The organism is Streptomyces sp. NPDC086549, assembly GCF_044746205.1.
In the GTDB taxonomy this organism is placed as follows: Bacteria; Actinomycetota; Actinomycetes; order Streptomycetales; family Streptomycetaceae; genus Streptomyces.
Genome location: NZ_JBIVBS010000005.1, coordinates 1 through 55546 on the forward strand (window position 1 = coordinate 1; position 55546 = coordinate 55546).

Genomic DNA, 55546 nt, shown 5'->3' on the forward strand with positions numbered 1-55546 from the left:
AGGTCCGGACTCGCCGCGGCGAGATTGTCCTCGGCAAGGGCGTGCAGGTGCAGACTGTCGGGTGCGGTCATCGTGCTGATCTCCTTCAAAGACTTGGTCGTCTTGAAAGATCAGCCGGTGGCCGTTCGTCTATGCGGGCACCATCCCGATGCCGGAGCAAACCCCCGGATCAGGTCGAACCGTACACCACTTCTCTGGACGCAACCCCGTAGTCAATGAGATGCGAGTCGGCCGCAAAGGGTTCCTGACCTGAAGTTTTGCTGGCGCGCATTGTGTGTGGTGTGGGCGTTACGGGCGATACCTTGACGCTGAAGTGACGTTCATTTGAGGCTAGTTCTGATGGGGGGTCAGGCGAGTTCTTGAGCTGGTTATGGCATCCGCATGAGCGGCCGCAGCGGGACGGTGCTGTACTGAAGAGGCAGTATTTCCCCACCCAGGGGGGCTGCATGTGTCCCTCGCCTCCTCCTGATCGGGACGCGTGGCGCCGTCGATCGAGCCCGTCCCGCCCGCCGCGGCCCACCCACCCGGTGGGTCCCCTACATTCACCTCGGTCCGGAGTAGCCAAACCAACCAAGGCGGCGACGGCGGACGTCTCTGGGGGCAAGGACCTGAAGCGGTGCTGAATGCCTTCAGGGAAGGTTCCTCTTGAGCCGCCTGTTTGACCGAGGGGGACGCCTCTCTGAGCAGACAACGTCGTTCGTCGTCCCCACTCTCGTGGGGACCAGTTGGGGACCACGCGGTGTGCGTGATGGTGCACGACGGAGCCTGCTATGCACATTATCCGCCCCGATTAAGTCTGCTATATCCAGAAAATACCCTTGACCCCTACTCCTGGGGGTCAAGGGGTCGCAGGTTCAAATCCTGTCGTCCCGACCATGCGGAAACGCAGGTCGGAGGCCGTTCTCTCATCCATGGGAGAGCGGCCTTTCGGGCGTTCGGGGGTGTGGTGGTCGCGGTGTGGTCGCACGCCCGAGCTTGGGTTGGCTCGCCGTGGTGCCGGTGGCGGGTGGTGCGGGGGAGTGGAGCTTGTGTAGGGCTTCGCGGAGGCGGTGGATGTGGTCGCGTGGTGGTCGCAGCCACGCCTGTCGGGGCGGGCGGTCAGCGGCTCGTGCGGCCGTTGTGGTGAGGGTGTGGTCGATGGTGTCGACGGCTTGGCGTGCGGCTTGTTGGGTGAGGTGGCTGTAGAGGTTCGCGGTGGTCGACAGGGTGGAGTGCCGCAGCGCCTTGGAGACCACGGTGAGCCGGACGCCGGCGGTGATCGTGATTGTGGCGGCGAGGTGCCGCAGGTCGTGGTCCGTGCCCCGGGGGACGCCGGCTTCCTCGGACAGTCGGCGGCGCCGGGCAGGCCGTTGAGGAAGTCGGTCGCCTTGTGGCCTTCGGCGGTCAATGAGTCGCAGCGGAACCGTTCGGACGCTGCGGAGGCGGAAGAAGGAGCGGCAGTGAGGAGAACGGCGGCGCCAACCCCGGCGGATGACGCAGCACGTCGTAGGGGAGGAGCGGCCAGGGTCACTAGGCGTTGCTCCACCCGGTTGTGCTGGAATACGAGTCCAGCAGGTCCACCACGAAGACCAGGGTCGAGCCCGCCGGGATCAACGGCGAGGGCGCCTGATTGCCGTAACCGAGACGCGGGGGAACGATGATCTCGCGCCGACCGCCGACCTTCATCCCCCTCACCCCCCGGTCCCAGCCCTTGATGACCTTGCCACTACCCAGGGCGAACTTGAACGGCTGACCCCGGTCCCAGGAGGCATCGAACTCCTTCCCGGACTCGAAGGTCACCCCGACATAGTGGACCCTGACCACCATGCCCGGCTTCACCTCAGCCCCGTCCCCGACGACCAGGTCCCGGATGGTCAGCTCGGTAGGAGCGTCACCCTTCGGAACGTCGACCTCGGGCTTCGTCAGTTCACTCATTGCAGCCTCATCACTCTCCGTCGGAAGCCGTCGCACGGACCAGCCGGGACAGATGGACACTCCATGCAGCAGATGGTCACGCTACCGAGAATGCCGGTCCCCGGAGCACACCAGACCCAGCGGTCACACGTGATGATCTTTCGCACAGCCGATGAACGCGACTGGCACGCACAGGTCACGCAGTAATTGCCAGAACGAGACGAGGTGCAGACGGCTGTCGGCACATTGCGAGACATGTCGACGAAACCTGCCGTCGACGTCTCCCTGCCGCACATCGTGCGCATCGCACAGGGAAAGGACACGTGGCTGTACTTCCAGCCGACGTTGTCCACCCGGGTCAAGACCGAGCGCGGGCAGGAGCCGCTGCGGACGAGCTTCTGTGTGGCGGTTTCCGAGGCTGCGGCCGCGATCATGCGCAGTGCCCAGCAGTACACGTTCCACGACTTCCGCAACGATGTGCCGAGCAGCGACGCCCGGAAGACGGGCTGCTACCCCCTGTCCCCGGTGTGAACTACCGGTGTGGACAAGACGGCGCAGGTCGTCGGTGATAGAGAGATGACCATGACCAACTCGAACACCGCCGGCATCGACACCCCGGACGGCCGGGGCCGCACCGGACTTGACCGGACCGGGCTGGACCTGACCGGCAACCCGCGGGTCAAGGTCCGGGAGGTGAAGCTCCTGTCCAGCCACTGGTACGTCGAACGGGCCACCACCTTCGACATCCGGCGCACCGACGGGACCTGGAGCACCCAGACGCGCGAGACGCACGACCGCGGCAACGGCGCCACCCTGCTGCTCTACGACGCCGAGCGTGAAACCGTGCTGCTCACCCGGCAGTTCCGCTTCCCGGTGTACGTCAACGGGCACCCGGACGGCATGCTGGTTGAGACGCCGGGCGGGCTGCTCGACGACGAGGACGAGCACCCCGAGATCGCCGTCCGGCGCGAGGCGGTGGAGGAGACCGGGCACACCGTCGGCGACGTCCAGCACGTCTTCGACGTCTATATGAGCCCGGGCTCCGTCACCGAACGCATCAGCTTCTACGCGGCTGCCTACGGCCCCTCGACCCGCACCCACGAGGGCGGGGGACTGGACGAGGAGGGCGAGGACATCGAGATCCTCGAACTGCCCTTCCGCAGGGCCCTGGAGATGATCCGCACCGGCGAGATCGCCGACGCGAAGACGATCATGCTGCTCCAATGGGCGGCGCTGGAAGGGCCGTTCGCCGTCTCCTGACGTGAAGCGGACTCCACGTCAGGAGACCGGGCTCACCGGTCCCGCGGCTCCCGCACCACGGCGATGTCGCCGGGCGCGACGGTGACCGTGCCGGGGAGCTCCTTGCCGGAGAGGAGCTCCGCGGCGCCCTTTGCGACCGGGACCTCCGCGCCCTTTCCTGAGTGGTCGATCACGAACACGTAGTCCGCGTCCGTGCCGCGCCGCCGGACCACCTCGACACCGGACGGGGCGCTGCGGACCGGCTCCACGCCCGCCTCGCCGCGGATGCGGTCGAGGAGCCCGGCGAGGGTGTCCGGGTCGGGGAGCGTCGCGACGTACCAGGCGGTGCCCGTGCCGTGCGCGTGCCGTGTCACGGCCGGGACGCCGGCCAGCGGGCCGTCCGTGTACGACGCGACCGCCTCGGCGCCTTCGAGACCCACCCGCTCCGACCAGAGCGTGCCCGAGGCGCCGTCCGGCACCGCACCGCTCAGGCCGACCGGCTCGCCGGGCAGCAGCGGGAACAGTTCGTCGGTGCGCACGCCCAGGGCCTGACGGAACGCGCCCGGGTAGCCGCCGAGGCGCACATGGCAGTTCTCGTCGACCGCGCCGCTGTGGAAGCCGACGGCCAGCGTGCCGCCCCGCTCGGCGTACGACGTGAGGTTCGCCGCGCCCGCGTCGTCGACGAGGTAGAGGTTCGGGGCGAGGACCAGCCGGTACGCGGAGAGGTCCGCGTCCGGGCGGACGAAGTCCACGGCGACGCCCGAGCGCCACAGCGGCTCGTACCAGGACCGTACGAGGTCCTGGTAGCGCAGCTCGCCGCTCGGCTGGGAGGGCAGCTCCACGGCCCAGCGGGCGTTCCAGTCCCAGACGATGGCGACCTCGGCGGTGCCGGTGCTGCCGCGCACCTCGGCCAGGGCCTTCAGGTCCGCGCCGAGCCGGACCACGTCCCGCCAGATCTGGCTGTCGGTCCCGGCGTGCGGCAGCATCGCCGAGTGCCACTGCTCGGCGCCCGCCTTCGCCGCCCGCCACTGGAAGTAGGCGATGCCGTCCGCGCCGTGCGCCACGTGGGCGAGGGCGTTGCGGCGCAGCTCGCCGGGGCGCTTGGCGCGGTTGACCGGCTGCCAGTTCACCGCGCCCGTGGAGTGCTCCATCAGCAGCCAGGGGCCGCCGGCGAGGGAGCGCATCAGGTCGCCGCTGAGCGCCACGTCGATCTCCGACTCCGGGTCGGCGGACATGAGGTAGTGGTCGTTGGCGACCACGTCCAGCTCCGGGGCCCAGCGCCAGTAGTCCAGCGCGTCGAAGTTGTCCATCACCATGAAGTTGGTGGTGGCGGGGATCGCCGGGGCCGCCGCCCGCAGGACGTCGCGCTCGGCCGTGTACAGCGACAGCAGCTCGTCCGAGCAGAAGCGGCGCCAGTCCAGCTGGTGCGTGGGGTTGGGGACGGCACCGGTGGCCCGGGGCGGGAGGATCTCGTCCCAGTCGTAGTACCACTGGCTCCAGAACGTCGTGCCCCAGGCGTGGTTGAGGGCCGCCAGGTCGTCGCCGTACCGGGCCCGCAGCCAGCGGCGGAAGGACTCCGCGCTGGTGTCGCAGTAGCAGGCCGCGTTGTGGCAGCCGTACTCGTTGTGCACGTGCCACATGGCGACGGCCGGGTGGTCCGCGTACCGCTCGGCCAGCGCGCCCGCGATGCGCAGGGCGGCCTCACGGTAGGCGGGGCTGCTGGGGCAGAACGTCTGGCGGCTGCCGTACGAGAGGGTGCGGCCGTCCCGGTCGACGGGCAGTGCCCCGGGGTGGGCCCGGAAGAACCAGGCGGGCGGGGCCGCGGTGGGCGTGGCCAGGTCGGCGGCGATGCCGTTCTCGTGCAGCAGGTCCAGGATCCGGTCCATGCGCGAGAAGTCGTACACGCCCTCGGACGGCTCCATCAGCGCCCACGAGAAGATCCCGACGCTGACCATGTTCACGCCCGCCTCGCGCATCAGGCGTACGTCCTCGGCCCACACCTCCTCGGGCCACTGCTCGGGGTTGTAGTCGCCGCCGTAGGCGAGGCCGGGGACGGACAGGGTGCGCTTCATCGGGTGGCTCCCGCGGAGGTCAGGAGGCGGCGCGTGGTGTCCACGCCCCACCGGTCGAGGGACAGCAGGCGGTCGCTGGAGGCCATCAGACCACCGGTGGCCTCGACGTGCGCGGCCCAGCGCTCACGGGTCTCCACCGCCGGGCGGGCCATGAGGCAGTCGGGGTCGTTGACCCAGAGCCGCCCGTGCTGCCACTGGCGGCCGGCTCCGGTGAACTCGGCCGGGTCCTGGCCGGGCTGGCTGAAGTCGTCGGCCTCGGGGCGGCGGTGCGGGGCCGTGTCGGGGCTGACCCGCATCGCGTCGAACAGGCCGATGGACGGCAGGATCGGCGCGCCGCAGCCCAGCAGGTAGGCGTCGGCGCCGATGGCCTCGCGGATCAGGGCGATGCCGCTGCGGTACGCGGTCAGGGCGTCCGCCCCCGAGTGCCGTACTCCTTCCAGGGCGCCCGCGTAGAGGAAGTCGACCTTGAAGTAGTCGTAGCCCTCGGCGCGCAGCGTCGCGAAGACGTCGCTCAGGTACGCCGCGGCCGCCGGGTGGGTGGTGTCCAGGGCGTACAGGTCGTGGCCCCAGTTGCGGCCCGCGCGCAGCGGGTCGCCGTCGGCGTCGCGGACCAGCCACTCGCGGTGCTCCGCGGCGAGTGCGCTCTCCGGGGCGACGAGGAAGGGGGCCGTCCAGATGCCCGCGCGGCGGCCACGGGCCCGGACGGCGTCCGCGATGCCCTCGCGGGAGCGGAAGCGGCCCGAGAGGGTGAGCCAGTCGCCCAGCGCGCTCTGGTAGCCGTCGTCGATCTGCACGACGTCGATCGGCAGGTCGAGGGTCTCCATCGCGCGCAGGTTCTCGTGGATGTCGTCCTCGGTCACGGCGGTGAAGTACTCGTACCAGGAGCACCAGACCGTCGGCGCCGGACGCGGGGCGGACAGAGCGAGGCCGTCCGCCCACTGGGCCAGCACCTGCTGGATGCCGGTGCCGGTCCACTCCTTGACCGGTCCGTCCGCCTCGACCCCGGCGTGGCCGTCCCGGACGGTCAGCCTGATCGACGGCACCTCGTGCAGCGGGTCCGCCGCCGCCCACAGCCGGACCGGGGAGCCGTCGCCGGGGTCGAGTGCGAGCAGGCCCTCGCCCTGGAAGACCCCGGCCGGCACGGTGCGGCCGGGGCGGTAGCAGACGGTCGCCCAGTTGTCGTTCGTCGGGCGGTACGGGGTCGCGTCGAGGGCGTAGGTGCCGCTGGGGCTCCAGGACTGCCAGCCCTCCTCGTGGACCCGGGCGCGACGCGGGTCCACGAGGACCGAGGCGACCGGGGTGAACGGGTTGTGCACGGGGTTCTCTTTCACGTGGAGCCGGGTCAGCCCTTGTTGGCGCCCAGGGTCAGACCGCTGACGAACTGCCGCTGGAGCGCGAAGTACACGACGAGCGTGGGGATCGCGGTGAGCAGGGCGCCGGCGGCGACCAGGTTGGGGTCCGTGAAGTACTGGCCGGAGAGGTTGTTCAGGGCCGAGGTGATCGGCATGTTCTCGCCGGTCGAGATCAGGACGAGGGCCCAGAAGAAGTCGTTGTAGATCCAGATCGACAGCAGGGTCGCCAGGGCCGCCATCGCCGGCTTGCACAGCGGCAGCGTGATCTGCCAGTACAGCCGCCACACCGAGGCGCCGTCGACGAGCGCGGCCTCGGTCAGCTCGTGCGGCAGCGAGCGCATGTAGTTGCTCAGCACGAAGGCGCAGAAGCCGGACTGGAACGCCACGTGGATCAGCACCAGGCCGAGCGCGGAGTCGTACAGCTTGCCGCTCGCCGTGATGCCCGGCAGGTCGGTGAGCAGGTACAGCCGGTACAGCGGGGTGATGATGACCTGCTGCGGAAGCAGGTTGCCCGCCGTGAAGACCAGCAGCAGCGCGAGGTTGAGACGGAAGTCGAAACGGCTGACGTAGAAGGCGACCATCGACGACAGGAACAGCGTGATGAGCACGGCCGGCACCGCGATCAGCAACGTGTTGCCGAAGTAGTGCGTCATGTCCGACTGTTCGAACGCGTTCTTGAAGTTGTCGAAGCTCAGCGTGTCCGGCCAGGACACATAACCCTTGGTGCTGGTCTCGCTGTACGGGCGCAGGGCCGAGAAGACCGCCCACAGCAGCGGGGCGAGCCAGGCCAGCGCCGTGCCGGCGAGGAAGACGTGCAGCAGCACTCGGGCGGGGCGGACGGGCGTGCGCTGTTTGAGCGCGCCGGTCGCGAGGGTGGGGGCGCTCACGATCGCCGCTCCTTCCGGAAGGTCGCGATCAGGTACGGGATGATCACGATGAGCGAGATGACCAGCAGGACCACCGCGATCGCCGAGCCGTAGCCGATGCGGCTGGACTCACCGATGATGTTGTTGGTCACCAGGATCGACAGCAGCTCGGTTCCCTGGGCTCCCTTGTTGAACACGAACACCAGGTCGAAGGCGCGCAGGGCCTCGATGATGGTGACGACCAGGACGACCGTGTTGGTGGGGCGCAGCGTCGGGAAGATGACGCTCTTGAACGTCTGCCACTCATTGGCGCCGTCCAGGGCCGAGGCCTCGCGCAGGGACGGGTCCACGCCCTTCAGGCCGGCCAGGTAGAGGATCATCATGTAGCCGGTGTGCCGCCAGGATGCGGCGATCAGGACGGCCCACAGGTTGAGGTCCGGGTCGCCGATCCAGTCGATGTAGTGGCCGGGCTTGTTGGCGCCGATCAGGCTGTTGATCAGGCCCGTGTCCGGGTTGTAGACGAGCTGCCAGACGAAGCCGATGCACGCCATGGAGATGACGACCGGCAGGAAGAACGCCGTCTGGTAGACGCGGCTGAAGCGGATCTTCTTGTCCAGCTGGACGGCCAGGAACAGGCCGAGCGGCGTCGGGATGAGGATGAGGACGACGAACCAGATGATGTTGTGCTGGACGGCCGGCCAGAACTGGGGGTTGTTGTCGAACAGGTCCTTGAAGTTCTGCAGGCCCACCCATTTGATCGAGTCGAAGCCGATGCCGTCCCAGGTGGTGAAGGCGAGGGCGATCGAGGCGAGGGCGGTGACCCAGACGAGGATCACGTGCAGGATCGTCGGAACGCCCGCCATGAAGGCGAGTGTGATCCGGTCACGGCGGGTCAGCAGGCGCCGGTGGCCCTGCTTGACCCGCTTCTTCTCAGGCGCGGGGCCCGGAGGCGGCACGGCGGCCGCCTCCGGGTTCTTCGTGGTGGTGTCCATGCTCATGAGGAGGCGAAGATCGTCTTCTTCTGGCGCTCGATCTGGGACAGCAGAGTGTCCACGCCCTTGGGGTTCTGGATGAACTTCTGCAGCGCGGGTTGCATCACCGTGGAGGTGAAGTCCGGCCGGCTGTCGCGGTCCATGAACTGAGTGAGGCTCTTGGCGTTGCTGATCATGTCGTACGCCTTCTTCTGCAGCGCGGTGTACGAGGAGGTGTCCGCCTTGCTGGAGGCGGCCACCACGCTGGAGTCGGCCTTGAGGTAGATCTGCTCGGCCTCCGGGGTGCCCAGGTACTCCAGGAGCTTCACGACACCGTCGTGGTTCTTCGGGGCCTTGCTCACCATGAAGCCGTCGGTGGGCGCCTCGACGGTGTCCTGGCCGAACGCGGAGTTGATCTCCGGGAAGGCGAAGAAGTCGAGGTCGTCCAGGTCCGCCTTGTTGGTGAACTGCTGGGCCACGAAGGAGCCGAGGAGGTACATGCCGGCCTTCTTGGACACCAGGGTCTGCGCGGCGTCCTGCCAGGTGCGGCCCATGGCGCCGTCCTGGTGGTAGGGGAGGAGCTCGGCCCAGTGGTCGAAGGCCGCCTTCACCTTGGCGTCGGTCCAGGACGCCTTGCCGCCCATCAGCTCGACGTGGAAGTCGTAGCCGTTGAGGCGGAAGTTGATCTGGTCGAAGGTGCCCATCGCCGGCCAGGCGTCCTTGTCGCCGAAGGCGATCGGGACCAGGCCGTCCTTCTTCATCTGCTTGCACAGGGCGACCAGCTGGTCCCAGGTGGTGGGGACCTCGTAGCCGTGCTGCTTGAAGACGCTCTTGCGGTAGAACAGCGCCCACGGGTACGTGTACAGCGGCACGAAGTAGTACTTGCCGTCCTCGCCCTTGCTGAGCTTCTTCATCGCGTCGGGGAAGTTGTCCCCGATCTTCGCCCACACGTCGTCGATCGGCGTGGCGAGCTTCTTGGCCGCGAAGAACTGCATGCGGTACCCGGCGAACCAGTTGAACACGTCGTCCGGCGTGCCCTGCAGGTAGGAGTTGATCTGCTCCTGGAAGGTGTTGTGGTCCTTCGTGTTGACATCGACCGCGAGGCCGGACTGCTTCTTGAAGGCCGCGTAGATCTCGGCGAAGGCCTTCTTCGGCACGGCGTCGGACGCGTTGGAGCCGAGGGTGACGGTCTTCGGGTCGGAAGAGGCGCCGCTGCTGCCACAGGCGGACAGCAGGGGTATGCCGGCGCCGGCGAGGACGGCTGCTCCGCCGACTCCACGCAGCAGGGAGCGACGGCTGGGACCCGGGACCGAGAGACCGGAGGGCGAGAGGCGCATGGCGGCTCCTGTCAGGCAGGGGTTCGGTCTAGGGGAGAGCCGGCTTCCGAAAGGTCCTCGAAACCGATCAGAAACCAACTCGACCGAACATCGTGGGCGTAATAACAGCCCCATGTCCGTGCATGCGTCAATACCTCACGTCCCTCTCATGCGTCTCTTGCCCGAAACGTAATCGACACGATCACCAGCAAGTTCGTTCAGAAACCAACAGCCCCCTCGGCCCCCGGGGCGCGGGGGCTCCGGGGGCTGAGGGGGAGGGGGTGCTTCCGGTTACGGCCTGACCAGTAGCTGGAAGTCGAACGCGTACCTCGACGCCCGGTAGATGTGCGTCCCGTACTCGACCGGACGGCCCGTGTCGTCGTACGCCGTGCGCTGCATGGTGAGCAGCGCGGCGCCCTCCTTCTCGTCCAGGCGGGTGGCCTCCTCGGCGGAGGCGCAGCGCGCGCCGATGGTCTGGCGGGCGCTGTGCAGGGTGATGCCCGCCGAACGCATCATCCGGTACAGACCGGTCGACTCCAGGCGTTCCGTGTCGAGTTCGAGCAGGATCGTGGGCAGGTGGTTGCACAGGAACGCCACGGGCTGGCCGTGGGCGCAGCGCAGTCGCTCCAGGAGCGTGACCTCGCTGCCCTCCGCGACGTCGAGGGCGGCGGCGACGTCGGCGGTCGCCGGTACGACCTCGTTGCGCAGCACCCGCGTGGTCGGTCCCTGCCCGGCCGACTCCAGGTCGTCGTAGAGGCTGCTGAGCTCCAGCGGCCGTTTGACCTGGCTGTGCACCACCTGGGTACCGACGCCGCGCCGGCGGACCAGGAGGCCCTTGTCGACCAGGGACTGGATCGCCTGGCGGACCGTGGGCCGGGACAGGCCCAGGCGTACGGAGAGGTCGATCTCGTTGCCCAGGAGGTTTCCCGGGGCCAGTGCGCCGTGCTCGATGGCCGCCTCCAGCTGCCGGGCGAGCTGGTAGTACAGCGGCACCGGACTGGCGCGGTCCAGGGCGAAGTCCAGGGAGTCGAGCGCGGAGACGGGCACGGGACGGGCGTGGTCACCGGTTCTCGCCACCGGGGCACCTCCTTCCGAAGCGCGGGGACGTCAGATGCGGCGGGTGGGGCCGAGGTTCATGTGCGGGCCTTCCGGGTGGGGGAGCTCAGAGGTGCCGGCGGCGGCCGGCGACCTGGACTTCGTAGTTCTCGCGGGCCCGTACGGCTGCCTCGCGGGACGCGGTCCCGGCGACCGGCACGTCCCACCAGGCCTCGGCCGGCGGAGCGGTGGGGGACGGGTCGGTCTCGACGTACACGCAGGTCGCCCGGTCGGAGGCGCGAGCGGTGCCGAGCGCCTCGCGCAGCTCCCGCACGGTCTTGGCCCGCAGGACGTCCATGCCGAGGCTGGCCGCGTTGGCGGCGAGGTCGACCGGCAGCGGGGGGCCCGAGAAGGTGCCGTCGGCGGCCCGGTACCGGTACGCCGTGCCGAACCGCTCGCCGCCCACCGACTCTGACAGACCGCCGATCGAGGCGTACCCGTGGTTCTGGATCAGGACCAGCTTGAGCGGCAGCCCCTCCTGGACGGCGGTGACGATCTCGGTCGGCATCATCAGGTACGTGCCGTCGCCGACCAGGGACCAGACCACGGTGTCCGGGGCGGCCTGCTGGACGCCGATGCCGGCCGGGATCTCGTAGCCCATGCAGGAGTAGCCGTACTCCAGGTGGTACTGGCGCGGTGAGCGGGCCCGCCACAGCTTGTGCAGGTCGCCGGGGAGCGAGCCCGCCGCGTTGATCACCACGTCGTCGTCGCCGACCACGGCGTCGAGGGCGCCGAGCACCTGGGTCTGGGTGGGGACCGCGTCCTCGGCGTCGGCCCGGTAGGCGGCCTCGACCACCTGCTCCCAGCGCTCCTTGCCCGCCCGGTACGCGTCCACGTACGCCGGTGCCACGCGGTACCCGGCCAGCGCCTCGCCGAGCGCCTCCAGGGCGGCCCTGGCGTCGGCCACCACGGTCCGGGCGGCCAGCTTGTGGGCGTCGAAGGCGGTGATGTTCAGGTTGAGGAAGCGGACGCCGGGGTGCTGGAAGAGCGTGCCGGAGGCCGTGGTGAAGTCCGTGTACCTGGTGCCGACCCCGATGACCAGGTCGGCGGTGCGGGCGAGGTCGTCGGCGACCGCCGTGCCGGTGTGGCCGATCCCGCCCAGGTCGGCGGGGTGGTCGTGGCGCAGGGAGCCCTTGCCCGCCTGGGTGGAGGCGGCCGGGATGCCCGTGGCGTCCACGAAGGCCTTCAGCGCGTTCTCGGCCTCGCTGTGGTGGACTCCGCCGCCCGCGACGATCAGCGGGCGCTCGGCGGCCCGGACGGCGCGGACCGCCTCGGCCAGCTCCACCGGGTCGGGAGCGGGACGCCGTACCCGCCAGATCCGCTCGGCGAAGAACTCCTCGGGCCAGTCGTACGCCTCCGCCTGCACGTCCTGGGGCAGCGCCAGGGTGACGGCGCCGGTCTCGGCCGGGTCGGCGAGCACGCGCATGGCGTTCAGCGCGGAGGGGACGAGCGCCTCGGGGCGGGTGACGCGGTCGAAGTACCGGGACACCGGGCGCAGGGTGTCGTTCACGGAGACGTCCGCCTCGACCGGGTGCTCCAGCTGCTGGAGCAGCGGGTCGGCGGAGCGCGTGGCGAAGTAGTCGCCGGGCAGGAGCAGGACCGGCAGGCGGTTGACGGTGGCCAGGGCCGCGCCCGTGACCAGGTTCGTCGCGCCGGGGCCGATGGACGTCGTCACCGCCTGCGCGGAGAGCCGGTTGAGCTGGCGGGCGTAGCCGACCGCCGCGTGCACCATGGACTGTTCGTTGCGACCCTGGTGGTACGGCATGTCGTCGGCGTACTCGACGAGCGCCTGGCCGATCCCGGCGACGTTGCCGTGGCCGAAGATGCCCCAGGTGCCGGCGATCAGCCGGTGCCGTACGCCGTCGCGCTCGGTGTACTGGGCGGACAGGAACCGGACCAGTGCCTGGGCGACGGTCAGACGGACGGTGGTCGTGCTCATCAGGGCCTCTCGGGTGCGGTGGCGAACTTGCCGAAGGTCTCCACCCGGGCCAGGGGTACACCTGTTTGGAACGGGTAGAGATCGACTTCGATGCGGCCCGTCGTGATCGGATCGAAGGGCTGCGCTGCTGTCCTGGCCATGCGCTCAGGTGTAGGGCGCGGCGGGTGGCACTGTCAATAGTTTGTACTTACATTCGGACCTGAGCGTGAAATGATGTCTTAACAAAGTATTGACAGCGGGCGTGGCAGGGACTTGGATCCCGTCCCAGCACACAGCACATGACCCGGACCGCCTCCCGGCCCCGGGTCACGGATCCTCGTCGATCCCCTCCCTTTCCCCCGTCGCACAGTGAGGTGCCGGAAAGATGGACCGCTCTTCGTACTCCCGCTCCCGCAGACTGGCCCCCGTGGTGGCCGTGGCCGCAGCGGCAGCGCTCGCCCTCGCCGGTTGCTCCAGCAGCTCCGGTGGAAAGAAGTCCGAAGAGGGAGGGGCGAACGCCTCCGCGGGCAAGGCCACCACTCCCCAGATGACGGTCGCGCTGGTGACCCACCAGTCGCCGGGCGACACCTTCTGGGACATCGTCCGCAAGGGTGCCGAGGCCGCCGCCGCCAAGGACAACGTCAAGCTCGTCTACTCGGCCGACCCGAACGCGGGCAACCAGGCCAACTTCGTGCAGAACGCGATCGACCAGAAGGTCGACGGCATCGCCATCACCCTCGCCAAGCCCGACGCCATGAAGGACGTCGTCGCCAAGGCGAAGTCGGCGAACATACCCGTGGTCGGTCTGAACTCCGGCGTGAGCGACTGGCAGAAGCTCGGTCTGATGGAGTTCTTCGGCCAGGACGAGAGCGTGGCGGGCGAGGCGCTCGGCAAGAGGCTGAACGAGGCCGGCGCCAAGAAGGCCGTCTGTGTGATCCAGGAGCAGGGCAACATCGGCCTGACCCAGCGCTGCGACGGCGTGAAGAAGACGTTCTCCGGCACGACTGAGACGCTGTACGTGAACGGCACCGACATGCCGTCCGTGAAGTCGACGATCACCGCCAAGCTCAAGCAGGACAGCGGCATCGACTATGTGGTCGCGCTCGGCGCGCCGTACGCGCTGACCGCCGTCCAGTCCGTGAGCGACGCGGGCAGCAAGGCGAAGGTCGCCACCTTCGACCTCAACAAGGAACTGACCGGCGCGATCTCCAAGGGGACGATCCAGTTCGCGGTGGACCAGCAGCCGTACCTGCAGGGCTACCTGGCGATCGACTCCCTGTGGCTCTACAAGAACAACGGCAACTACATGGGCGGCGGGGAGCAGCCGGTGCTGACCGGCCCGGCCTTCGTCGACAAGACCAACGTCGACAAGGTCGCCGCGTTCGCCTCGAAGGGCACCCGGTGATGAGCATGGCCCAGCAGGGTGGGCCGGCGGTGACCACACCGCCGGCCCCCGGCCCCAAGGCGACCGACGGCCGCACGAGCCGACGACCCCTGGCGCTGCGGCTGCTGGCCCGGCCCGAGGTCGGCGTCTTCCTCGGCGCCGTGGCCGTCCTGGTCTTCTTCCTCATCGCCGCGCCGTCGGTCCGCCAGGGCAGCTCGATGGCCACGGTGCTCTACCAGTCGTCGACCATCGGCATCATGGCCCTGCCGGTGGCCCTCCTGATGATCGGCGGAGAGTTCGACCTGTCCTCCGGCGTCGCCGTGATCACCTCGGCGCTCACCGCGAGCATGCTCAGCTACCAGCTGACCATGAACGTGTGGGTCGGCGTGATCGTCGCGCTGATCCTGTCGCTGGCGGTCGGCGCGTTCAACGGCTGGATGGTGGTCAAGACCGGGCTGCCGAGCTTCCTGGTCACCCTCGGCACGTTCCTGATCCTGCAGGGTGTGAACCTGGCCGTCACCAAGATGGTCACCGGCAACGTGGCCACCGACGACATCAGTGACATGGACGGCTTCGACCAGGCCAGGAAGATCTTCGCCTCGTCGTTCGACGTCGGCGGCGTTCAGGTGAAGATCACCATCGTGTGGTGGCTGGTCTTCGCCGCCATCGCCACCTGGGTCCTGCTGCGCACCAAGTACGGCAACTGGATCTTCGCCGTCGGCGGCAACAAGGACAGCGCCCGCGCGGTCGGTGTCCCGGTGAACTTCACCAAGATCACCCTGTTCATGACCGTCGGCTTCGGCGCCTGGTTCATGGGCATGCACAACCTGTTCTCGTTCAACACCGTGCAGTCCGGCGAGGGCGTCGGCCAGGAGCTGATCTACATCGCCGCGGCCGTCATCGGCGGCTGTCTGCTCACCGGTGGTGCCGGCTCCGCGATCGGCCCGGTCTTCGGCGCCTTCATGTTCGGCATGGTGAACCAGGGCATCGTCTACGCCGGCTGGAACCCCGACTGGTTCAAGGCGTTCCTCGGCGTGATGCTGCTCGGCGCCGTCCTCATCAATCTGTGGGTCAGTCGCACGGCGACCCGGAGGTGACCTTCATGACGACCAACGGAACCGGCACCCACGGAGCCGTCCTCCAGGACTCCGCGCCCGAAGGCTCGGACCGGCCCATCGTCGAACTGCGGGGCGCGGGCAAGTCCTACGGCAACATCCGCGCCCTGCACGGCGTCGACCTGGCCGTGCACCCCGGCAAGGTGACCTGCGTCCTGGGCGACAACGGCGCCGGCAAGTCCACCCTCATCAAAATCATCTCGGGACTGCACCAGCACACCGAGGGCGACTTCCTCGTCGACGGCACCCCGGTGCGCTTCTCCAGCCCCCGCGAGGCCCTCGACAAGGGCATCGCCACCGTCTACCAGGACCTGGCCACCGTCCCCCTGATGCCGGTGTGGCGCAACTTCTTCCTCGGCTCCGAGATGACCAAGGGCCCCTGGCCCGTGCGCCGCCTCGACATCGAGAAGATGAAGCAGACCGCCGACGAGGAACTGCGCAACATGGGCATCGTCCTGGACGACCTGGAACAGCCCATCGGCACCCTCTCCGGCGGCCAGCGCCAGTGCGTGGCCATCGCCCGCGCCGTCTACTTCGGCGCCCGCGTCCTCATCCTCGACGAGCCCACCGCCGCCCTCGGCGTCAAACAGTCCGGTGTCGTGCTGAAGTACATCGCCGCCGCCCGCGACCGCGGCCTCGGCGTCATCTTCATCACCCACAACCCCCACCACGCCTACATGGTCGGCGACCACTTCAGCGTCCTGCGCCTGGGCACCCTCGAACTGACCGCCGACCGCAGCCAGGTCAGCCTCGAAGAGCTCACCAACCACATGGCCGGCGGCGCCGAACTCGCGGCCCTCAAGCACGAGCTGGCCCAGGTCCGCGGCGTCGACGTGGAGGAACTCCCCGAGGAGGAGGACCTCACCGCGCCCGTGGCGACCCATCCCGAAGGGACCTCCTGACCATGGCGAACGCCCTCGACCGCATCCGGGTGGGATCGGCCCCCGACTCCTGGGGCGTCTGGTTCCCGGACGATCCCGGGCAGGTGTCCTGGGAACGGTTCCTGGACGAGGTGGCCGAGGCAGGTTACTCGTGGATCGAGCTGGGCCCGTACGGCTATCTGCCGACCGACCCGGCCCGGCTCACAGACGAGGTGGACAGGCGGAACCTGAAGGTGTCGGCCGGCACGGTCTTCACCGGCCTGCACCGCGGCCCCTCCGTCTGGGACGCCACCTGGGAGCACGTCAGCCAGGTAGCCGCGCTCACCCGGGCGATGGACGCCAAGCACCTGGTGGTGATCCCCTCCTTCTGGCGGGACGACAAGACCGCCGAGATCCTGGAGCCGCCGGAGCTGACCGGCGAGCAGTGGGCCCACCTCACCAAGGGCATGGAACGGCTCGGCCACGAGGTGAAGGAGACGTACGGCCTCGACATCGTCGTGCACCCGCACGCCGACACGCACATCGACACCGAGGCGCACGTCGAGCGCTTCCTCGACTCGACCGACTCCGAGCTGGTCAACCTCTGCCTGGACACCGGTCATTACGCGTACTGCGGCGGCGACAGCGTCAAACTGATCGAGACGTACGGCGAACGCATCGGCTACCTGCACCTCAAGCAGGTGGATCCGCAGATCCTCGCCGACGTCGTCGCGAACGAGGTACCGTTCGGCCCGGCCGTCCAGCGCGGTGTGATGTGCGAACCACCTTCCGGCGTGCCGGAGTTGGGGCCCGTCCTGGAAGCGGCCCAGAAACTCGGTGTCGATCTGTTCGCGATCGTCGAGCAGGACATGTACCCGTGCGAGCCGGACAGGCCGCTGCCCATCGCGGTGCGCACACGGCAGTTCCTGAGGTCGTGCGGGGCGTGAACAGGCGCCCGTGACGGAGCGCTGCCGCACCGTCGCGTTGTCGGACAGGAGTACCTGCGGGCCGCCGTCGCCGAGAGGCGACGGCGCGCGGGCACTCCTATGCTGGGTGCAGGGCACGCGTCCTCACCTGGGAGTTGAGCCCATGTCGCACTCCTCGACACGACTGCGCAGGGGGGCCGTTGTCGTCACCGCGGCGGGGATGCTGATGGTGCCGGCCGCGGGCGGAACCGCCGTGACCCTGCCCCCTTCGGCCCCGGTGGCCGCCGATCCCCCCTCGCCCTCGCCGTCCGGCGACGAGGTCCGCGCACTCACGCCCGCCGTGCAGCGGCAACTCGACGCGACCGTGCAGCGGATCATGCGGGAGGCGGACATCCCCGGAGTGACCGTCGGCCTGTGGACGCCCGACAAGGGGCAGTACGTGCGGTCCTTCGGCGTCGCCGACAAGAGCACCGGCCGGATGATGTCCCCCGACCTGTACATGCGGATCGGCAGCGAGACCAAGACGTTCACGGTGACGGCGCTGCTCGAACTGGCCGACCAGGGCAGGGTGGGCCTGGACGACACGATCGACAAGTACGTCAGCGGCGTACCGAACGGGGACAGGATCACTCTGCGCCAGCTGGCCGGCATGCGCAGCGGGCTCTTCAACTACTCCGAGGACGACGACTTCTTCAAGGCGCTGACGTCCGATCCGCAGCGGCCGTTCACCCCGCAGCAACTGCTCGACTACGCCTTCAGGCACCCCGTGCTGTTCCCGCCGGGCGAGAAGTTCGACTACTCCAACACCAACCTGATCCTGCTCGGCCTGGTCGTCGAGAAGGCGAGCGGCATGCCGCTCGCGGACTACATCCAGCGCCACGTCCTCGACCTGGTGGGCCTCGGCCACACGCTCTTCCCGGCCGGCAACGAGTTCCCCGAGCCGCACGCGCAGGGCTACACCGACCAGACGGCGACCGGCAAGGTGGAGGACTCGGCCGACTGGAACCCCTCCTGGGGCTGGGCGGCCGGCGCGATGATCTCCAACCTTCAGGACCTGCGCGTCTGGGCACCCACGGTGGCCACGGGCCGGCTTCCCCACGGCGGTTACCTGATCAGCCCCGCCATCCAGAGGCAGCGGCTCACCACGCCCGCGACCCCCATCCCGGGCGCCGGGTACGGCCTCGGCATCTTCGACGTCCAGGGCTGGATCGGGCACAACGGCTCCCTGCCCGGCTACGAGTCCCTGACCATCTACCTCCCGTCGGCCCGGGCGACCCTGGTCGTGCTCCTCAACACCGACATCAACTACAAGGGCCAGGAGCCCAGCACCGTGCTCGGCGACGCGATCACGACGATCGTCTCCCCGGACCATGTCTTCAACCTGCCGGCGGAACCGGCGGCGCGGTGAGAACGTTCAAGGGATGACAGGGACTGTGAGCACCGCAACCGGGGAGGACAGCATGGAGCACGAGGAGCACCGGGACGAGCCGGTGGCCCTGGCCGTGGCCGAGGCCGAGGGGGAGGCCGAGGCCACGCTGCGCCGGGCCCGGTTCGGCGCCCTGCCGGAGCGGGTCCGGCTGGAGGACATGGTGGAGGAGCGGCAGGCCACGCCGCGCGATCCCGCGCGGGACGCGTACGACCCCGACGAGGTCGCGATCCGTTACGGTCTGTGAGTCTCAGGCAGGCGGAAAGTACTCCTGCAGCTCAGAGTGGTGTAGCGATACCGGTACTCCCCGGGGCGAAGGGGGCGGGTGCGGGCACAGGGGATCCGTGCCCGCACAGGGGTTGGTGGGTCAGGCGTTGCGGACCTCGGCGATCGTCACCGGTCGGTGCTCGTGCAGGGACAGCGTGCAGGCCTCCGCGATCCAGCCGGCCTCCAGGGCGTCGGCGACCGTGCAGGGGGACGGCCGGGTGCCGGCGACCACCTCGGTGAACGCGGTGAGTTCGGCGCGGTAGGCGTCGGTGAAGCGGTCCATGAAGAAGTCGTGCGGGGTGCCGGACGGGAAGGTCACTCCGGGCTCGACCGAGCGCAGCGGGAGCTTGTCCTCCAGGCCGACGGCGATGGAGTCCTGGAAGCCGTGCAGTTCCATGCGGACGTCGTAACCCCGGGCGTTGTGGCGGGAGTTGGAGACCACCGCGATCGTGCCGTCGTCGAGGGTGAGGACCGCTCCGGTGGTGTCTGCGTCGCCCGCCTCCTTGATGTAGTCGGCGCCCCGGTTGCCGCCCACGGCGTACACCTCGGTCACCTCGCGGCCGGTCACCCAGCGGATGATGTCGAAGTCGTGGACGGAGCAGTCGCGGAAGATCCCGCCGGACGCGGCCACGTACGCGGCCGGGGGCGGCGCCGGGTCCAGCGTCGTCGAGCGGACCGTGTGCAGCTTGCCCAACTCGCCGCCGCGCACCGCGGCCCGCGCGGCGACGAATCCCGCGTCGAAGCGGCGGTTGTAGCCGATCTGGATCGGCACGTCCTTGCCCTCGACGGCCTTCAGCACCTCGACGCCCTCGCTCATGGTCCTGGCGACGGGCTTCTCGCAGAAGACGGGGATGCCGGCCTCGACGGCGGCGAGGAGCAGCCCCGGGTGGGCGTCGGTCGCGGCGGCGACCACCACGCCGTCCACCCCGGCGGCCAGCACGGCCTCCGGCGAGTCCGCGACCTCGGCACCGAAGCGTTCGGCGGCGGCCTTGGCGGCCTCCGCGAACGGGTCGGCGACGACGAGCGACTCGACGGCGCCGAGTCCGGAGAGGGTCTCGGCGTGGAAGGCGCCGATGCGGCCGAGACCGAGGATTCCGATACGCATGTGCTCCGCTGCTCCTTGTGCGTGTGGTTACTGTCCGTTGCCGGGGCTCAGCCCCGGACCCCGGTCGCCCTTCGGGCTCGTTCCGTTCAGTCCAGCCCGCCCAGTACGTTCTGGTCCCAGTCGATGATCGAACCGGTGACCACCCCGGACCGGTCCGACAGCAGGAGGACCACGAAGTCGGCGATCTCGTCCGGCCGGCCCAGCCTGCCCATCGGCAGCCGGGCCGCGGCCTGCTCGCGCCAGTCGTCCCCGGCGCCGTGGAAGGTCCGCTGCGTCGCGTCCTCGCCCTCGGTCGCCGTCCAGCCGATGTTCAGGCCGTTGATCCGGATCCGGTCCCAGCGATGGGCGTGCGCCGCGTTGCGGGTCAGGCCGATCAGGCCCGCCTTGGCGGCGACGTACGGGGCGAGGAACGGCTGTCCGCCGTGTGCCGAGGACGTGATGATGTTGACGATCGTGCCGGGCGACTTGCGCGCCACCATGTCCGCCACCGCCGCCTGCATCGCGAAGAACGGGCCCTTGAGGTTGATCGCGATGTGCGCGTCGAACAGCTCGGGCGTGGTGTCCAGCAGGGTGCCGCGGGAGGTCAGCCCCGCCGAGTTCACCAGGCAGTCGATCCGCCCGTACGCCTCGACCACGGCGGCCACGGAGGCCTTGGCCCGGCCGGCGTCCGACAGGTCGGCCCGGACGTACAGGGCCTTGCCCCCGGCAGCCGTCAGTTCGGCCACCAGTGCCTCGCCCGGCTCCGGACGCCGCCCGGTGACGGCCACGGTCGCGCCCTCGCGCACCGCGGCCCTCGCGACGGCGGCGCCCACCCCCTGGGTGCCGCCGTTGACGAGGACGACCTTGTGGTCGAGAAGTCCCATCGGTTCGTTGCCCTTTCGGTCACGGCGGCGACGCACCATCGGTCACGGGAGCGACGGAGCCCTGTCATTCTTGTCAGTACAAACACCTCGAACAACCAGCAGGAAGCCATCAAAAACCCCTCAAGGAGCGTTCCCGTGGGCCATCCCTTCCCGATTCGCGAGATCGCACGTCAGGCAGGCCTCAGCGAGGCCACGGTGGACCGTGTGCTGAACGGCAGGGGCGGCGTGCGGGAGAGCACCGCCGAGGAGGTCCGCCGGGCCGTCGCCGACCTGGACCGGCAGCGCACCCAGGTCCGGCTGGTCGGCCGTACCTTCATGGTCGACATCGTGATGCAGGCGCCGGAGCGGTTCACCACGGCCGTACGCGCCGCCCTGGAGGCGGAACTGCCCTCGCTGCACCCGGCCGTGCTGCGCTCCCGCTTCCACTTCCGGGAGACCGGGCCGGTGCAGGAACTGGTCGCGACCCTGGACCGGATCAGCCGGCGGGGCTCGCAGGGCGTGATCCTCAAGGCACCGGACGTCCCCGAGGTCACCGCCGCCGTCGGCCGGCTCGCCACCGCGGGCATCCCCGTCGTGACGCTGGTCACCGACCTGCCCGCGAGCGCCCGGCTGGCGTACGTCGGCATAGACAACCGGGCGGCGGGCGCCACGGCCGCGTACCTCATGGGCCAGTGGCTCGGCGGCCGCCCCGGCAATGTCCTCACCAGCCTCAGCAGCGGCTTCTTCCGCAACGAGGAGGAGCGCGAGATGGGCTTCCGCAGCGCCATGCGGGCCCGCCACCCCGAGCGCACGCTCGTCGAGATCGCCGAGGGGCAGGGCCTGGACGCCACCCAGTACGACCTCGTCCGGGCCGCCCTGGAACGCGACCCGGAGATACGGGCGGTGTACTCGATCGGCGGCGGCAACATCGCCACGCTGCGGGCCTTCGAGGACCTGGGCCGCGACTGCGCCGTCTTCGTGGCCCACGACCTCGACCACGACAACACCCGGCTGCTGAGCGAGCACCGCCTGTCCGCCGTGCTCCACCACGACCTTCGCCACGACATGCGCGAGGCCTGCCACCTGGTGATGCGCGCCCATGGCGCGCTGCCGCCCGCGGGACCGGTCCTGCCGTCGGCGATCCAGGTGGTCACCCCGTACAACATGCCTACGGGGTCGGCACGTTGACCCATCCGCCGGTCTGCGCGGACCGGGTCATGGCGTCCAGTACGGCGGCGCTGTGTACGGCGTCGCCGAGGGTCGTGCCGTACGGCCGGCCCTCGGCGACCGAGCGCAGGAAACGGTACGCCTCGATGACCTTCAGGTCGTCGTAGCCCATGGCGTTGGCCGCGCCCGGCTGGAACGCCCCGAACTCGCCGTCGCCGGGGCCGACGTACACCGTGCTGACGGGCTGGTCCTGGTAGGTCGTACCGCGGCTGACCGCCAGCTCGTTCATCCGGCGGAAGTCCCAGAAGACCGCGCCCTTGGTGCCGTGCACCTCGAAGCCGTAGTTGTTCTGCTCACCCACTGAGACCCGGCACGCCTCCAGGACGCCGCGGGCACCGGAGGCGAAACGCAGCAGGCAGTTGACGTAGTCCTCGTTCTCGACCGGGCCGAGCTCGCCGCCCGAGGCGAGGGCGTGGCCCGCGGTGGCACCCGTCGGGCGGGCCCGCTCCGGCACGAAGACCGCGGTGTCCGCGGTCAGCGAGGCGATGTCGCCGAGCAGGAAACGGGCCAGGTCCACGCCGTGCGAGGCCAGGTCGCCGAGCACACCGCTGCCGCCGCGCTCGCGCTCGTACCGCCAGGTCAGGGCGCCGTCGGGATGGGCCGCGTAGTCGCTGAACAGTCTGATCCGCACATGCGTCACCGTGCCGATGTCACCCGAGGCGATCAGGTCGCGGGCGGCCTCCACGGCGGGCGCGTTGCGGTAGTTGAAGCCGACCGCGCCCTGCACCCCGGCCCTGGTGACCGCCTCGGCCACGGCTCGGGCGTCCCCGGCGGTCAGGCCCACCGGCTTCTCGATCCAGATGTGCTTGCCGGCCTCGGCCATCGCGACACCGATCTCCCGGTGCAGGAAGTTCGGTGCGGTGATGCTGACCGCCTGGACACGCGGATCCGCGGCCACCTCGCGCCAGTCGCGGGTCGTCGAGGCGAACCCGAACTGCGCCGCGGCCTCCTCGGCCCGGCCCGGCACCTCCTCGGCCACCGTCACCAGCCGGGGCCGCAGCGGGAGCCGCGGGTAGTGGTGCGGAACGCGGGCGTACGCCTGGGTGTGCACCCGGCCCATCCAGCCGAACCCGACGACGGCGACACCGAGCGCATCCACCATGACAGCCCCTCAGCCCTTCTTTGGACCGGTCCATTCCTTGTCCAGGCCACACTGGGAGGCGGATTCCATGCTGTCAAGCCCCTCGAAGCCCTTTGACAACAACGCCCATCGCATGGAACGGTCCACGTCATGAGACCGCCGACGATCCGCGACGTGGCCGAGCGGGCCGGGGTGTCCAAGTCGCTGGTCTCGCTGGTGCTGCGCGGCTCCGGACAGGTGCGCCCCGAGAAGCGGGAGGCCGTGCTGCGGGCCGTGCGAGAACTCGGCTACCGGCCGAACGCGGCCGCGCGCAGCCTGAGCGAGCAGCGCACCCGCACCGTAGGCGTCCTCCTCAACGACCTGCGCAACCCGTGGTTCGTCGACCTCCTCGACGGCCTGAACTCGCTGCTCCGCGACAACGGTCTGCACATGCTGCTCGCCGACGCCCGGCTGAACCGCCGCACGGGCGACGACCTCACCGGACCCTTCCTGGACCTGGGCGTCGACGGACTGGTCGTGGTCGGCACCCTGCCCGATCCCGCCGTCCTCGGCCCAATCGCCGAGCGGATGCCGCTCGTCGTCGCGGGCGCCCGGGAACCGGCGCTGCCGGGGGTGGACATCGTCGCGGGCGACGACGAGAGCGGAGCGCGCCTGGTCACCGAGCACCTCATCGGGCTGGGCCACCGCCGGATCGCGCACATCGCGGGGTACGGCGCCGTCGGCGAGCTGCGCCGGCGCAGCTTCGAGGCGACGATGCGGGCGCACGGGCTCGCCGCCCAGGCCCTGGTCGAGGCCGGCGACATGACCGAGGAGGGCGGCTACCGCACGACCGTACGGCTCCTGAGCCGCCCGGACCGGCCCACCGCCGTCCTCGCCGTCAACGACATCGCCTCCGTCGGCGCGCTCTCGGCGGCCGAGGAACTCGGGCTGCGGGTGCCCCGGGACGTGTCGGTGACCGGCTACGACAACACGAGCATCGCCCGCCTGCGCCACGTCTGGCTGACGACGGTCGACACGGCCCCGCACGAGGTCGGCCGCCGCGCCGCCCGCTGCCTCCTCGACCGCTTCGAGACGCCCGGGGGAGCAGGCCGGGTCCACCTCGCCGCGCCGACGCTGGAGATCAGGGGCACCACCGCGGCGCCCCCGGACCTCACAGGTTGATCGCGTACGCCTTGCGCAGCGTCTCGTGCACCGTCCACGTCGTACGGTCGCCCTCGCGCAGCACGGCCAGGTCCCCGGGCCCGACCTGAAGCGTCGGCCCGCCCTCGACCTCGATCGTCGCCGAGCCGCTGATCACGACGAACAGTTCGTCCGCCTCGGTGTCGGTGACCACGCCCGGGGTGATCTGCCAGATCCCGCGGATCCGCCGGCCGTCCTCCGACTCCCAGACCACCTTTCCGGTCACCTCGGGCGTCCCGGAGACGATCTGCTCCGGGTCGAGCGGCTCGGGTTCGAGCTCGGCGTCGGGGATGTGGAGAGCGAAACTGTGCGTCATGGGGCGACCGTAGCGAGATCATCCGCCCCGCCGCCGTCGACAGAGTGTGCGGCATCGGGCCTGGTGGGAGGACACTTCGTCGGGGTACGGCGGAGTGGCGCCGCCGCCCCGAGCGGGTGATCGTGAGGAGCATGGCTGACTTCACGAGCATGGCTGACTCCACGTCTGCGGCCGCCGAGCCCCGCGGCCACGACACCCGCGAGGCCGTCCTCTTCGGCGGTGTCTACGGCGCCGTACTGTCCAGCTCGATGGTCGCCGCGCTCACCCAGTACGGCCACTCCTCCCAGGCCGACCGCCGCTACGACGCCCTCTGGCTGCTGGTGACCGCGCTCGCCTCCGCCCTCGCGCACGGCTACGCCCACTACATTGCCGAGCGCGGCCCGCACCGCGGCTGGGACGTCCTGCGGACCCTGGTCGACGAGTGGCCGCTGGTCGCCGCCGTGATCCCGACGATCTTCATCCTCGCGGGGGCCGGGTGGGGCTGGTGGCCCGCGAACGGGGTCGAGTATCCGGCGTTCGTCCTGAACATCCTCATCCTGTTCGTCCTGGGGCTGGTCACCGCCCGCTGGTCGGCGCGCACCTGGCCGGTGGCCGTGCTCACCGGCGCGGTGGACGCGCTGCTCGGAGTGGTCGTGGTGGTCGCGAACGCGCTCATCCATTAGGCCGGTGCCACCATGGGCCTCATGGCCCGTTCGACCGGTGTCCGTGCCGTCTCGCTGTGTGCCGCCGCCCTCCTCGCCGTGGCCGTGCAGACGACGGCGGTGCCGGCCGTCGGGCGCCCCGACCGGGGCTGCGCGGTCGGCGGGCAGAGCACGGACGACCGGGCCCGGAAGGTGCTGGACATCGTGCGGCAGGCCCGTCGGGAGCTGGATCTCAAGGCCGTACTCGTACGGGTCACGGTGGACGGGCGCGAGCTGGTCACCGACGCCGCCGGTGAGTCGATGGACGGCGTCCCGGCCACGCCCGCCATGCACTTCCGGGCCGGTTCGGTCGCCTTCGCCCAGCTCGGAACCGTGCTCCTGCAGCTCGTCGACGAGGGCCGGGTGGGCCTCGACGCCCCCGTCTCCCGCTGGTTTCCCGATCTGCCGCACGGTGACGAGATCACGCTGCGGATGCTCGGCGACTCCACCTCCGGCCTGCACGACTACGTCATCGACCCGGCGTTCGTGAAGAAGTTCTACGCCGCCCCCTTCCGGCACTGGACCCCCAGTGAGCTGCTCACCTTCCCGCTCGGTCACTCCCTGTGGTACGCGCCGGGCACCGACTGGAGCTATTCGCACGCCAACTTCGTCCTCCTCGCCGAGGCCCTGGAGAAGATCACCGGGACCCCGATGGACAGGCTGCTGCGCGAACGCGTCCTCGACCCGCTGGGGCTGAGCGAGACCTCCAACAGCTTCACCCCGGAGATCCCCCGGCCCGTGCTGCACGCCTACGACGCCGAACGCGGCACCTACGAGGAGTCCACCTTCTGGAACCCGTCCTGGACCACCGCCCCCGGCGCCGTCCTCACCACCGACATCTGCGACCTGGCACGCTCGGCCCAGGGCATCGGATCGGGCGAGCTGCTCTCCCGGCACTCCTACCGGGTGCAGCTCGACCCCGGCACCCCCGGGCTCGGCGCCCCGACCGCGGGCTGCCCCGCCACCGTGTGCCTGAAGCAGACCGAGGCCTTCCACTTCGGGGTGGGCGTCATCGTCAAGAACGGCTGGGTCCTGCAGAACCCGTCCTTCGCCGGCTTCGCGGCGGTGCAGGCCTACCAGCCCGACGAGCGGCTCGCCATCGCGGTGTCCACGACCGTGGGCCCCAAGGCGCCCGGCGGCAACACGGCCCAGACGATCACCAACCGCATCGCGGCCGCCCTGGCGCCGGACCACCCTCTCGACCTCGCCGTCGGCTGACCTCAGCGGGCGACGCGCACGCCGTCCAGCGCGATCGCCAGCACGCGGTCGCGCTGGGCGTCGTCCTCGAAGGACGTCGCCGTGATGCCGGCGACCATCCGCACCAGGTCGCCGAAGTCCATGTCGGCGCGTGCCTCGCCCGCCTTCTGTGCCCGCTCCAGCAGCGGGCCCCCGGCGCCGTACATCGAGTCGCGGCAGGCCTGGAAGATCTCCGACTCGTCGTCGAGGGCCTCCCGCACGGCCCGCTTGGTGACCATGTAGCCCGTGAACCGGTTCAGCCAGGTGGTCAGCGCCTCCCACGGCGGCAGCTCGGCGACCTCCACCGCAGCCTGGCACAGGGCGTTCACCTCGTCCGCGTAGACGCTCTCGAAGAGGTCGCGGCGGGTGGGAAAGTTCCGGTACAGGGTGCCGATGCCGACGCCCGCGCGGCGGGCGATGTCCTCCAGGGAGGCCTCCGCGCCGTGCTCCGCGAACGCCTCGCGCGCGGCCGCGAGCAGGGCGTCGTAGTTGCGGGCGGCGTCCTTACGGTGCGGTCGCCGGGACGCGACGATCTCGCTGACGGGGAGCGGCTGGGCCGTCACGGGTGCCTCCCGGGCGGGGTCGATTGAACCGGAGGTATCCCTCCGCTATGGTGGAGGGGTACCTCCACTTTAGCAGTGCGGGGTGTATTCGCCGCGGGCAGACGTGTCCGTGCGGCGATCCCCCGATTCCTCGGACACCCCCGATTCCTCGGACACCTCCGATTCGTCGGTCACCCTCATTCTTCTTCCTTCTTCTTCGCGCTCCGATCCGGAGAGGCTCCCTCATGCCCCGCAACTCCACCCGACTCACCTTCGCCGTCCTCGCGACCGGTGCGGGCGTGTTCGCCATGCTGCAGTCGCTGATCGCGCCGGCCCTGCCGACCGTCCAGCACGCGCTGCACACCTCGCAGTCCACCGCGACCTGGGTGATGACGGCGTATCTGCTGTCCGCCTCGGTCTTCACGCCGATCCTCGGCCGGGTCGGCGACCTCGTCGGCAAGAAGCGCACCCTTGTCGCCGTCCTGCTGACCGTGCTGGCCGGCTGTCTGGTCGCCGCGCTCGCGCCGAACATCGGTGTCCTGATCGTCGCCCGGGTCGTCCAGGGCGTCGGCGGCGCCCTGTTCCCGCTGTCCTTCGGCATCATCCGGGACGAGTTCGCCCCGGGCGAGGTGAGCCGCAGCATCAGCAACCTGTCCGCCGTGATCGCGGCCGGCGGCGGCGTCGGCATCGTGGCCGCCGGCCCCATCGTCTCCGCGCTCGACTACCGCTGGCTGTTCTGGATCCCGGTCGCCGTCGTCGCCGCGACCGTGGCGATCGCCGTCCGCTATGTTCCCGAGTCGCCCAACCGGGCGGGCGGGAGCGTCAGTTGGCTGGGCGCCGTACTGCTGTCGGCCTGGCTCGTGGCCCTGCTTCTGCCGCTCAGTCAGGCGGGGCGCTGGGGCTGGGGCTCGGTGAAGGTGATCGGGCTGTTCGCCGCTGCCGCGGTGCTGTTCGCCGTGTGGCTGTCGGCCGAGTCCCGCTCCCGCACCCCGCTGATCGACCTGCGCGTGATGCGGCTGCCCGCGGTGTGGACCACCAACCTCGCCGCCCTGCTGTTCGGTGCGGGCATGTACGCGATCTGGTCCTTCCTGCCCGGGTTCCTGCAGACGCCCCGCTCCGCCGGTTACGGCTTCGGCGCGAGCGTCACCGAGTCCGGACTGCTCATGCTGCCGATGCTCGTCGCGATGTTCCTCGCCGGTGTGCTCGGAGGCCGGCTGGCACCCGTCATGGGCGCCAAGGCGCAGCTCACCACCGGTGCCGCGCTCGGCGCGCTCGCCCTCGGCTTCCTTGCCCTGTGGCACGACCAGCGGTGGCACATCGCTCTTGTCGCGGGCGTGTTCGGCCTCGGCATCGGACTCGCCTTCGCCTCCATGGCCAACCTCGTCGTGGGCAGTGTCCCGCCCGAGCAGACCGGCGCCGCCACCGGTATGAACGCCAACATCCGCACCATCGGCGGCTCCATCGGCGCCGCGCTCACCAGCGTCCTGGTCACCGGCCGGATCCAGCCCTCCGGCCTGCCGTACGGCTCCGGCTACACCCACGGCTTCACCCTGCTGGCGCTGCTGTGCCTCGCCGCCGCGGGTGCCGCGCTCCTCGTCCCGGTCCGGCGCCCCGGCCGCGCCACCGGCCCTGTCGCGGAGCGGACGGCAGCGGCACCCGTACGCGTGCGGTAGGGTTGACCTGCGCGATCACGCGGAACACCGCGTGACATCGCACCGGGACGTGGCGCAGCTTGGTAGCGCACTTGACTGGGGGTCAAGGGGTCGCAGGTTCAAATCCTGTCGTCCCGACTTTACGAAGTCGCAGGTCAGGGGCCGTTTCAGAGGAGATCTGAAACGGCCCCTTGATCATTCTTGGGGACCAGCTGGGGACCAGCGCACTCGACTGGGGTGAAGCGCACCTTGACCCGGTCAAGGTGCGCTGCGTGGAGGCTTCGAACTGGTGGAGGACGCCGCCGGCGCGTAGTTCGCGCAGGTCCGGGATGGGATGTGGTTGTAGAGGGTGTCGGGGGAGACGCCGAGCAGCTTCGCGATCGAGGTGACGGAGCGGCCGGGGTCGGGCAGGAGGCCGCGGGCGGCGCCGCCGTGATCGAGGACGCCTACGGGCGTGCCAGCCCGTGACGGTCGGCCCAGTCGTCGATCGCCGAGGCCAGCTCCTCGGGGCGGTCCTCCGGGGAGTGGTGGCCGGCCAGGCCGTGGCGGGAGACCTCCAGGCACGCGATGTTCTCCTCGCACCAGGCCACGGTCCCCTGGTCGGTCATCGCGCCCGGTCCCGGCTCGAACGCGGCGAGCAGTTTGGGGACTTCAGGGCTGGCGGCCAGCCAGGCGTCGTACCGCTCGATGCGGGCCACGACGTCGGCGGGCTCGGCGTCCAGCGGCATCATGCGCGTCCACGCCAGTACCGGGCGGCGGCTGTGCGGGGTCGGGAAGGGGTGGCGGTAGACCTCCAGGTCGGCAGGGTCGAGCGGGGTGGCGAGTGTGTCTGGGAGCCCTTCGATGAACAGCGACTTCTCCAGGATCATCTCCTCGCCTATCCCGGGGGTGCGTAGGAGAGCGAACAACTTCCGCCCGGCTGCCGGGAATTCGTCGCCGACCAGCGGCTTGATGATGGTCTCCGTGAAGGCGAGGCCGCGGACGGTGCCCGGGAGGCGGGCGGCGCGGTCGAAAGCGAGCGCGCCGCCCCAGTCATGGCCGACGAGGACGGCGTCGGTAAGGCCGAGGGCGTCGAACCACGCGTCGAGGTAGCGGGCGTGGTCGTCGAAGGAGTAGGCGAGGTCGGGCTTGCCGGAGTCACCCATGCCGATGAGGTCGGGGGCCAGCAGGCGGCGGCCGGGTGCGGCCACCCCCGGCAGGACGTTCCGCCACAGGTGGGAGGAGGTGGGGTTGCCGTGAAGGAAGACGAAGGGCAGCCCGTCGGGGTCGCCGGACTCGCGGTAGTAGAGGGTGGAATCGAGGACGGGGAGGGTGGGCATGGCGGTGTCACTTCGCTTTCGATACGGGGGATTCAGAGGTTGAGGTGCAGGACGCGGTCGACGGCGATCTCGACGACGACCAGGTCCAGCGGGGCGGGCGGGTCCGCGTGGTAGCGGACGGTATAGCGGCGGACCGCCTCGGCCAGGTGAGCGGGGGCATCGGTGACGGCGGCCCGGCCTTCGAGTGTGATCCAGCGGAAGCCGTCCGCCTGACAGAGCGCTGCACGGGCCGCCGGGCCGCCCGCCTTCACGTTCCGGGCCTTGCGGGCCCCCGCCCGGGTGGTCACCCGGACCAGGCCGGTGGCCGCGTCGAAGGTGAAGCGGACGGGGGTGACGTGCGGGGTGCCGTCGGGACGGAGGGTGGTGAGGGTGGCCGCGTGCGGGAGAGTGAGGAACGCTCGTGCGGTGGCCGGGAGCGGGAAGGCCGGGCGGCTCACTTCTTCTTCACGCCCTCGTTCCAGATCAGCTTGGCGATGTTCGGCTGCACGGCCGTGGTGATGACGCCCATGGCCGTACGGACATACCGCCGCTCCGTCATTTCGCGCAGCATGCTCGCGGCGAGGTCGGCCCGGGCGGTGAAGACGCCGTCGGCGCTGGTCTCGGCAGTGTGGTAGTCCGTGACGACGGGGTGCTCGAACAGGCCCGAAGGCCGGACGAAGGTCCAGTCGAGGCCCGTCTGACGGATCACGGCCTCCATACGGCGCATGTCCTCGTGGAGGGTACGGCCGAGACGTCGGTTCACCAGCGGGTCGAGCACATGGTTGAAGAAATGCGCGCCGGTAGGGCGCCAGTTCGGGTCGGCGATGCTGGAGCTGACGGCGAGCAGCCGCTTGATGCCGTGGCGGGCCATGGCCCCAGTGATGACGGTGGCGCTCGCCGAGTACGTGGTGATGGTCTCCTTGCTGAAGCGCGCGCCCAGCGCGGAGAGGACGGCGTCCGTGCCGTCGATCGCGGCGCCGACAGCCGCCGGGTCGGTGGCGTCGGCGACGGCCACGGCAAGGCCGGGCCGCGCGGACAGGGAGCCGGGTCTGCGGGTCACGGCGACGACCTCGTGGCCGACGGCCAGGGCCTGGTCGGTGAGGCGGCGGCCGGTCGGTCCGTTGGCGCCGAAGACTGCGATACGCATGGTGTCGGGTCATCCCTTCGTGTGGCAGCGGGAACGCTCTTGACTGTGCTGCTCACCCAACGCAGGCTCAACGCTGATGAATAACGCCGTCCCTGCCCCCGCCCGCACCCGAGGCCGCCCCCGCGGCAATCCGCCGACCCGCGAGTCGATCGTCTCGGCGGCCCGTTCGCTGTTCCTGGAGCACGGCTACCGGAGTACCACCCTGCGCGCGGTGGCCGGGGCCGCCGGAGTCGACCCGGCGCTGATCGCGTACCACTTCGGCTCGAAAAGGGGCCTGTTCGCGGACGTGATGCAGTTCCAGTGCGCCAATGCGCTGGCGGTGGACGGCGTCCTCGGCGGCGACCCGGCCACCCTCCCCGACCGCCTGATCGACGCGGTGACGGACCTGTGGGAGGACGCCGACTTCCAGCAGCTCACCATCCAGGGCGACGAGGCCGCCGAGGCGATCCGCGAATACCTGGAACGCGAGCTGCTGGCCCGGCTTGTTGAATTTCTCGGCGGCCGGGACGCGACCGCCCGCGCCACGGCCGTAGTGACGATCCTCGGCGGCCTCATCTACACCCGCTACCTCAACCCCCTCCCCACCCCCGCCGCCCTCACCCCGTCCGAGATCCGTCACAGCCTGACCCCGGCGCTGCGCGCGGTACTGGCCCCGAGGCTGCGCGCCTCGGCGCCGACCACTGCCGGCCGTCGGGGCTCGCCGACCTCGGGCGGAGGCGCCGTCCGCCAGGGCGACTTCCCGCAGGTTCCCACTGGCCGGACCCGTCCTGACCCGCTTGGCCGCATACCTCGACCACCGGACGAAGACCTGGCCCACGACCCGTGACACCCACCTGTTCATCAACCGCAAGACCGCCCCGCGAACAACACCGGCCAGCCGCAACTTCCCCTGGATCGCGGACCAGTTGAAGCCACAGGAGCTGCGCGAGGACCGCATCCTGCAGGAGATCCATGCCACAGGCGGCGACGTCCGGCGCATCTGCGACCTGTTCGGGCTCTCGATCACCGCCGCGCTCCGATACACCCAACACCCTTGAGCACCCGGACTTGGCAGGTGGTCTCACCGCGAACCCGAGCACCAGCGGCGCAAGCTGAGCGGCGGTGGCAAGGTTCTGGTCGGTGATCTGCGAGTCCAGTCCATGCAGCGCGTCGGCGGCGGATGGTCGTACACGATCGTGTGGCCGGACGGGTCGGTGGAGGGGGAGTCCGACAGCTTCCCGCGCATGTATGAGGGCAGTGGCACGCAGAAGACGTATGCCTACCACCTGGTCGACCACCTGTGGTGGCGGGTCCGGGCGCCCGCTCCAACCTTCGCTTCGTCGACCAACACATCGCCGACCTCGAAAACCAGATCCTCGAACAGGCTCCCTCATGAACGACCTCGCACGCGCCGCCGCGCCGGGCGCCCTCGCTCGGAACCAAGCCACGTCGCTCGCCCGCGAGATGGAGCAGTTCCTCGATCAATGCGACGAGAACGTCGAGGAAGCCCTCGCGACCCATTTCGGCCTCAAGGCACTCAGACGGCCGTCTTTCCCGTCACGGCCTTGACCACGGCGGTGGTGTCTGTCAGGTCGGGTAGGACGACGTCTGCTCCGGCGGCCGTGAGTTCGTCGGCGCTCGTGGTTCCCGTGGCCACGGCGATGCTCCTCGCACCGACCGCGTGAGCGGTGGAGATATCGCGGAGGGTGTCACCGATGATCACAGTCGTCGCGCCGCAGTAACGCGTGCCGAGACGCCGATGGACGCGATCGAAGGCGTGTCTTGGGAGGTCGGCGCGCTCAAGGGCGTCGCCGCCGTACGCGCCCAAGCGGAAGTCGACATGGCCGGCGAGACCGAACACCGTCATCTTCAAGATGGCAAGCGGATACAGGTTTCCAGTGAGCACCGACTGGCGCACCCCGGGCAGGGCCTCAACAGCGATCAGCGCTTCGAGCGCGCCGGGCAGAACCCGCCCGTGCGCGGCCAGGTCGTCGGCCCGGACGCGGAGTTCCGTAACGATCAGGTCCAGGAACGTGTCGAGCAGCGCGCCGCCGGGATTCAAGGAGTGGGCCCGCAAGACCTCTTCTGCGGCGGCCAGTTCAGTACGGCCATCGAACCTCCAAGGAACTGTCAGAGGCTGCCCTGTCGCCTTCTGGAAGGCCGCGGCGTAAGCCTGCCGTGCGGCGTCACCACACTCGATCAACGTATGGTCGATGTCCCAGAGCACCAGCCGGGACGCAGACATGCCGGCCGTGACCGGAGCCTCCGGCGCCACGGCGCTATGCGTCATGGCCGAGTCCTTCCAAGCGGGCAGTCAGGCGTTCCTTGGCAGCAGGCCATTCCCGGGCAAGGATCGAGAAGTACACCGTGTCGCGCCAGGTGCCGTCCGGCCGTCGGCGATGACGGCGCAGGACCCCTTCGCGGTGTGCACCGAGACGCGCGATGGCTGCCTGCGAGCGGTGATTGAGATGATCGGTCTTCAACTGCACGCGTCCCATGCCCAGGTCTGCGAAAGCATGGGTGAGGAGAAGCAGCTTCGTCTCGGTGTTGACCGGGCTTCGCCAATACGCGCGCCCGTACCACGTCCAGCCGATCTCCAGCCGTTCGTTGGCCACGTCGATGTCCATGTACGTGGTCCAGCCGACGGCCTGGCCGCTCGCACGGTGGATGACCGCGAAGGGAACGTACTCACCGCGGTCGGCGTCCCCCAGCAGCGCGGCGAGCTTGCCACCCAGCTCCTCCTGGGTCCTTGGTGCCGGCCCGCCCTGCCACCTCCACACCTCCTCGTCGCGGCCTCCCGCGGCGAACAGCTCACCGAGATGCTCCATCGCCAACGGCTCCAGGCGTACGTGGCGGCCGGTGAGCGTGACGGGCAGGGGAAATGAGGCAGGCATGCCGCGGAATGTATCCGGACATCGCGCTAGGAGCAAATAGATTCTGCCCTAGTGCAATTCGCCTTGGCAGGGAAAGCAGTCACCCATGCAGCGGCCTCCTGCGACCAAGCAGAGTCGAACTCCACCTGCCTCGCGAGGAGTGCTCCCAGAGGTTCAGGAACAGGTTGTCAACCCAGCCGCCGGGAGGCGCAGGTGAGTGCGGAGGGCGTCGCGGCCTCGGTCCGTGAGTCTGACGACGCGGGTGCTGTCGATGCGCACGGCGAGCCAGGACCGCGCGCTGCCGAGCGCGGGATGACGACGCTCGCGCGGACCGACCGGGACACCGTCGCGGGCACGGTCCGCTTCGCTGCCGCTGCCGCTGCCGCTGCCGCGGCCGTCGGTATCCGCCCCTCTTCGACGTCGCCGTCGCCCCGTTCACCCCGCCCGACCCGGCCGCGTACGCCCGTGCGCGGCGGCGCGCACGTGATCGAGCCGCCGCTGCGGATCACCCTGCTCGCGCAGTACGTGGCCGGGTGGGCGCGGCTGTGCCGCCTGGTGTCCGCCGCGCACGCCCGAGGCCGACGGCGCGGTGCCGGTCGTGTGCCGGCCCCGCCTGCGCGCGTACGCCGACCAGGACCTGCTCGGCCCGGCCTCCGAACCGGTGCGGGCCCTGTCCGGCGGCCGTCCCGACGTCGCCGAGCAGCTGCTCGCGCCGTGGCGGGAGCCGGCCGGAGAGCGGCTGCGGCTGGAAGCCGTGCACCTGGGACGGCAGGGTACCGGCGCGGGCTCACTGCGGCTGGCCGCGCGCACCGTGGGCCTGGCCGACCGGCTCGGTGTACGTACGGTGCTGACGAACGCGGTCCGCTACGCCGACTCAGACCAGCATCGGCTGGCCGACGTTCTCGACGCGGCCCGGTTGCTGCGGCCCGTCGACCGCCGGCACCTGTACGGCGGCGAACGCCGGCTGATCACCAAGGTGGTGGGTCGCCGGCCGAGCGGCTCGTGCACCGGCCGCCGGGTCACCGTGTCGCGCGGCGATCCTTCACAGCCGCACCGGCGGCACCACCGGTCCGGCTCAACGACTCGGCATGCCGGCACTGCACGATCCGGGTCGAGCCCCTGCCCGGTGACTTCGAGGCCGAGTGCATCGAGCCGGGCGAACGTGGTCAGGTCGGGACGGTCGTAGGTTGCGTCAAGCGCGTCGAGGTCTTCCTGATGGGGCCTCTACGCCCCTACGCGGCCTCCCGACCTCGGCCATGCGCGCGAATCAAGCCCCTGGGGACGCCGTGGCCCAGACGACGGCATGAATGATCGGGGGCCAGATGAACTGGGCTTGTGTGACCCTCAACGGCAAGCCTGTCGTCTGTGCGGCGACGCATCCGCGATGCGTTCGCCGAGCAGTACCCTCGCGATTCCCGCTCAACCGCAGCGGCGGCACCAACCATCGGCTTGACCACGCGACAAGCCAGGACCGCACGATCAGGGTCAAAGCGTTGCCCCACGACGACCAAACCGAGACTCGTCGAGCCCGGCGACCAGCTGGCAACGTCCACACCCTCGACTGTGAAGAGCGAGTTCAGGGGCAGAGGGACGGCACGTCCCGCCTCGAGATGTCGGCGTTCGAGGACGGACCCCTGGGGACCAGATGGGGACCACACGGTACGCGCGATGGTGTACGGCGGAACCTCGGACGCACGATTCGCGCTCATAATTAGTCCATTATGTCACGACAATCCCCTTGGTCCTCACTGCTGGGGGTCAAGGGGTCGCAGGTTCAAATCCTGTCGTCCCGACTTGCGAAGGCGCAGTTCAGGGCCCGGGCCGGAGTATTCCGGCCCGGGCCCTGCCTTGTTCCGGTGACACCGGTCACTCCGACGTGGCGCTGCTTCCTCGGCGACGTCGCTCGGGGATCATGGGGAGCGGGCCCGTACTCAGGCTTGCCTTCGGCTCCGGCCGGATGCCGGGGCCGGGCTGGGGCCTCAGCCGCCAGCCCGAGGCGACGGCGGCCAGGGCCAGCGCGACTTCGACCGCGGCGAACCTGTCGCCGATGCATTTGCGGCTTCCGCCGCCGAAGGAACTCCAGGCACCGCGCGGTATGGTCTTGGCCCGCTCGGGCAGCCAGCGGTCGGGGTCGAACCGTTCCGGGGCGGAGAACAGGGCCGGGTCGTGACCAAGGGCGTAGAAGCTGAGCAGGACGATGGTGCCCGGGGCCAGTCGGACTCCGCCGAGCTCCGTCTCGCACGTGGTCGACCGGGTCAGCAACCACGGGGGCGGATACAGGCGCAGTGCCTCGGTGACGATGCGCCGGGTGTAGTCCAGGTGGGGCAGGTCGGCGAAGCCGGGCCGGCGGTCGGGGAGAACAAGGTCCATCTCACGGTGCAACTGCTCCTCGGCCTCGGGATTTTCGCCGAGGAGGTGGAAAATCCAGGCCAGGGTGTTCCCGGTGGTCTCGGTCGCGCCCAGGAGCAGGGTGATGACCTGATCGTGGATCTCATGCCCGGCCAGTCGCTCGCCGGTTTCCTCGTCCTCGGCCGCGAGCAGGCCCGACAGCAGGTCCCCGTGATCGATTCCGGCCGGATGGCTGCTGATGGTCTCGTCGATGACGCTGTGCATCCGCCCCAGTGCCCGGTCGAAACGGCGGTTGTTCCGGGTCGGCAGCTTCTCCATCAGGCTGAGGGGCGCGACCATGCGTGTGAAGAAGCCCCGGGTGATGACCGGCAGACAGCGCTGTATCTCGGCGACGGCCCGGTCCTCGATCCGGGTGGAGAACAACGTGCGGACGATGATGCGCGCCGTGAGCGCCTGCATCGCGGTGTTGACGTCGAAGGCCTGCCCTTCCTGCCACGAGTCGACCATGGAGCTGATCTCCTGGTCCATCACGGTGGCGTATCCGGGCATCCTTTCGGGGTGGAAGGCCGGTTGCATCAGCCGGCGCTGACGCCGGTGGTCCGCCCAGCAGGACGTGGCAAGGCCATTGCCGGTGAGGAGGCGGACCTTGTCGAAGACCGGGCCGCCTTTGTCGAAGGTCCGCGAATCCCGCAGTACCTGCTGGACCAGGTCGGGATGGCAGGCCAGGTACGTCCGGCGTGGGCCGAGCCGCACCTCCACCAGATCGCCGTGAGCGGGCAGCGCGGCCAGGAAGTCCAGCGGCCGACGCCGCAGTGGTATCGCGTGGCCGAGGAGCGGGAGCCCACCGGGAGCCAGGCCCGTGGCCGCGGCGCGCGAGTCCGGTCGTGCCTCGTGGGTCGTCGTCAACTCTAAGGCTCCTTCCAGTGCGGAATCCGGCTGCGCCGGCCCGCTGTTGTCCTGCTTGCGTCGCCGGCCCGGGGCAGAAATCTGGCGATGGGAGCGGTGAGGCTGATCCAGCCGGAGGTGGAGCCGTCCCATACGGATCCATCGCCGAAGTAGCGAGGGGTGAGGTATTCGTATTCCTGGCTGCCGGCCAGCAGATGATCAAGCCCGTCGAGGTAGGAGCGGACGTCTGCGCGGGCGCCGAACGGGCCGTGCCGCACGGCGTCCCGGGCCGCGATGTACGCATGCTCATGGAGCCCGACCAACTCGCAGACGCGGTCGACGGCCCGCTGGAGCGTCAGCCCGCCGTGGCAGCACAGCACGCGTACCGCGTTCATGGGGTCTCCGTGCTCCTTGCGCAGGGACAGCAGGTCGTTGACGAGGATCAGCTGACGCATCGCGTGGTGGTGCACAGCCACGAACTGCGGTGACGCGGCCGGCCCGGTCATGTCGACGGCGAGGGCGTATTCGGTGAGCAGGAGGATGAAGTCGCAGCCGAAGCTGTCGATTCGTATGGTCAGGTACGTGTCGTAGTCCGGAACCGAGCCGGTCAGCTGGTGCGGGAGCTCGGCGGCGATTCCCCGCAGGAAGCGGCTCATGCTCGCCCTGAACCGGAGGACCTGATCCGGCGTCAGTCCCGCGCTGATGCGCCGCCACAGGTCCCGGGCCGCCCGTCCGAACGGGGAGTCGTCGCTCAGTGCGACGTCGGTCCCGGCGGCGAAGTCGGCCAGGATCTTGTCGAAGACGTCGCGTGCTCCGCGATCGCTGGCTCCCAGCCCGGAGTGGTCCGCCGCCAGACTGTCGATGAGCCCGACGAAATGGTAGAAGTCGGCGAGATCCAGTACGCGCTGTTCGTCGGCCGTAGGAGCGATGAGGGGCGCGTACAGGCCCACGCGTTCGCGCAGGAGTTTCAGCAGGTCCCCCTCGTCGGCGAAGCACCCTGCCAGATACCGGCGCACCCAGGCATTCGACCGGAACTCGATCTGCGCCGCCTTGGGGTGGTACGCCACAGGAAGCAGCCGCGGCAGCTCGGGAAGGAAGAATCCCTCGGCCTTCTCGCACTCGTGCCGGGAAAGCAGCGAGGTGCCGGTGCGCAGCGGTGAGATGTCAGACATGGGGTCCCCTGGAGTCACGGGAGTTCATGGCAGGCGATCGAAGTGCACACGTTCGCTCGGGCCCTCACGGGATGCGCGCGGGGGCGCCATGAGCCGGGCGGCGTAAGGCCGCGGTGGCACGAGGTGGGAACGGCACGCCGTCGAATACGCTCAGGGCCCTGCCCTGAGGGGACGCTGCCGCGAGGTCCAGCGCCAAGGGATCGAGCGTGGGTACGGCCCGATCCTGCGTACCTATCGCCGCTCGCATGACCCCCCCCAGGAATGCGCCGTGACAGCGGAGCTCCGGAAAGAGCTGCCGCTACCCGCGTCAACAGTGAGGGATCACGGAAGACCGTTGCTCCTTCAGGACTCACATGGAGCCTTTACGGGGCACGTGCCGGCGAAACGTACAACGGTCCCCACCCGCCTCATGGTTCACGATCTGGCGCGTACGGGGGCGCACTCCTGGTGTCGCCGCGCCCCGTCGCGGCGTGGTGTTGCGCCCTCGGCGGCGCCTGTTCGGCTCTACGTCAGGCGCCGGGGACTCAGTCCCGCGGCGACGAGTTCGTCGCGTGCCTGGGTCACCACGGGATCGGCGCCGCACTGAGCCGCGAGATCCACACCCTGGTACAGCGGCTCGGCGGCCTGCGACACCCGCCCGGCTCGGCGCAGTGCCGTTCCCAGCTCGACCAGTGCGCAGGCGAGCTCGTACGACGAGGGCGATCGCTCCAGTTCCGTGACCGCACGCTGCAGCAGGGTGATGGCCTGGGGACCGTCGCTCAGCCCTGCCATGACGCGCAGCGCATGCCCCGTGGTGGACGCCGCGCCGAAGCGTTCGGCACGGCCCACCGCTCTCTGCGCCAGTTCGCGGGCATGCCGGAGATCCGTGGCGCGGGATGCGAGGGCGAGGCGCAGCTGCCATGGATACAGCCCCGGATTGCGCATCCCGTGTCCGTCGAGCCGCTGTCCCACCCGGGTCAGTTCCGCTGCCGCCTCCTTTTCCGTTCCCCGGGCCAGCAGGAGCTCGGCGTGGACGGTCTGCGCGTCGGGAATCGTCACGGCGGACGGGAACGGTTCACCGAGACCGTGATCCGCCGCCATCTTCTCCGCCGCCTCGACCTGCCCCCGGGCGAGCAGGATCTCGATCAGGCTGCCGATCGCGCACCAGTGCACGGGCAGCTCGGGGCTCACTCGGTCGGCCAGCCGCAGTCCCGCCCTGACGAAATCCTCCGCGTCGGCGAGCTTGCCGCAGCGGAACCGGATGTAGCCGAGGAAGGTGTAACCGAGTGCCAGGGGAGTGCCACGCCATCCTTGGTGCTCGAACTCCGCAATGCCACGGGCGAACAGTTCTTCGGCCCGTTCGGGACGGTCGCAGAGCAGGAAGGTGAGCGCCACCAGTACCGGAACCTCGAACCCCCAACGCTCGTCGGTCCAGCTCATGTCGTCGCTCTTCGCCCGCTCGGCGTACTCCAGGGCCGTCGACACCGACTCGCCGCGCACCGCGGCGTCCCAGCCGCGCAGCCCGAAGAGATACCGTTCGGTTTCCTCGCGTCCGGTCAGACGCTCGGTGAGCTGGGTGAGCCGGCGAGACAGTGCCGGCCCGTCGTGGTCCTCGGACGTGAAGGCCGCCAGCATGAAATGTTCGGTCAGCAGCCGCAGACGGCCCCGCGCGTCCGCGGTCGTGCGGGCTTCCTCCTCCATGACGTGCGTCGCTTCGGACAACCGGTCGCAGTACGCCAGCGCCCGCGCGAGACGGATCACGATGTCCTGGCGCAGTACGGCCGGCAGATCGGGCTCGTCCAGCGCCGCCCGCAGATGGTTGACCGCGGTCACCGGGTCCTGGGTCAGAGCCGGCGAACCGAGCTCGTGCAGGATGGCGGCCCGCAGCTCCGCGACCGGAGATTCGCGCAATGCCCTGCTCAGACAGCGACGGGCGGCCTCGGGAGCGCCCCGGCGCACATACTCGCGGGCCGCGTCGCGCAGTTGGCGCGCCACCGCGTCGTCGCCCTCGGGCTGAGTCTCCAGCAGGTGCCGCGCCGCCACCGCGGGACCGAGCCCCGTCTCGATGAGTTCCCACGCCGCTTTGCCGTGCAGGGCCACGCGAGTCGCGCCGGGAATCGCCCGGTACACCGCCGTGGCAATGAGCGGATGGGCGAACTCCGGCCGCCCGCCGGGCTTGAGGATGTGCTCGGCCCGCAGCCGGTCCGCGGCCTGTGAGACATCCGCCGGGCCCAGCGCGGCCAGGGACGCCACCAGATCCGTGGTCGCCTCCGAACCGAGGATGGCCACCGCCCAGGCGAGGCGGGTGGCGGACGTGCCCAGTTGCTCCAGCCGGTCCACCAGGCCGCCACCCATGGTGGTGGCTGCCGCCAGGTCCCGCAGCAGCCCGGCATTCTCCCGGACGGGATCGACTCCCCGCTCGCGGATTCTGGCCGCCAACTCCACTGTCTCGAAGGGATTGCCGCCGGTGACCAGCCACGCCTCGTGGCAGAACGCCTCTTCGACGTCCGTGGCCAGCGCACCCCGCAGCAGCTCGCAGACCGCGTCGGGCGTCAACGGCTCCAGGTCCAGCGGCCGTACCCGGTTGCGCTCCATCATGCCGCTGAACGCCTTCGCGCCCTCGGTCCCTTCCGCCGGCCGGTATGCGACCACCATCAGCGCCGGCAGCTCCTCGGCCTGTCGGGCGAAGGAGGTCAGCCACATGAGAGATTCGAGATCCACCCAGTGCGCATCATCGACGATCATGACCAGCGGTCCGTGCCGCAGAGCCATGTTGGTGACCAGCCAGTCCAGGCCGTCCCGCACACCCTGCGGGTCGGGCGTCGCTCCTTCTCCCGGGGGACACAGGCCGATACAGGGCCCGATGATCGCGTACCAGTCGCCCAGCAGCTCGCGCCGCTCACCGTCCGAGTACGAGGCCAGCAGCGGCTGGAACAGCTGCCGCACCACGTGGAAGCCCACGCCCTGCTCCAGTTCGCCGCCCCTGGCGGACAGCACCCGGCTCTCGCGCTCTGCCGCGAGCCTGCGCACCTCGTCCAGCAGGGTCGTCTTGCCCGCTCCCGCGGCGCCCGTGAAGGCCAGCACCCCGTCCCGGCGTGTCACGGGGCTCGTCGCGCCTGACTGCGCACGGCTGCGCAGAGCGTCCAACGATGCCTGCGCCGCCGCCAGTTCCACGTCTCGTTCAAGAGCGCCGGGGCTGATCCCGGCGTCCCGATGGTGCCGTCCGCCGGCTCCCGCTTGCGTCTCACGTTGCTGTGCCTCGGCCCGACCCACCAGCACTCGTTCCCCTCGCGGCATGGCGCCCTCCGTTGCGCGCCGGTAATCCCACCTTGACATAGCGTATCCAGCCATCGACGCTCCGCGAGCGGGCAATGGTGCACAAACACCGCGCGCGAGCGCATGAAGCCAAACTGCCGCAGCCTCACCTGCTGGAGAACGGCGAACCCGTGCTTCGGGTCACGGCGGTGTGCCGTCAGCCCCGAAAAACCTTTGGACGTGACGGGAGCCGCCGCGGGACACTGCGATTTCTCACTTTCCGTACCCACCTGACGACACAGGGTTGTGATGGGATCGCCTCGATCGCACCGGGTTCCCCCTGCCAGGGGTCCGGTGCTCCTCGCACTTCGTTACTACGGGCGGGAGCTGGCCCGCCTCCGGCGGCTGACGGTGCCCGCGATGCTGCTGCCCGCGCTGGGCAACATCGGCCTCAACTACATCGCGCCGCTGGTCGTCGCCAAGCTCGTCGGCCGCATCGCCGGCGACACCGGCGACTCCCTCGGCGCGACGCTGCCGTACGTCCTCGGCTTCGTCGGCGTCATGCTGCTCGCGGAGGCGCTGTGGCGCGTCGGCCTGCACTGCGTGAACCGTCTCGACGCCCTCGGCATCGAGCAGCTGTACCTCATCGGCATGGACGAGCTGTTCGCCAAGGACGCCGCGTTCTTCCACGACAACTTCGCCGGGTCGTTGACCAAGCGGGTGCTGAGTTTCGCCTCCCGCTTCGAGGATTTCGTCGACACGCTGACGTTCAACCTCGTGGGCAGCCTCGTGCCCCTGGTGTTCGGGTCGGTGGTGCTGTGGCGCTACGATCCGCTGTTCGTCGTCGGGCTCCTGGTGATGATCGCGCTGACGGCGCTGTGCGTGGCGCCCCTCATCCGTCGCCGCCAGGCGCTGGTCAACCAGCGCGAGGAGGCGATCGCCCGGGTGTCGGGCCATGTCGCCGACAGCCTGATGAACATGGACACGGTACGGGCGTTCGCCGCGGAGGGACGCGAGGCCGCCGAGCTCCGGTCCCGCGTGGCCACGTCACGGCGGCTGATGCTGCGGTCGTGGGACTACGGCAACCTGCGCATCGACACGCTGGTCGCGCCGATGTCCGTGCTGACCAACGCGCTGGGCCTGCTGATCGCGGTCGCGGTCGGCGGGGGCGGGCACGGCGTGGAGGCGGTCGTGGTCGCCTTCACGTACTACACCAACGCGACCCGGATCATGTTCGAGTTCAACCAGATCTACCGCCGTCTGGAGAGCTCGATGACGGAGGCCGCCCAGTTCACCGAACTGCTGCTGGAGCCGCCGACCGTGCTCGACCCGGCGTCGCCGGAGCCGCTGCCGTCCAAGGCCGCCGAGGCCGCCGACGTCCGCTTCGAGCGGGTGACCTTCGCCCACGGGGGAGGGGATCCGCTGTTCGAGGGCCTCGACCTGGCTGTGCCCTGCGGCACGAAGGTGGGTCTCGTGGGTAGGTCCGGCGGGGGCAAGACCACGCTCACCCGGCTGCTGCTGCGGATGACGGACATCGACGCGGGCCGGATCCTGATCGGGGGTCAGGACATCAGCCGGCTGCGCCAGTCCGACCTGCGCGGCCTGATCGCCTACGTGCCCCAGGACCCGGCGATGTTCCACCGCACGCTGCGGGAGAACATCGCGTTCGCCCGGCATGACGCCACCGACGCGGAGATCCGCCGCGCGGCCGAGGCGGCGCACGTCACGGAGTTCGCCGACGCGCTGCCGCACGGCTTCGACACGATGGTGGGGGAGCGGGGCGTCAAGCTGTCCGGCGGGCAGCGCCAGCGGGTCGCCCTGGCCAGGGCGATCCTGCGGGACGCGCCGATCCTGCTGCTCGACGAGGCGACCAGCGCCCTGGACTCCGAGAGCGAGATCCTCGTGCAGGAGGCGCTGTGGCGGCTCATGGAGGGGCGGACGGCGCTCGTGGTGGCGCACCGGCTGAGCACGGTCGCGGGCATGGACCGGCTCGTCGTCCTCGACCGCGGGCGGATCGTCGAGCAGGGCACGCACCAGGAGCTGCTCGCGTCGGAGGGCGCCTACGCGAAGCTGTGGCGGCACCAGTCGGGCGGCTTCCTCGACGACAGACCGGCGGGGGCCGACGTGCGCTGAACGCGAGGCCCGCCGGGGCTCCGCGCCGGGCCGCGGGAGCCGTGGACGGCATTCGTACCGTGCGGCCCGGTGGCCCTTCGCCCGGCCGCCCGGTCGTGGCGTGAGGACGACACCGTACGGATCTCTCGTTCCGGGAACCCTCGTGGCCCGCTCCGAAGCCCATGTCCCCACCGCCCGCCCGCGCCACGGCGAACAGCGCGCCTCGCACTTCGCGTTGGCGGGCCGTCCTCCCGGACGGCGCGGGAAGCCTCACCGCCGTCGCGGGCGCGCTGTCGGCCGCCGTAAAGGCGGACGCGAACACCTCGCCCGGCCGGCGGACGCCCCGGGCCGTCACCCGGTCCGCATGGGCGCCCGGGACGACGGTCGTGGAGCGGTGGTACGACATCGGCGACCCCGGTTCCGCTCAGCGTGGTTGCTGATCGGTCCGTGCGGCCCACAGGCCGCGTACGTGGCCCAGGTGGCGGGTCATGATCTCGTGTGCGGCCCGCGCGTCGCGGTCCAGCAGCGCGTCGAGGAGCTCCAGATGCTCCTCCGCGGACGCCAGCAGACGGCCCGCCTCCACCAGCGCGGTGAGCCCGTAGAGGCGGGAGCGGCCCCGCAGATCGGCGACCACCTCGACGAGGTGGGCGTTGCCGGCCAGCGCGAGCAGGCCGAGGTGGAAGCGGGTGTCCGCCTCGACGTAAGCGATGAGGTCGCCCGCCACCGCGGCGGTCACGATCTCCCGGGCGGCCGGGCGCAGCGCCTCCAGGGAGACCCGGTCGGCCGTCCCCACCAGCTCCACCACGGTGGGGATCTCGATCAGCGAGCGGATGTGCGTGTACTCGTCGAGCTGCCGGTCGGACACGGCCGTCACCCGGAACCCCTTGTTGGGCACCGTGTCGACCAGGCCCTCCTTCGCCAGGTCCAGCATCGCCTCGCGCACCGGAGTCGCCGAGACGCCGAAGCGCGCGGCCAACGAGGGGGCCGAGTAGACCTCGCCCGGCCGCAGCTCGCCCGCGATCAGCGCGGCCCGCAGTGCCTCCGCGACCCGCTCGCGGTAGCTGCTCCGACGGCCGCCCAGGCGGGGGAGTTCGGGTGCGGCAGACGAGGGGCTGCTGCGCTGGGCGGTCATCGGGTGTCTCCTTGGACCAATGATCGTACGAGCCGGTGCAATGTCATGTGCTGCCAGTATGGAGGGCTAGAGCACGAAGCCCTCCGGGAAGGGGTCGGTCGGATCGAGCAGGTACTGGGCCGTGCCCGTGATCCAGGCGCGGCCCGTGAAGCTCGGCAGCACGGCCGGGATCCCGGCGACCTCGGTCTCGTCCAGCAGCCGGCCGGTGAACCGCGTTCCGATGAAGGACTCGTTCACGAACTCGGTGTGCAGGGGCAGTTCACCGCGCGCGTGCAGCTGCGCCATGCGGGCGCTCGTCCCCGTGCCGCAGGGCGAGCGGTCGAACCAGCCGGGGTGGATGGCCATCGCGTGCCGCGAGTGGCGGGCGGTGGCGCCGGGCGCGTACAGGTGGACGTGGTGGCAGCCGCGGATGGAGGGGTCCTCGGGATGGACCGGCTCCGCCTCGGCGTTGATGGCGTCTATCAGGGCCAGGCCCGCTTGCAGGATGTCGTCCTTGCGGGCACGGTCGAAGGGCAGTCCGAACTCCGCCAGCGGCAGGATGGCGTAGAAGTTCCCGCCGTAGGCGAGGTCGTACGTCACCGTCCGCCCGTCGGCGAGCACGGCCTTGCGGTCCAGGCCGGCCGAGAAGGACGGCACGTTCCTGAGCGTGACGTTCCTGGCGGCTCCGTCCTCGACCGCGACCTCGGCGACGACGAGCCCGGCCGGGGTGTCCAGGCGGATGGTGGTGACGGGCTCGACGACTTCCACCATGCCGGTCTCCACGAGCACGGTCGCCACGCCGATGGTGCCGTGCCCGCACATCGGCAGATAGCCGGAGACCTCGATGTAGACGACGCCCCAGTCGCAGTCGGGGCGGGTCGGCGGCTGCAGGACCGCGCCGCTCATCGCGGAGTGGCCGCGCGGTTCGTTCATCAGCAACTGCTTGATGTGGTCCAGGTGTTCACGGAAGTACAGCCGCCGCTCGTTCATCGTCGCGCCGGGGACGGTGCCGATCCCGCCGGTGATCACGCGGGTGGGCATGCCCTCGGTGTGCGAGTCGACGGCGTGCAGGACGAGTCTGCTGCGCACTTGCCGGCCTCCTTCTCGGTCGAGTCAGTCGAGTCCCGCGGCGAGGGCCTTCTCGGTGGCGGCGCGGACCGCGGCCTCCTGCTCCGGCAGCAGAGGCACCCGCGGCGGACGCACCGGGCCGCCGTGCCGTCCGGCGACGTCCATGGACAGCTTGATGGCCTGCACGAACTCGACCCGCGAGTCCCAGCGCAGCAGCGGATGCAGCTGCCGGTACAGGGGCAGCGCGGCGCCGAGTTCTCCCGCCACCGCGGCCCGGTACAGCTCCGTGCAGGCGGCGGGCAGGGCGTTGGGGTAACCGGACACCCAGCCCTTGGCGCCCGCGACGGCCAGTTCCAGCAGTACGTCGTCCGCGCCGACCAACAGGTCCAGTTCCGGGGCGAGTTCGGCCAGCCGGTAGGCGCGGCGGACATCGCCCGAGAACTCCTTGACACCGTGGATGTGGCCCTCGCCGTGCAGCCTGGCGAGGAGTTCGGGGACGAGGTCGACCTTGGTGTCGATCGGGTTGTTGTACGCCACCACCGGCAGGCCCGCCCGGGCCACCTCGGCGTAGTGGACGAGCACGGACCGTTCGTCGGCGCGGTAGGCGTTGGGCGGCAGCAGCATCACGGACGCGCAGCCGGCCTCACCGGCCTGCTCCGCCCAGCGGCGGGCCTCGGCGGAGCCGTAGGCGGCGACGCCCGGCATCACCCGCGCGCCGCCGATCGCCGCCACCGCCGTCTCCACGACCCTGGCGCGCTCCTCGGGGGCGAGCACCTGGTACTCGCCGAGCGAGCCGTTCGGTACGACACCGTCGCAGCCGTTCTCGACCAGCCAGGCGCAGTGTTCGGCGTACGCGTCGAAGTCGACGGTGAGGTCGTCGCGCAGGGGAAGCGCGGTGGCGACCAGGACACCGTGCCAGGGGCGGTTCTCCGGGAGGGTCATGAAGTGGTCCCCAATCCGATGGTGTGTGACATATTACTGATCGGCGCCGGTGTGCGTCGGAAGGCTGCCGACGCTCAGTCGCACTGTTCCTCGTCCTGTTCCTCGTCCCGCCCGGCCAGGACCCCCAGGGGCACGGGCCGGGCGAGCGGTCGTCGCGCCGGGGTAAGCGGGCATCCGGTGAGCCCGGCGACCGCAGGTCCGCACATCCGGCCCTGGCACCAGCCCATCCCGGCCCGGGTGAGCAGCTTGACCGTGCGCAGGTCGCCGGCGCCGAGACCGCCCACGGCCGCCCGGACCTCACCGGCGGTGACCTCCTCGCACCGGCACACGACCGTGTCGTCCGTGACCCGGTCCGCCCACCCCGCGGGCGGCTCGTACACCGGGTCGAGCGCCGCGAAGAACGCGCGCAGCCGGGTCCGGGCGCGGGCGGCGGCGGCCCAGGCGCGCGGGTCGGGCCGGGTCCCGTGGAGGCGGGCGGCGATCGAGCGTCCGGCGATGTGCCCCTCGGCGAGGGCGAGCGTCGCGCCACCGATCCCGGTGGCCTCCCCGGCCGCCCAGACACCCGGGACATCGGTGCGCTGTTCGCCGTCCACGTGGACGTCCGTGCCGGTCAGGCGGCAGCCCAGCGTCTCGGCCAGGTCGGTGTGCGCCAGCATGCCGTGCCCCACGGCGAGGGTGTCGCAGCGGATGCGGCGTTCGCTGCCGGGCCCGACCCGTCCGTGCGCGTCGAGCGCCGCGACGGTCACCGCCTCCAGGCGGTCCGTGCCGTGCGCCTCGACCACGGTGTGGCGGACGAGGACGCGCACCCGGTGGCGCAGCAGCCGGGCCGCGTACCAGGCGCCCTCGGCGAGCTTGCCGGGCTGTGCGGTCAGGGCGGACGGCCGCCGCAGGAAGGCCCCGGGATCGGCGGACTCGACGAGCGCGGCCACGCGCGCGCCCGCCGCCGCGAGCCCCGTCGCCACGGGCAGCAGCAGCGGTCCGGTCCCGGCGACGACGGCCGTGCGGCCCGGCAGCACCAGCCCGCCCTTGAGCATGGCCTGCGCCCCGCCCGCGGTGAGCACCCCGGGGAGGGTCCAGCCCGGGAAGGGCAGCACCTTCTCGTATCCGCCGGTGGCGAGGAGGACGGCGTCGGCGCGCAGCGCGACACCCTCCTCCTGGGCGGGACCCCGCAGCGCATGCACGACGAAGTGGTCCTCGTCCCCCGCGCCCTCCGACTTCCGCTCCACGCACCAGACATGATGGTCCATCAGGTGCCGGACGTGTCCGGCCGCGATGTAGGAGTCGAGCCCGGCACGCAGCCGCTCCCAGGTCCGCCAGGCGTGGTGGAGGGCCTGGGGGCGGCGCGCGCCGAACGCGGCGGCGGGCTGCCGGTAGAACTGCCCGCCCGCCTCCTCGGCCGCGTCGACGAGAGTGACCCGCACTCCGCGTGCGGCCGCCGCCAGCGAGGCGGCAAGGCCCGCCGGGCCCGCCCCGACCACGGCGAGGTGCGGTCGCTCAGTCATCGTGGCCCGTCCCCTCCTGCGTGAGGATCGTGTCGCCGGGCCGTACCGGAACCAGGCAAGCCCGTTGATTCGGGCGGCCGTTGACGGTCACCAGGCAGTCGAAGCACACCCCGATGCCGCAGAACACCCCGCGCGGGCGGCCCTCGCGCCGCGTGGTGCGCCACGCGGTCACGCCTGCCGCCCACAGAGCCGCGGCGACCGTCTGGCCGGGCAGCGCCTCGACCGTCCGGCCGTCGAACGTGACCGTGAACGCGGGGCCCGGTCGCGCCCCGGCCAACTCAAGGGGATTCACGGGGTGTTCACCTCGTCTCCGTGGAAGCGCTCCGGCCGGAAGGGCCAGAGGTCCAGCTCCGGCGTTCCTCCGCCCAGCACCTGGGCGATCAAGTGTCCGGTGCCGGTGGCGAGTCCGATGCCCGCGCCCTCGTGCCCGCAGGCGTGGAACAGCCCGGGCACGCGCGGGTCGGGGCCGATCGCGGGCAGGTGGTCGGGCAGGTACGGCCGGAAACCCGCGTACGTGCGCAGTGCCCGGACCCGCGCCAGGAAGGGGAACAACCGGGTCGCACCGGCCGCCAGCGCCCGTACGGCCGGCAGGGAGAACGACCGGTCGAAGCCCACCCGTTCGCGGCTCGCGCCGATCAGCACCGACCCGGCGGCCGTGCCCTCGACGACCGGCGAGGTCTTCAGCGAGGCCGAGTCGCTGGCCACGTCGGCCACGTAGTCCGCCGCGTAGACCTTGTGCCGGACCAGCCGGGGCAGCGGCTCGGTGACCAGGACGAAGCCGCGCCGGGGGAGTACCGGAAGGTGGACGCCCGCCAGGGCGGCCAGCTCGCCGCCCCAGGTCCCGGCGGCGTTCACCACGGCCGGCGCGTGGATCTCGCCGTGGTCCGTGCGGACGCCCCGCACCGCCCCGTTCCGCGCGCGCGGCACGGCGGTCACGGTCCGGCCGGTGAGGAGGCGGGCGCCCGAGGCGCGTACCAGGTGGGCGGCGGCCAGGGCCGGCATGACCTGGGCGTCCTGGGGATAGTGCACCCCGCCCGCGAGGCCGGGTGCCACATGGGGTTCCAGATCGCGCAGCCGGCCCGCGTCCACCGTCTCCGCGTCGACCCCGGCGGCCCGCTGGCCGGCCGTGAACCTTTCCAGGGCGGCGAGTGCTTCGGAGGTCTCGGCGACGACGACACCGCCCTTGGGCTCGTACTCGATCGCGTCCCCGGTCTCCCGCGCCAGCCCGGCCCACAACCGGCCCGACAGCAGGGCGAGTTCCAGCTCCGGACCCGGTTCCTTGTCGGAGACGAGCAGGTTCCCCTCGCCGGCGCCGGTGGTGCCGCCGGCCACCGGCCCGCGGTCCACCACGATCACGTCGAGACCCGTCCGCGCCGCGTACAGCGCGCAGGCCGTGCCCACCATCCCGGCCCCGACCACCACGACATCGCAGGTCAGTCGCTTCCCCACATCAGTACTATGTCACATGTCGCTGTGTGTGGGGAGGGCCGCGCCGGGGGAGGGTTCAGTCGAACTGGCTCGGGTTGGCGGTCGGGGTCTTCCCGGCGAGGACGTCCTGCAGCCGCCGGGCGCCCGCCTCCACCGCGCTCACGGTGCTGGGGTGATCGGCGCCCGACGGGCCGCCGTTGGTGACCGTGGCCCCGGAAGCACCGACCCGGAGCGCGGCGACGTCCTGGGTGAGCGTGACCGGCTGTCCGTCCGCGGTGCCCTGCACCGTCACCGTCAGCCCCTGCACGGCGTCGCCCGCTTTCGGCAGCCGGAGCTCGATGACCTGGACCGTCCGCTCGCTGCCGTCGGAGGCCTTCGCGGTGAACTGGGCGCACTTCTGCGGGAGGGTCTTCATCCAGTCCAGGGACTTCGTCAGCGAGTCCTTGCCGTAGTCGCCGACCTGGTAGAGCAGCCGGTAGTCGTTCGCGGTGAAGCCGGTGAGCGCCGACGCGCCGGTCGCCCGGCCCAGCAGGGTGTCGGAGTACATGCCGTCGAGGAGCTTCTGGCAGTCGGCGGCGCTGGCCTTCCCGCTGAGGAACTGGGCGACGTCGACCTTGCCGACGAGCAGCTGGTTGCGCCAGGTCGCCGCGTTGTTGACCTCCGTCCAGGGGCTCTCGATGTCGGCCGCGGTGATCAGCGCGGCCTTCGCGCCGGGTCCGGTCAGGGCGGCGGTGGCGGACGGGGACGGCGGGCGCTCGGCCGCGGGCGTGACCTCCGCCGCCTCGGGGGACCCGCCGCCGTCCGAGCAGGAAGCCGTGGCCAGCAGCGCCCCTGCCGCCAGGGCCGAGGCGAGGACTCGTGCGGGACGGGACGGACGGTTCATCGCGCGGCCTCCTGGTAACGCGGTACGTGCTTCCACGCCACCACCGGTCACCGCGGCCGACCAGTGCACCGGGCCCGTTCGGGTGAGGGGCCCGGCGGGGCGCTCACGCCGGACCGCTTCCCTCGCCGGGCCGGCCGGGCCGACGGTGACGCAGGTGGGGGCGGTGCCCGGTGCGGTGCCCGGGGCGGGGCGGCGACGGCCGTCCGGCGCGGCCGGCGCGTTCGGGTGTCGTCACGTCGACCCGGCGTCCGCCGCAGCGGGGGCAGACCGCGTCCGAGAGGGGCGAGCGCAGGGCCCGGCCCGCCTCGTCGAGGTACTCCTGGGTGTACAGCGAGGTCGGGTCGGTGAAGAACACCACCTGGAAGACGGCCTGCCAGACGTACCCGCAGTCCGCGCAGGCGAACACGAACGTCTCGGGCACGGCACCCGGCACCGCGCCGGCCCCGGGGTGTGGGTCGTCCGCCATCGGATCCCGCTCCCTCCGCACACGTCGGCCGACTTCCTCCAGCGCACCCTCCCGCCCGTCGCGCGGCAACTTGGAGGCCGTCGGTCACCGGGACCGCGGTCCGCCCGTCACCAGCCCGGTGTCCCAGTCGTGGACGCCCCCTTGACGTGGCGCGGAGGCCGATCGACACTCCAGATGGGAATCCTAGTGAATGGATAGGGAAACATGGGGCGCCTTGACACGGTCACCGGCAGAGTGAGCCGTACCCCGGGGCCGTCGCCTCTTCTGACCTCCCGTCGTCACATCGACCTGCTGCGTGTCTGCAGCGCACGATCAGCCTCCTGAGCCGATCCGGCCGCCGGGCCCTGTCGTCGGCCCGGCGCCCATCCACCGACGAACGCTTCCGCCGCGCGTACGTCCGCGCGCCCGTATCCCGGGGAGACGCATGTCCATCACTCCGCTCGCCGCCGTTCCCTCCACCCGCCGGCCCGCCCCCGCCTTCCGGGGCAGAGTCGGCCGGGGTGCCCGCAGCGGCCACTACGCCGTGCCGCGCCGCTACCGCCTCCATCTGTCCACCGCCTGTCCGGACGGCCTGCGCCTCGCCGTCGGCCACAGCCTCCTCGCCCTCGACGACATCTGTCCCGTGACCTTCCTGCCCGCCGTCCCCGACTGCCCCGGCGGCGGCCACTGCGCACTGCGTCCGCTGTACGAGGCCAGCGCGCACCGGTACACCGGACCGGCCCTCGCGCCGGTGCTCAGCGACGACTGGTCCGGACGGATCGTCAGCACCCACACCCCGGACATCCTGCGCGACCTGGACCGCTGCTTCGGCGACGACCGCACCACGCTCCACCCGTGCGGAGCGCAGGCGGAGATCGAGGCCGTCGGGCGGCTGTGTGCGGAGGGCGTCGAGGAGGCCGGGCAGTGCGCCGGACGGGCCGACGCCGACCCGGCGGAGCGCGCCGCCGCGCTCGACGTGCTGCTCGGCACCCTGGGTGAGCTGGAGCGGCGGCTGGCCGGACAGGAGTACCTCGTCGACGGCCGACTCACCGCGGCCGACGTCGAGTTGTGGGTGAGTCTGGTCCAGCTCGACACCGTGCACCGCCACCATCTGGACGCCTCCGCCGTGCACCGCATCGCCGGCCACCCGGCGCTGTGGGCGTACGCCCGGCGCCTGGCCGCGCACCCGGCCTTCGGCGCCCACCTCGACCTCGACGGCATCGCCCGCCGCCATCACGCCCGTTGCCAGGGCCTGGAGGCGGCCGGAGCCGCCGTCCAGATCCTGGACTGGGCCGGCCACGCGGCGGACGCCCCGGGATGTCTGCGCAGGTGAGAGCGGGTTGATCCGTTCCATCAAGTGGACACATGTTGACATTCGTTCGGGTGACTGCGTTACTTACGCCCAGAACGGTCATGAGCGTCAGCGACAAGCCCTGGCTTGCTGACCGGCAACCCTCGCACCGCGGTGGGGTGCCCCAGGTGACGACCGGACCGGATGACGTTTCGGTAAGCGCGAAGGCCCAACCGGGCCCGAACAGTGACAGGTGACGCCATGTACGCAGCTCCCAGGACGGCCGCGAGCCGTCCGCAGGGTTGCGTACCGGCGTACGCGAACCTCCTTGTCGCCAACCGCGCCGTCGATCTGCTCCGGGTCAACAGCGCACTGTGTACCGCATCGGGCCGTGCCCGCTGTCGGGGCTGACGCCACCTCCCAGCCCCCGCGTTCCTGACGAACACCGCCCGAGCGGTGTGCCGTTGTCCGCCCAGCCCCCGTCCCGTGCGTCTCCGTCGTACCGCTTCATGCCGCTTCGTGCCGTAGTGCCGCCGTAGTGGTCCGCGTACGACTCGCCACGGTCCGGGATTCCGACTCCGCCGGAGCCCGTCATGAGTGAACCACCAGGCGCCGTCGTGTCCCTCGTCGAGGAGGCACCACCCGCCGACACCCCGTCAAGAACCCTGACAGCACAGCGAGTTCAGCCGCTGCGCCGCCCCGGCCGGTGGATCGTCACCGCCGTCGTGCTGGTGCTCGTCGCGCAGATCGCCCACGGCCTGGTCACCAACCCCTTCTACCAGTGGGACCGCTTCCGCTACTGGTTCCTGCGCCCCACCGTCCTCGACGGTCTGGTCATCACTCTCGAAGTCGCCGCGCTCAGCGCGGTCCTCGGCCTCCTCGGCGGCATCCTGCTCGCCCTCGGACGCCTCTCCGGCAGCCCGGTGCTGCGCGCCGTGAGCTGGGTGTACACCTGGCTCTTCCGCTCCGTGCCGCTGATCGTCGTCCTGATCTTCCTCTACAACTTCAGCGCCCTGTACAAGACGGTGAGCCTGGGCATACCGTTCGGACCCGCCTTCGTCACCTTCGACGAGTCCAGGCTGGCCACCGACCTGACCGTCGCCGTGATCGGCCTCAGCCTCAACGAGGCGGCCTACGCGGCGGAGGTCGTCCGCGGTGGCATCCTCTCCGTCGACCAGGGCCAGCACGAGGCGGCGGCGGCCCTCGGCCTGCCCAAGCGCTACCAGTTCACCCGGATCGTCTTCCCGCAGGCTCTCAGATCCATCACCCCGAACTACGTCAACCAGCTCATCGGTCTGATCAAGAGCACCTCCCTGGTGTTCTACGTGTCGCTGCTCGACCTGTTCGGCACGGTGCAGAGCATGGGCAGCACCTACCCCGGCGACATCGTGCCGCTGCTGCTGGTCGCCACCGTCTGGTACCTGCTCCTCACCAGCGCCGTGTCCGTCGTCCAGTTCTACGTCGAGCGGTACTTCGCCCGGGGCGCCACCCGCACCCTGCCGCCGACACCGTTGCAGAAGGCGCGGGCCGCACTCACCGAGCTGCGGGCCCGGCTGCGCCGGGAGGCCGCCGTATGACCAGCACCAAGACCCTTGAGCCGGCCCCCGCCGCCCTCGAAGTGCACGACGTCCACAAGTGGTACGGCACCCACCGCGTCCTCGACGGCATCGACCTGACCGTGCGCCCCGGCGAGGTCACCGTCGTCCTCGGCCCCTCCGGCTCCGGCAAGTCCACGCTGCTGCGGGTGATCAACCACCTGGAGAAGCCCGAGATCGGCTACGTGAGTGTCGGCGGCGAGCTGATCGGTGTGAAGCGCACCGGCGAGCGCCTCAAGGAGCTCAGCGAGCGCGCCATCCTGGCGCAGCGCAGCCGGATCGGCTTCGTCTTCCAGAACTTCAACCTCTTCCCGCACCTCACCGTCCTCGACAACGTGGCCGCGGCCCCGGTCGCCACCGGCAGGCTGACCAAGTCCGAGGCGCAGGAGCTGGCCCGCGAACTCCTCGGCCGGGTGGGCCTCGGCGAACGGATCGGCGCCTACCCGCGGCAGCTGTCCGGCGGCCAGCAGCAGCGCGTGGCCATCGCCCGAGCCCTCGCCCTGCGCCCCGGGATCATCCTCTTCGACGAACCGACCTCGGCGCTCGACCCCGAACTCGTCGGCGAGGTGCTCGCCGTCATCAAGGACCTGGCGACCAGCGGCACCACGCTCGTCATCGTCACCCACGAGATCGGATTCGCACGCGAGGTCGCCGACCGGGTCGTCTTCATCGACGGCGGAAGGATCGTCGAACAGGGCCCGCCCGCCCAGGTGCTGGACAACCCCCGGCACGAGCGCACCCGGGACTTCCTCAGCAAGGTCCTGTGACCCCGCGCGGCACCGCGCCCCCCCCGACTTCCCCCCACACCACCCTCATCACCCTTTCTGAACGACAAGGACGGCCATGCCCACCCAGATCTCCCGACGCAGCCTGATACGCGGCATCACCGCGGCCACCGCGGTCGCCACCCTGGCCACCGGGCTCGCCGCCTGCGGGGGCGACAGCGACGCCGCCACCACCACCGACACCGCGGGCACGGTGACCGTCGGTCAGCTGTCCAACGGCGCTGCCACGGAGACGAAGCTCAAGGTCTCCGAGGTGAAGTCCATCAGCGCCGAACTGCCCGCCGCGATCCGCAAGGGCGGCACCCTGAAGCTGGGCATCGGCATCCTGCCGGACGGCTTCCCGCCGCTGGCGTACGTCGGCAGCGACCAGAAGAGCATCACCGGTGCCGAACCGGATCTCGCCCGTCTGGTCGCCGCGGTCCTCGGACTGAAGCCGGAGTTCTCCAAGGCCACCTGGGAGAACATGTTCGTCGGTATCGACAGCGGGAAGTACGACGCCGCCTTCGCCAACATCACCGACACCGAGGAGCGCAAGAAGAAGTACGACTTCGCCTCCTACCGCAAGGACAACGTCGGCTTCGAGGTGCTGAAGAAGAGCACCTGGAACTTCGACGGGAACTACGAGAACCTCGCGGGCAGGACGGTCGCCGTCGACAACGGCACCAACCAGGAGAAGATCCTCCTGGAGTGGCAGGCGAAGCTGAAGAAGGAGGGCAAGAACCTCACCGTCAAGAACTTCGCCAGCAAGAACGCCACGTACCTGGCGCTGACCGGCGGCAAGATCGACGCCTACTTCGCCGCCAACCCCGGTGTCGCCTACCACATCACCCAGACCGCCAAGTCGCCGAACCCGACCCGCAGCGCGGGCACCTTCTCCGGCGCCGGCG

At 70.7% G+C, this 55546-nt stretch carries 50 protein-coding genes, 1 tRNA gene, 4 pseudogenes and 1 riboswitch (1 of these 56 cut by a window edge); of the genes and pseudogenes, 23 read left to right on the plus strand and 32 right to left on the minus strand.

The genetic code is table 11. From position 1 onward, the window contains the following. Positions 1-905: 905 nt before the first annotated feature. Positions 906-1541: a tyrosine-type recombinase/integrase gene (locus ACIPSA_RS17945; protein WP_402636648.1), complete on the minus strand. Its 636-nt coding sequence runs from the start codon at positions 1539-1541 to the stop codon at positions 906-908. Continuing rightward, positions 1510-1914 (minus strand): FKBP-type peptidyl-prolyl cis-trans isomerase, encoded by a 405-nt coding sequence (locus ACIPSA_RS17950; protein WP_402635492.1) that lies wholly within the window; start codon positions 1912-1914, stop codon positions 1510-1512. The genes ACIPSA_RS17945 and ACIPSA_RS17950 overlap by 32 nt, the downstream gene beginning before the upstream one ends. 234 nt (positions 1915-2148) lie before the next feature. On the opposite strand from ACIPSA_RS17950, the gene ACIPSA_RS17955 reads away from it, so the two are divergent. Both ACIPSA_RS17955 and ACIPSA_RS17960 read left to right on the plus strand, forming a co-directional pair. Beyond that, the gene (locus tag ACIPSA_RS17955; RefSeq protein ID WP_402635495.1) at positions 2149-2424 is read left to right on the plus strand and encodes a hypothetical protein; all 276 of its coding nucleotides are present in this window, start codon (positions 2149-2151) and stop codon (positions 2422-2424) included. Positions 2425-2475: 51 nt separating this feature from the next. Continuing rightward, positions 2476-3153, plus strand: a complete 678-nt coding sequence (locus tag ACIPSA_RS17960) for an NUDIX domain-containing protein (RefSeq protein ID WP_402635498.1) — start codon at positions 2476-2478, stop codon at positions 3151-3153. 32 nt (positions 3154-3185) lie between these two features. Here the strand turns inward: ACIPSA_RS17960 and ACIPSA_RS17965 are convergent, their stop codons facing one another. The 8 genes and pseudogenes from ACIPSA_RS17965 to ACIPSA_RS18000 form a co-directional block, all read right to left on the minus strand. Continuing rightward, entirely contained in the window at positions 3186-5204 is a 2019-nt protein-coding gene (locus ACIPSA_RS17965) for a beta-galactosidase (RefSeq protein WP_402635501.1), read from the minus strand. Beyond that, positions 5201-6520: a glycoside hydrolase family 36 protein gene (locus ACIPSA_RS17970; RefSeq protein WP_402636651.1), complete on the minus strand. Its 1320-nt coding sequence runs from the start codon at positions 6518-6520 to the stop codon at positions 5201-5203. Before ACIPSA_RS17970 ends, ACIPSA_RS17965 begins: the two co-directional genes overlap by 4 nt. Before the next feature lie 26 nt (positions 6521-6546). Beyond that, positions 6547-7443, minus strand: a complete 897-nt coding sequence (locus ACIPSA_RS17975) for a carbohydrate ABC transporter permease (RefSeq protein ID WP_402635504.1) — start codon at positions 7441-7443, stop codon at positions 6547-6549. Next, a complete protein-coding gene (locus ACIPSA_RS17980) occupies positions 7440-8420 on the minus strand; it encodes a carbohydrate ABC transporter permease (RefSeq protein ID WP_402635507.1) in 981 nt (326 codons plus the stop codon). Before ACIPSA_RS17980 ends, ACIPSA_RS17975 begins: the two co-directional genes overlap by 4 nt. Then, on the minus strand, positions 8417-9730 hold the full coding sequence (locus tag ACIPSA_RS17985) for an ABC transporter substrate-binding protein (protein WP_402635510.1): 1314 nt from the start codon (positions 9728-9730) through the stop codon (positions 8417-8419). Before ACIPSA_RS17985 ends, ACIPSA_RS17980 begins: the two co-directional genes overlap by 4 nt. Before the next feature lie 270 nt (positions 9731-10000). Continuing rightward, a complete protein-coding gene (locus ACIPSA_RS17990) occupies positions 10001-10786 on the minus strand; it encodes a GntR family transcriptional regulator (protein ID WP_402635513.1) in 786 nt (261 codons plus the stop codon). Positions 10787-10871: 85 nt separating this feature from the next. Continuing rightward, positions 10872-12743: a 3D-(3,5/4)-trihydroxycyclohexane-1,2-dione acylhydrolase (decyclizing) gene (iolD, locus tag ACIPSA_RS17995; RefSeq protein ID WP_402635516.1), complete on the minus strand. Its 1872-nt coding sequence runs from the start codon at positions 12741-12743 to the stop codon at positions 10872-10874. A 23-nt stretch (positions 12744-12766) separates the two neighbouring features. Then, positions 12767-12883: pseudogene (locus tag ACIPSA_RS18000) on the minus strand (5-dehydro-2-deoxygluconokinase); the annotation flags it as partial. Positions 12884-13107: 224 nt separating this feature from the next. Here ACIPSA_RS18000 and ACIPSA_RS18005 point away from each other — a divergent pair. From ACIPSA_RS18005 to ACIPSA_RS18030, 6 genes are all read left to right on the plus strand, one after another. Beyond that, on the plus strand, positions 13108-14127 hold the full coding sequence (locus tag ACIPSA_RS18005; protein WP_402635519.1) for a sugar ABC transporter substrate-binding protein: 1020 nt from the start codon (positions 13108-13110) through the stop codon (positions 14125-14127). After that, the gene (locus ACIPSA_RS18010; RefSeq protein ID WP_402635522.1) at positions 14127-15203 is read left to right on the plus strand and encodes an ABC transporter permease; all 1077 of its coding nucleotides are present in this window, start codon (positions 14127-14129) and stop codon (positions 15201-15203) included. Before ACIPSA_RS18005 ends, ACIPSA_RS18010 begins: the two co-directional genes overlap by 1 nt. A gap of 5 nt (positions 15204-15208) precedes the next feature. Beyond that, positions 15209-16123: an ATP-binding cassette domain-containing protein gene (locus ACIPSA_RS18015; protein WP_402635524.1), complete on the plus strand. Its 915-nt coding sequence runs from the start codon at positions 15209-15211 to the stop codon at positions 16121-16123. A gap of 2 nt (positions 16124-16125) precedes the next feature. Next, the gene (locus ACIPSA_RS18020) at positions 16126-17028 is read left to right on the plus strand and encodes a sugar phosphate isomerase/epimerase family protein (protein ID WP_402635527.1); all 903 of its coding nucleotides are present in this window, start codon (positions 16126-16128) and stop codon (positions 17026-17028) included. 142 nt (positions 17029-17170) lie between these two features. Continuing rightward, entirely contained in the window at positions 17171-18415 is a 1245-nt protein-coding gene (locus ACIPSA_RS18025; protein ID WP_402635530.1) for a serine hydrolase domain-containing protein, read from the plus strand. Positions 18416-18467: 52 nt separating this feature from the next. Beyond that, a complete protein-coding gene (locus tag ACIPSA_RS18030; protein WP_402636654.1) occupies positions 18468-18680 on the plus strand; it encodes a hypothetical protein in 213 nt (70 codons plus the stop codon). Between the two features lie 120 nt (positions 18681-18800). Here the strand turns inward: ACIPSA_RS18030 and ACIPSA_RS18035 are convergent, their stop codons facing one another. Both ACIPSA_RS18035 and ACIPSA_RS18040 read right to left on the minus strand, forming a co-directional pair. Continuing rightward, positions 18801-19805 (minus strand): Gfo/Idh/MocA family oxidoreductase, encoded by a 1005-nt coding sequence (locus ACIPSA_RS18035; RefSeq protein ID WP_402635533.1) that lies wholly within the window; start codon positions 19803-19805, stop codon positions 18801-18803. An 86-nt stretch (positions 19806-19891) separates the two neighbouring features. Then, entirely contained in the window at positions 19892-20668 is a 777-nt protein-coding gene (locus ACIPSA_RS18040) for an SDR family oxidoreductase (RefSeq protein WP_402635536.1), read from the minus strand. A 135-nt stretch (positions 20669-20803) separates the two neighbouring features. Between ACIPSA_RS18040 and ACIPSA_RS18045 the strand changes: the two genes are divergently transcribed. Next, entirely contained in the window at positions 20804-21835 is a 1032-nt protein-coding gene (locus tag ACIPSA_RS18045; protein ID WP_402635539.1) for a LacI family DNA-binding transcriptional regulator, read from the plus strand. On the opposite strand, the gene ACIPSA_RS18050 is transcribed toward ACIPSA_RS18045, so the two are convergent. Then, the gene (locus ACIPSA_RS18050) at positions 21816-22976 is read right to left on the minus strand and encodes a Gfo/Idh/MocA family protein (RefSeq protein WP_402635542.1); all 1161 of its coding nucleotides are present in this window, start codon (positions 22974-22976) and stop codon (positions 21816-21818) included. The two genes, ACIPSA_RS18045 and ACIPSA_RS18050, sit on opposite strands and share 20 nt — an antisense overlap. 129 nt (positions 22977-23105) lie before the next feature. Between ACIPSA_RS18050 and ACIPSA_RS18055 the strand changes: the two genes are divergently transcribed. Further along, on the plus strand, positions 23106-24116 hold the full coding sequence (locus ACIPSA_RS18055; RefSeq protein WP_402635545.1) for a LacI family DNA-binding transcriptional regulator: 1011 nt from the start codon (positions 23106-23108) through the stop codon (positions 24114-24116). On the opposite strand, the gene ACIPSA_RS18060 is transcribed toward ACIPSA_RS18055, so the two are convergent. Continuing rightward, a complete protein-coding gene (locus ACIPSA_RS18060) occupies positions 24106-24450 on the minus strand; it encodes a cupin domain-containing protein (RefSeq protein WP_402635548.1) in 345 nt (114 codons plus the stop codon). The genes ACIPSA_RS18055 and ACIPSA_RS18060 overlap by 11 nt on opposite strands. 149 nt (positions 24451-24599) lie before the next feature. Between ACIPSA_RS18060 and ACIPSA_RS18065 the strand changes: the two genes are divergently transcribed. Then, a complete protein-coding gene (locus ACIPSA_RS18065; protein WP_402636657.1) occupies positions 24600-25112 on the plus strand; it encodes a hypothetical protein in 513 nt (170 codons plus the stop codon). Between the two features lie 21 nt (positions 25113-25133). Next, positions 25134-26348: a serine hydrolase domain-containing protein gene (locus ACIPSA_RS18070; RefSeq protein WP_402635551.1), complete on the plus strand. Its 1215-nt coding sequence runs from the start codon at positions 25134-25136 to the stop codon at positions 26346-26348. A gap of 2 nt (positions 26349-26350) precedes the next feature. Here the strand turns inward: ACIPSA_RS18070 and ACIPSA_RS18075 are convergent, their stop codons facing one another. Next, positions 26351-26929 (minus strand): TetR/AcrR family transcriptional regulator, encoded by a 579-nt coding sequence (locus tag ACIPSA_RS18075; RefSeq protein ID WP_402635554.1) that lies wholly within the window; start codon positions 26927-26929, stop codon positions 26351-26353. Positions 26930-27153: 224 nt separating this feature from the next. Between ACIPSA_RS18075 and ACIPSA_RS18080 the strand changes: the two genes are divergently transcribed. Together ACIPSA_RS18080 and ACIPSA_RS18085 are read left to right on the plus strand one after the other, a co-directional pair. After that, positions 27154-28581, plus strand: coding sequence for an MFS transporter (locus ACIPSA_RS18080; protein ID WP_402635557.1), 1428 nt, complete (start codon positions 27154-27156; stop codon positions 28579-28581). Positions 28582-28624: 43 nt separating this feature from the next. Continuing rightward, a tRNA-Pro gene (locus ACIPSA_RS18085) sits at positions 28625-28698 on the plus strand. 308 nt (positions 28699-29006) lie between these two features. Here ACIPSA_RS18085 and ACIPSA_RS18090 read toward each other — a convergent pair. The 3 genes from ACIPSA_RS18090 to ACIPSA_RS18100 are packed head-to-tail and all read right to left on the minus strand — an operon-like array spanning position 29007 to position 31005. Continuing rightward, positions 29007-29879, minus strand: coding sequence for a haloalkane dehalogenase (locus tag ACIPSA_RS18090; RefSeq protein ID WP_402635560.1), 873 nt, complete (start codon positions 29877-29879; stop codon positions 29007-29009). Between the two features lie 32 nt (positions 29880-29911). Next, on the minus strand, positions 29912-30316 hold the full coding sequence (locus tag ACIPSA_RS18095; protein ID WP_402635563.1) for a pyridoxamine 5'-phosphate oxidase family protein: 405 nt from the start codon (positions 30314-30316) through the stop codon (positions 29912-29914). Further along, complete coding sequence (locus tag ACIPSA_RS18100) at positions 30313-31005, minus strand: NAD(P)-dependent oxidoreductase (RefSeq protein WP_402635565.1); 693 nt, start codon at positions 31003-31005, stop codon at positions 30313-30315. The genes ACIPSA_RS18095 and ACIPSA_RS18100 overlap by 4 nt, the downstream gene beginning before the upstream one ends. 76 nt (positions 31006-31081) lie before the next feature. Here ACIPSA_RS18100 and ACIPSA_RS18105 point away from each other — a divergent pair. Together ACIPSA_RS18105 and ACIPSA_RS18110 are read left to right on the plus strand one after the other, a co-directional pair. Then, positions 31082-31669: pseudogene (locus tag ACIPSA_RS18105) on the plus strand (TetR/AcrR family transcriptional regulator); the annotation flags it as partial. A gap of 112 nt (positions 31670-31781) precedes the next feature. Then, entirely contained in the window at positions 31782-32042 is a 261-nt protein-coding gene (locus tag ACIPSA_RS18110) for a hypothetical protein (RefSeq protein ID WP_402635569.1), read from the plus strand. Between the two features lie 479 nt (positions 32043-32521). On the opposite strand, the gene ACIPSA_RS18115 is transcribed toward ACIPSA_RS18110, so the two are convergent. Further along, complete coding sequence (locus ACIPSA_RS18115) at positions 32522-33274, minus strand: HAD family hydrolase (RefSeq protein ID WP_402635572.1); 753 nt, start codon at positions 33272-33274, stop codon at positions 32522-32524. Then, positions 33264-33878 carry a GNAT family N-acetyltransferase gene (locus ACIPSA_RS18120; protein ID WP_402635574.1) on the minus strand — a complete coding sequence of 205 codons (615 nt, stop codon included), beginning with the start codon at positions 33876-33878 and terminating at the stop codon, positions 33264-33266. Before ACIPSA_RS18120 ends, ACIPSA_RS18115 begins: the two co-directional genes overlap by 11 nt. Before the next feature lie 291 nt (positions 33879-34169). On the opposite strand from ACIPSA_RS18120, the pseudogene ACIPSA_RS18125 reads away from it, so the two are divergent. Beyond that, positions 34170-34824, plus strand: a pseudogene (locus ACIPSA_RS18125) (DNA polymerase III subunit alpha); the annotation flags it as partial. On the opposite strand, the pseudogene ACIPSA_RS18130 reads toward ACIPSA_RS18125, so the two are convergent. The 4 genes and pseudogenes from ACIPSA_RS18130 to ACIPSA_RS18145 form a co-directional block, all read right to left on the minus strand. Then, a pseudogene (locus ACIPSA_RS18130) lies at positions 34797-35027 on the minus strand (ISL3 family transposase); the annotation flags it as partial. The pseudogenes ACIPSA_RS18125 and ACIPSA_RS18130 sit on opposite strands and share 28 nt — an antisense overlap. 696 nt (positions 35028-35723) lie before the next feature. Further along, positions 35724-37112, minus strand: coding sequence for a cytochrome P450 (locus tag ACIPSA_RS18135; protein WP_402635577.1), 1389 nt, complete (start codon positions 37110-37112; stop codon positions 35724-35726). A 2-nt stretch (positions 37113-37114) separates the two neighbouring features. Further along, on the minus strand, positions 37115-38263 hold the full coding sequence (locus ACIPSA_RS18140) for a terpene synthase family protein (RefSeq protein WP_402635580.1): 1149 nt from the start codon (positions 38261-38263) through the stop codon (positions 37115-37117). A 504-nt stretch (positions 38264-38767) separates the two neighbouring features. Then, positions 38768-41344 (minus strand): ATP-binding protein, encoded by a 2577-nt coding sequence (locus tag ACIPSA_RS18145; RefSeq protein ID WP_402635583.1) that lies wholly within the window; start codon positions 41342-41344, stop codon positions 38768-38770. Between the two features lie 462 nt (positions 41345-41806). On the opposite strand from ACIPSA_RS18145, the gene ACIPSA_RS18150 reads away from it, so the two are divergent. After that, on the plus strand, positions 41807-43630 hold the full coding sequence (locus ACIPSA_RS18150; RefSeq protein ID WP_402635586.1) for an ABC transporter ATP-binding protein: 1824 nt from the start codon (positions 41807-41809) through the stop codon (positions 43628-43630). Positions 43631-43791: 161 nt separating this feature from the next. Continuing rightward, positions 43792-44049, plus strand: coding sequence for a hypothetical protein (locus tag ACIPSA_RS18155; RefSeq protein WP_402635589.1), 258 nt, complete (start codon positions 43792-43794; stop codon positions 44047-44049). On the opposite strand, the gene ACIPSA_RS18160 is transcribed toward ACIPSA_RS18155, so the two are convergent. The 8 genes from ACIPSA_RS18160 to ACIPSA_RS18195 form a co-directional block, all read right to left on the minus strand. After that, complete coding sequence (locus ACIPSA_RS18160) at positions 44034-44741, minus strand: GntR family transcriptional regulator (protein ID WP_402635591.1); 708 nt, start codon at positions 44739-44741, stop codon at positions 44034-44036. The two genes, ACIPSA_RS18155 and ACIPSA_RS18160, sit on opposite strands and share 16 nt — an antisense overlap. A 66-nt stretch (positions 44742-44807) precedes the next feature. Next, positions 44808-45809, minus strand: coding sequence for a proline racemase family protein (locus tag ACIPSA_RS18165; protein ID WP_402635594.1), 1002 nt, complete (start codon positions 45807-45809; stop codon positions 44808-44810). Positions 45810-45833: 24 nt separating this feature from the next. Next, on the minus strand, positions 45834-46730 hold the full coding sequence (locus ACIPSA_RS18170; RefSeq protein WP_402635597.1) for a dihydrodipicolinate synthase family protein: 897 nt from the start codon (positions 46728-46730) through the stop codon (positions 45834-45836). Positions 46731-46804: 74 nt separating this feature from the next. After that, a complete protein-coding gene (locus tag ACIPSA_RS18175; protein ID WP_402635600.1) occupies positions 46805-48232 on the minus strand; it encodes an FAD-dependent oxidoreductase in 1428 nt (475 codons plus the stop codon). Further along, entirely contained in the window at positions 48225-48524 is a 300-nt protein-coding gene (locus ACIPSA_RS18180; protein WP_402635602.1) for a (2Fe-2S)-binding protein, read from the minus strand. The genes ACIPSA_RS18175 and ACIPSA_RS18180 overlap by 8 nt, the downstream gene beginning before the upstream one ends. After that, positions 48521-49681: an NAD(P)/FAD-dependent oxidoreductase gene (locus ACIPSA_RS18185; RefSeq protein WP_402635605.1), complete on the minus strand. Its 1161-nt coding sequence runs from the start codon at positions 49679-49681 to the stop codon at positions 48521-48523. The genes ACIPSA_RS18180 and ACIPSA_RS18185 overlap by 4 nt, the downstream gene beginning before the upstream one ends. A gap of 55 nt (positions 49682-49736) precedes the next feature. Beyond that, positions 49737-50543 carry a hypothetical protein gene (locus ACIPSA_RS18190; protein WP_402635608.1) on the minus strand — a complete coding sequence of 269 codons (807 nt, stop codon included), beginning with the start codon at positions 50541-50543 and terminating at the stop codon, positions 49737-49739. A gap of 103 nt (positions 50544-50646) precedes the next feature. Then, the gene (locus ACIPSA_RS18195; RefSeq protein ID WP_402635611.1) at positions 50647-51009 is read right to left on the minus strand and encodes a hypothetical protein; all 363 of its coding nucleotides are present in this window, start codon (positions 51007-51009) and stop codon (positions 50647-50649) included. 424 nt (positions 51010-51433) lie between these two features. Between ACIPSA_RS18195 and ACIPSA_RS18200 the strand changes: the two genes are divergently transcribed. From ACIPSA_RS18200 to ACIPSA_RS18215, 4 genes are all read left to right on the plus strand, one after another. Then, entirely contained in the window at positions 51434-52321 is an 888-nt protein-coding gene (locus ACIPSA_RS18200) for a glutathione S-transferase C-terminal domain-containing protein (RefSeq protein ID WP_402635613.1), read from the plus strand. A 76-nt stretch (positions 52322-52397) separates the two neighbouring features. Continuing rightward, positions 52398-52507, plus strand: a riboswitch (SAM riboswitch). A gap of 365 nt (positions 52508-52872) precedes the next feature. Beyond that, complete coding sequence (locus ACIPSA_RS18205; protein ID WP_402635616.1) at positions 52873-53856, plus strand: amino acid ABC transporter permease; 984 nt, start codon at positions 52873-52875, stop codon at positions 53854-53856. Further along, entirely contained in the window at positions 53853-54641 is a 789-nt protein-coding gene (locus ACIPSA_RS18210) for an amino acid ABC transporter ATP-binding protein (RefSeq protein WP_402635618.1), read from the plus strand. The genes ACIPSA_RS18205 and ACIPSA_RS18210 overlap by 4 nt, the downstream gene beginning before the upstream one ends. 76 nt (positions 54642-54717) lie before the next feature. After that, positions 54718-55546, plus strand: the 5' portion of a protein-coding gene (locus tag ACIPSA_RS18215) for a transporter substrate-binding domain-containing protein (protein ID WP_402635621.1). It continues 191 nt past the right edge of the window; 829 of the gene's 1020 nt are visible here — the first part of the coding sequence; its start codon is at positions 54718-54720; its stop codon lies beyond the right edge, outside the window.

Excerpts from the sequence above, each read along its gene's own strand:
- ACIPSA_RS17950 (WP_402635492.1), bottom strand. The coding sequence starts at position 1,914 with ATGAGTGAACTGACGAAGCCCGAGGTCGACGTTCCGAAGGGTGACGCT.
- ACIPSA_RS17955 (WP_402635495.1), top strand. The coding sequence starts at position 2,149 with ATGTCGACGAAACCTGCCGTCGACGTCTCCCTGCCGCACATCGTGCGC.
- ACIPSA_RS17960 (WP_402635498.1), top strand. The coding sequence starts at position 2,476 with ATGACCAACTCGAACACCGCCGGCATCGACACCCCGGACGGCCGGGGC.
- ACIPSA_RS17965 (WP_402635501.1), bottom strand. The coding sequence starts at position 5,204 with ATGAAGCGCACCCTGTCCGTCCCCGGCCTCGCCTACGGCGGCGACTAC.
- ACIPSA_RS17980 (WP_402635507.1), bottom strand. The coding sequence starts at position 8,420 with ATGAGCATGGACACCACCACGAAGAACCCGGAGGCGGCCGCCGTGCCG.
- ACIPSA_RS17985 (WP_402635510.1), bottom strand. The coding sequence starts at position 9,730 with ATGCGCCTCTCGCCCTCCGGTCTCTCGGTCCCGGGTCCCAGCCGTCGC.
- iolD (WP_402635516.1), bottom strand. The coding sequence starts at position 12,743 with ATGAGCACGACCACCGTCCGTCTGACCGTCGCCCAGGCACTGGTCCGG.
- ACIPSA_RS18005 (WP_402635519.1), top strand. The coding sequence starts at position 13,108 with ATGGACCGCTCTTCGTACTCCCGCTCCCGCAGACTGGCCCCCGTGGTG.
- ACIPSA_RS18010 (WP_402635522.1), top strand. The coding sequence starts at position 14,127 with ATGAGCATGGCCCAGCAGGGTGGGCCGGCGGTGACCACACCGCCGGCC.
- ACIPSA_RS18015 (WP_402635524.1), top strand. The coding sequence starts at position 15,209 with ATGACGACCAACGGAACCGGCACCCACGGAGCCGTCCTCCAGGACTCC.
- ACIPSA_RS18020 (WP_402635527.1), top strand. The coding sequence starts at position 16,126 with ATGGCGAACGCCCTCGACCGCATCCGGGTGGGATCGGCCCCCGACTCC.
- ACIPSA_RS18025 (WP_402635530.1), top strand. The coding sequence starts at position 17,171 with ATGTCGCACTCCTCGACACGACTGCGCAGGGGGGCCGTTGTCGTCACC.
- ACIPSA_RS18030 (WP_402636654.1), top strand. The coding sequence starts at position 18,468 with ATGGAGCACGAGGAGCACCGGGACGAGCCGGTGGCCCTGGCCGTGGCC.
- ACIPSA_RS18035 (WP_402635533.1), bottom strand. The coding sequence starts at position 19,805 with ATGCGTATCGGAATCCTCGGTCTCGGCCGCATCGGCGCCTTCCACGCC.
- ACIPSA_RS18040 (WP_402635536.1), bottom strand. The coding sequence starts at position 20,668 with ATGGGACTTCTCGACCACAAGGTCGTCCTCGTCAACGGCGGCACCCAG.
- ACIPSA_RS18050 (WP_402635542.1), bottom strand. The coding sequence starts at position 22,976 with ATGGTGGATGCGCTCGGTGTCGCCGTCGTCGGGTTCGGCTGGATGGGC.
- ACIPSA_RS18055 (WP_402635545.1), top strand. The coding sequence starts at position 23,106 with ATGAGACCGCCGACGATCCGCGACGTGGCCGAGCGGGCCGGGGTGTCC.
- ACIPSA_RS18060 (WP_402635548.1), bottom strand. The coding sequence starts at position 24,450 with ATGACGCACAGTTTCGCTCTCCACATCCCCGACGCCGAGCTCGAACCC.
- ACIPSA_RS18065 (WP_402636657.1), top strand. The coding sequence starts at position 24,600 with ATGGCTGACTCCACGTCTGCGGCCGCCGAGCCCCGCGGCCACGACACC.
- ACIPSA_RS18070 (WP_402635551.1), top strand. The coding sequence starts at position 25,134 with ATGGCCCGTTCGACCGGTGTCCGTGCCGTCTCGCTGTGTGCCGCCGCC.
- ACIPSA_RS18080 (WP_402635557.1), top strand. The coding sequence starts at position 27,154 with ATGCCCCGCAACTCCACCCGACTCACCTTCGCCGTCCTCGCGACCGGT.
- ACIPSA_RS18090 (WP_402635560.1), bottom strand. The coding sequence starts at position 29,879 with ATGCCCACCCTCCCCGTCCTCGATTCCACCCTCTACTACCGCGAGTCC.
- ACIPSA_RS18100 (WP_402635565.1), bottom strand. The coding sequence starts at position 31,005 with ATGCGTATCGCAGTCTTCGGCGCCAACGGACCGACCGGCCGCCGCCTC.
- ACIPSA_RS18115 (WP_402635572.1), bottom strand. The coding sequence starts at position 33,274 with ATGACGCATAGCGCCGTGGCGCCGGAGGCTCCGGTCACGGCCGGCATG.
- ACIPSA_RS18120 (WP_402635574.1), bottom strand. The coding sequence starts at position 33,878 with ATGCCTGCCTCATTTCCCCTGCCCGTCACGCTCACCGGCCGCCACGTA.
- ACIPSA_RS18140 (WP_402635580.1), bottom strand. The coding sequence starts at position 38,263 with ATGTCTGACATCTCACCGCTGCGCACCGGCACCTCGCTGCTTTCCCGG.
- ACIPSA_RS18150 (WP_402635586.1), top strand. The coding sequence starts at position 41,807 with ATGGGATCGCCTCGATCGCACCGGGTTCCCCCTGCCAGGGGTCCGGTG.
- ACIPSA_RS18155 (WP_402635589.1), top strand. The coding sequence starts at position 43,792 with ATGTCCCCACCGCCCGCCCGCGCCACGGCGAACAGCGCGCCTCGCACT.
- ACIPSA_RS18160 (WP_402635591.1), bottom strand. The coding sequence starts at position 44,741 with ATGACCGCCCAGCGCAGCAGCCCCTCGTCTGCCGCACCCGAACTCCCC.
- ACIPSA_RS18170 (WP_402635597.1), bottom strand. The coding sequence starts at position 46,730 with ATGACCCTCCCGGAGAACCGCCCCTGGCACGGTGTCCTGGTCGCCACC.
- ACIPSA_RS18175 (WP_402635600.1), bottom strand. The coding sequence starts at position 48,232 with ATGACTGAGCGACCGCACCTCGCCGTGGTCGGGGCGGGCCCGGCGGGC.
- ACIPSA_RS18190 (WP_402635608.1), bottom strand. The coding sequence starts at position 50,543 with ATGAACCGTCCGTCCCGTCCCGCACGAGTCCTCGCCTCGGCCCTGGCG.
- ACIPSA_RS18195 (WP_402635611.1), bottom strand. The coding sequence starts at position 51,009 with ATGGCGGACGACCCACACCCCGGGGCCGGCGCGGTGCCGGGTGCCGTG.
- ACIPSA_RS18200 (WP_402635613.1), top strand. The coding sequence starts at position 51,434 with ATGTCCATCACTCCGCTCGCCGCCGTTCCCTCCACCCGCCGGCCCGCC.
- ACIPSA_RS18205 (WP_402635616.1), top strand. The coding sequence starts at position 52,873 with ATGAGTGAACCACCAGGCGCCGTCGTGTCCCTCGTCGAGGAGGCACCA.
- ACIPSA_RS18210 (WP_402635618.1), top strand. The coding sequence starts at position 53,853 with ATGACCAGCACCAAGACCCTTGAGCCGGCCCCCGCCGCCCTCGAAGTG.